Raw genomic sequence first — 55609 nt, forward strand, 5'->3', positions numbered from 1 at the left:
AATCAGCCCTGGCCCGTGCTAAATCGGCAAGAGACCAGGCCAGGATCTCCTACGATATACAAGGAAAGAACCTTAACCAGGCAAAGGATGCAGAGACCATCCTTTCCAAAAGCTATGAAACGGGGACCATCGATTTTCGGGATATCCTCGACCTGCAGGAATTACAGCTAAAGATCCAGTTGGAAAGGATCGAAGCCACCAAAAACTATTACACACAAAGTTCAATCATCAATTATCTAATTCAATAATCATGAAAAAAGCTGGAATCATTTTAAGTATCTTATTGTCTGTGGCCCTCTCCTGTAAAGAAGAGAAAAAAGATGCCGCTCCGGAAATAGGCAGTGGCACGGAACTCCAATCCTCCTCCGGGATGGCGGATGCCTCTTTCTCCTCTGACCGGTTAGACCGTGCATTTGAGGAATACCAGCAATTGAGGGCTGCCCTGGTCGCTTCTGATGGGGAGAGTGCCCAAAAGGCAGCAGCTTTGCTTTCAGAAACCCTGGGGGAGGAAGAGGACGGTCTGACCCCGACCGCGAAGTCCATCGCCTCCACAAAAGAACTGGAAGTTCAGAGGGCCTTATTCTCGGAGCTGACGGCCTCACTGGATCCTCTTTTCAGAGAGGCTTTAAGGGATGGAGAGATCTACCAGCAATATTGTCCCATGGCCTTCGAAGGGAAGGGGGGATACTGGATCTCCGACAAGGAGGAGATCAGAAATCCGTATTACGGGGATAAAATGCTGACCTGCGGCAAGGTGACCGAGGTTATTAAGCGATAAATCATGGAGCACACCTACAACATACACGGAATGACCTGCCAGGGATGCAGGAAGCACGTAGAAGAGCTCCTCTCTGAAGTGGAGGGAGTTTCTACGGTGTCCGTGGATCTCGATAAAAAAGAGGCCAGGATCACCATGTCTTCCCATGTGCCTCTAAACCGGTTTAAGGAGGTCCTGGAAGAAGATGGGGGGAGATACCGCATCCACAAGGAGGGTGAATCCGTGCAAAAGGAAAAGGACAAACCAAAAGCCTCACAGGGGAAAGGATCAGGCACCTTCTATTGCCCTATGCGGTGTGAAGGGGATAAGACATACGATTCTCCCGGGGATTGTCCGGTATGCGGGATGGACCTGGTGGAAGAACAAGGGCTGTCCGGAAATGCCTCAGGGGAGCAGTGGACCTGTCCCATGCATCCGGAAGTGGTAAAGGATGAACCCGGGAGCTGTCCGATCTGTGGAATGGAGCTTGTACCCAAGGAACCCGACCTTACTGCAGAGGAAAAAAGCTATCGAGCCTTGCGGAAAAAACTCTGGTGGGCCGTGGCGTTCACCCTTCCCATCTTCCTGATCGCAATGAGCGAAATGATGGACGAGAATCCTCTCTATGATCTCATGCACCAGAAATACTGGAACTGGGTGCAATTCGCCCTTTCCCTCCCCGTGGTATTTTATGCCACCTGGATGTTCTTTGAAAGGGCCTATCGCAGTGTAAAGACCTGGAATCTCAATATGTTTACCCTCATTGGCATAGGTGCGGGGATCGCATGGATATTCAGTGTATTCGGGATGATCTTCCCGGATTTCTTCCCGGAACAGTTCAAGACCGAATACGGGACTGTGCACGTGTATTTTGAAGCTGCCACCGTTATCCTTACTCTTGTCCTGATGGGGCAGGTACTCGAAGCCCGGGCACATAGCAAGACCAATTCTGCCGTAAAGGAACTCCTGAAGCTCGCCCCTAACAAGGCGGTCAAGATCGTGGACGGGGAAGAGGTGGAGGTCCGCATAGAGGATATTGAGATCGGCGACATCCTCAGGGTAAAACCCGGGGATAAGATCCCTGTCGATGGGACGATCACCAAAGGACAGAGCTCTGTAGATGAATCCATGATTACCGGAGAACCCATTCCGGTGAACAAGGAGGAAGGGGATACCGTAAGCAGCGGTACCATCAACGGGAATCAGTCCTTTCTGATGAAGGCCGAAAAAGTAGGCAGCGATACCCTTCTCTCCCAGATCATCGATATGGTCAATCAGGCGAGCAGGAGTCGGGCTCCCATACAGAAACTGGCCGATACGGTCTCCGCCTATTTTGTCCCCATTGTGGTCCTTGTGGCGGTCATCACCTTTATCATCTGGGCCATATGGGGACCCGATCCGGCTTACGTCTACGCCCTTGTGAATGCCATAGCGGTGCTGATCATTGCCTGCCCCTGTGCCTTGGGACTCGCCACCCCTATGTCCGTTATGGTGGGAGTGGGCAAGGGAGCCCAGAACGGGGTATTGATCCGAAATGCGGAGGCACTTGAAAAAATGAACAGGGTGGACACCCTGATCGTAGACAAGACTGGAACGATCACGGAGGGAAAACCTACTGTGGATACGGTAGGATCCTTTGAGGATACTTTCGGTGAGGCTGAGGTTCTCTCCCTGGTGGTTTCCCTCAACAGGAATAGTGAACACCCCCTGGCCGAGGCCACGGTCAAATACGGGAAGGAAAAGAATGCAGAGTTCAGGGAGGTCGAAAAATTCAATGCGGTCACCGGTAAAGGGGTGGAAGGGGTTATTGACGGCCAGCGACTCGCTCTGGGTAACCACAAGATGATGGAATACGCGAAAACGCCTGTATCTGATGAGATCGAAACCAAAGTCAGGGAATTTCAGGACGCTGGCAAAACGGTCTCCTACCTGTCTGCAGACGGAAAGGTCATCGGGTATGTGGTTCTCGGAGACAAGGTAAAGGCCAGTAGCGCAAAGGCCATAAGGGAATTGAAGGAAAAGGGCATAGAGGTGATTATGCTCACGGGAGACAATCAACGTACGGCTCAGGCGGTGGCAGCTGAACTGGAACTCTCCGATTTCAGGGCCGGCATGCTCCCGGAAGATAAACTCAAGGAAGTGGAACGTTTGCAATCCGAAGGAAGAAAAGTGGCTATGGCTGGGGACGGTATCAACGATGCGCCTGCCCTTGCTAAGAGTGACGTGGGGATTGCCATGGGCACGGGAACGGATGTGGCTATAGAAAGTGCAGCGATTACCCTGGTAAAAGGCGATCTGCAGGGGATCGTCAGGGCCCGGAATCTGAGTCATGCTGTGATGAAGAACATCAGGCAGAATCTGTTCTTCGCCCTTATTTACAATACCCTGGGTGTACCAATCGCGGCAGGGGTGTTGTACCCTTTTCTCGGAGTGCTGCTATCTCCCATGATCGCAGCGGTTGCCATGAGTTTCAGTTCTGTTTCTGTAATTGCTAATGCCCTGCGGTTAAGGGCCAAAAACCTGGATTAACCATGAAGACATCGCGAAAGACCATACGTACATTTAGAAAGGCGCACCGCTATCTGGGGGTGTTCCTGGGTCTGCAGTTCCTGATGTGGACCATTAGCGGGATCTATTTCAGCTGGACAGACATCGATGAGATCCACGGTGACCATTTCAGAATAGGGGATCCGGTTTCAACCTCTTTCGAAAACCTCATTCACCCTCTGTCTGATACTCATCTGGAGGGGATTTCATCCCTGGAGTTAAGAGATATTGGGGGTAAGCCCTATTATTGGATCAACGACAGCTACTTAATGGATGCCCGGAGCGGTTTGAAGAGAACAGGGATCACCGAAGAAGAAGCATTGCAAATTGCGGGTGCAAACATGTCGCCAGAACTGAAAGTAAAGGCCATTGAACGGATCCAAGAAGTGGGTCCTCATGACGAATACCGTGAAAAACCCTTGCCGGCTTATGTGATCTCCTATGATTCTCCCAAGGAGGTAAAGGCCTATATTTCTATTGAAGACGGGGCTTTTCAGACGGTCAGGTACCGCGACTGGCGCTGGTTCGACTTCCTCTGGATGACCCATACGATGGATTATCAGGGCCGGGATGATTTCAATACCATACTCCTCAGGGGGTTTTCCCTCATGGGCCTGATCACCGTCCTGAGCGGTTTTATCCTTTTTTATCTGAGTTCTCCCACTATGGGAAAAATAAGACTTAAAATTTAGTGCGATGAAGAAAACTATAATCTATGCAGGTGTAGCCGTATTGATCGGTTTAGGTGCCGGATATCTGATCTTCGGAGGTCAGACCGGGATGAATACGGATGCGGACCACGTCCATGAAGAAGGCATGCCTACCACAGAGGTGTGGACCTGCTCCATGCATCCGCAGATCAGACAAGCCGAACCCGGTCAATGCCCCATATGCGGGATGGACCTGATCCCGGCCGATACCGAGGGGGCTGATGTGGGCCTGAATGAGGTTAAAATGACGAAAAATGCCATGGCCCTGGCCAATATCCAAACCATGGTAGTCGGCAGTAAGACGGAGGTGGAAGACGGGGTTGTCACCCTCTCCGGAAAGATCAAAATGAACGAAGATGCAACAGCCATTCAGGCGAGTTATTTCGATGGCCGTATTGAAAAGCTCTATGTCGACTTCCCCGGGCAGGTAGTGAGGAAAGGTCAGTTGCTGGCCACGCTCTATGCGCCCGGTCTGATTGCCGCACAGCAGGAACTGATCACGGCCGCCTCCCTAAAAGAGACACAACCCGCACTGTATTCGGCTGTACGCAATAAACTAAAATTGTGGAAACTGACCGAAGAACAGATCAATGCCATTGAGTCTTCAGGCAGTGTACGGGAAAATTTTCCCGTATACGCGACCGTTTCAGGCACTGTTTCCGAAAAACTGGCCGCTGAAGGGGATTACATAAAGCAGGGGCAGCCTATCTTAAAGGTCAGTAACCTAAATACCGTCTGGGCCGATTTTGACGCTTACGAAAGTCAGATTTCCAGGTTTGCCTTGGGGCAGGATATGAAGGTGGCCTCTACTGCCTACCCCAACCGCGAAATCCCTGCGACCATCTCCTTTATCGACCCGGTTCTGGATTCAAAGACCCGGACCGTGACGGTCAGGACCACCTTGAACAATGCGGATGGGTCCCTGAAACCCGGTATGTTCGTGAAAGGAAAGATAAGCGGAAGGATTGCCAGGACGGAAAAGGAGATAATGATACCTGCCACAGCAGTACTCTGGACGGGGGAGAGGTCCCTGGTCTATGTAAAAACAGACCCCTTTGAGCCTGTCTTTGAGATGAGAGAAGTGACCCTGGGCAACCGTAACGGGGATTTCTACGGAGTAGTGTCCGGGATAGGAGAAGGGGATGAGATCGTGGTCAATGGAACCTTCACCATAGATGCTGCAGCCCAATTGCAGGGAAAGAAATCCATGATGAATGACGCGGGTGGGACGACCACGATGGGTCATGATCACGGGGCAATGACCGGAGGATCCGGAAAGGCCCACAGCCTTCTTACGGAAGCTTCGCAGTCGGAAGCAATGACCCTTTTGGAAACTTATATGAAACTAAAGGACGCCCTTGTAAAATCGGATTCGGAAAAGGTCAAGGAATATGCCGGAATGCTCCAAAAAAACCTCTCGGCCCTGATGAAAGTGACCGCTGAAGATGCGAGGTCCTTTATGAAAAAGCTGGAAAACAAACTGGATGCTTTGGCCGGGAGTTCAGACCTGGAAGGCCAGAGAAGGCATTTTGTGATCCTGTCTGAACAAATGATTATGATCGCTATGGAACTCGAGGACAAGGAGCAGCCGGTATACGTGCAATATTGCCCTATGGCCAACCAGGACAAAGGGGCCCAATGGCTAAGCTGGCAACGGGAGATCCGGAATCCGTATTACGGGGATGCCATGCTGACCTGTGGAGAGGTGCGGAGAGAGCTTTAAGGCCCTTGGGGCGTTCAAGGCACAATGAACCCGATTATGCTATTGATGGGTGCAAGTTGAACTAAAATGACAAACAAGTGAGGATCATTACATGGAATGTAAACGGTATCAGGGCCATCGTTAAAAAGGACTTTTTCAGTTCTCTGCAAACGATGAGTGCCGATGTGATCTGCCTGCAGGAGACCAAGGCAACGGGGGAAGAGGTGGAAAAAGCATTGAAGCCCCTGGAGGGTTATGAGATCATTGCCAATGAAGCAGCCCAGAAGGGGTATTCCGGAACGGCCATCCTGTCTAAGGTAAAACACGAGGAACACAGTTTTGATATGGGGGTCCAAGAACACGATCAAGAGGGCAGGATCATTACTTCGGAGTACCCGGCATTTTACCTGATAAATGTATATGTACCCAATTCCGGACAGCAGCTGGACAGGCTGGACTACCGGGAAAAATGGGACGCTGACTTCCTGAGTTTCATCAAGGAGAAGGAAAAGATAAAACCGGTCATCGTGTGCGGCGATTTTAACGTGGCGCACCGACCGATCGACCTGAAGAACGACAAATCCAACTACAACAAGACGGCCGGATACACCCAGGTAGAGATCGATGGCATGGACGCCTTTACAAATGCCGGTTTGGTGGATGTATTTAGGCATTTTCACCCTGATATAGTGGCCTATACCTATTGGAGCTACCGCTTTAAGGCCAGGGAGCGGAATGTGGGCTGGCGTATCGATTATTTCCTGCTCAGTGAAGCCCTGTTGGACAAGGTGAAGAAGGTGGAGATCCTCCCGGAGCATCACGGCTCTGACCATTGCCCTGTTCTGCTTGAGATAGCTATTTAAGCACGCCATTTCTTCCGGGAAAGGAAGCGGTGAATTCTCCGAAATTGACTACTTTATAGGCTAAATTCCTGTAAGTATGAAAAATAGGAGATCCTTCATAAAGGACCTGGGGGTTGCAGCTCTGGCTACTACTTTACCCATTTCACGTCTCGAGGCCAGGGAATCAGCGGCCTCGGATGAAGTTGTACGGGTCGGACTCATAGGCGTACGCGGTATGGGGTGGGCCAATCTTACGTCCTTTCTCAAAAATCCAGGAACTTTTTGTGTTGCCCTCTGCGACATAGATGCAGTCTTGCTGGAACGCAGGGCGGATGAGTTGGAACTCGGCAGCGGAAAGAGGCCCAAGACCTACAAAGACCACAGGGAGCTCTTAAAATTGAAGAACCTGGATGCCGTCATTATCGGGACCCCGGATCATTGGCATTGTATTCAGATGACAGATGCCTGTGCGGCAGGGAAGGATGTGTATGTGGAAAAACCCATCGCCAACAGCATTACGGAGGCAAACCTGATGGTTGAAGCTGCCCGCAAATACAAGAGGGTGGTGCAGGTGGGTCAGTGGCAGCGGAGTGATCCCCACTGGATAGAGGCTCTGGCTTATCTCAAGACAGGGGTGCTGGGACGGGTCAGGCAGGTGAAAGCCTGGGCCAACGTAAATTACGGAAAGGGATTTGAAGTAGTGCCGGACAGCGATCCCCCGGAAGGGGTGGACTACGATCGCTGGTTGGGACCGGCTCCGAGTCGACCTTTTAATCCCAACAGGTTCCACGGTTCCTTCAGGTATTTTTGGGATTACGCAGGCGGACTCATGACGGACTGGGGGGTGCATATGCTGGATATGGTCCTGGCCGGTATGGAGGTCAGCAGTCCAAAATCCGTAATGGCTCTCGGGGGGAAACTCGCCTTCCCCGATAGTGCGGCTGAGACCCCGGATACCCTGACGACCGTGTATGATTACGGCCATTTTACCCTCGTCTGGGAGCAGTTTATCGCCATGGGCACCTCTCCCTATCTGGAAGAGTCTGGAGAGCCCGGGGTGGCATTTATAGGAGAAAACGGAATTTTGGCAGTGAACCGGGCGAGCTGGAAGGTGATCCCTTTCCAGGAAGACGGAAGATATCTTATGGAAGTCCTGCCCCCCAGAAGAAGTCGGATTAACGGCCTGGACCAGCATACTGAGAATTTTTATAAATGCATCCTTAGCCGGAAAGATCCGAATTGTACCATAGAAATGGGCAGGGACGCCGCTCTGGTTGCTCATCTTGGCAATATAGCCCACCGCAGCGGCAAGAAATTGAATTGGGACCCGGCAGAAGGCCGAATTAAGGGTGACCCGGAAAGCAACAAGTATTTGACCCCTTCTTACAGGGCCCCATGGAAACTTTGGAAAGGCTAGGCAAGGACCTCACTCACTGGGCGGAATACAAAATCTGACCTGAATAAATCGCACAGATTTTCCGGGATGGACCCAGTTGCTTAGGTTCTTGAAACTGGGGTAGCAGGGACCATGGCTCCGGATGTAAGCTTTATGATCAGAGCGACGGCGGGACTATTATAATGGCGGTCTTATCCGGGTTATGGTTTGATTCTCCTGGCAAAATGATTTGCATTCTATCCTGTAGCCTCTATTTTGATTTACCTTTTTTGCAGTTCACTGAGATCACCCCAATTTAATCCAAATTCAGACCATTCCTCTCTACTGCCGAATTCGGAAGTATCTCTGACCGACAGAAAGGGGATCTTTATGTGGTAGCCCACATGGTCTACATTTTGTTTGCTGAAGATCTGTTCCAAAAGGTTGTGTTTCTTATTCATCATGGCCAAAAGGTCGAAAGATTCCTTTTCCAGGTACTCGATGACCGCATAGGGCATACGGGTATCCTGCAGCTCAATAAAGGTATGAGCAGTGTTTTCCAGAAGTTTGTCCAAATACGCCTTGTTTGCGAGCTGTTCTTCCGATAATTCAGGGGTTTCCTTAACGTGAAGTACAGTAACCATTGCATCTTCGGAAGTGGCCAGGTTCAGTATGTGCTGAATTTCAAATTTCTTATACCTCGACAGGTAGTTGGTTGGGAAAAGTATCTCCTTAATTGGTGAATATGCGACCTTATCTGGGACTACCAGAACAGGAATCGAAGCTTTTCTAAGAACATATACCGTATTGCTGCCAATAAATACTTCTTTGGCTCCCGTTGCTCCTTTGGTGCCCATGATCACCAGGTCGATCTTTTTGCTTTCCGTCAGTTCGTTTATCTCATGACTTAGGATGTTAAAGGCCGAAACGATCTCAAATCGGTGTTCCGGGTTTTTGGACATTTTTTTCATCTCGGACAGGGTCTTGTCCAGCCCCTCCGCAGATCGGCCGACCTCAGCATCGGGAAGAGCACTGATGGCGGCCCCCCCAAGAAGGTAGTCGACGCGATAGATAGCCGGGGTATAGGTGTGAAGTAGGTAAAAGGTACAGGACTCCTTTTCAAACATGGCCAGAGCGTATTCTATGGCATTCCGGGCGGTAGGGGAAAAATCGGTCGGTAAGAGGATCCGTTTCATCTCAAGAAGGATTTAAAGTGTCTGATAAGACAATAAATATATACCTGGCAAACGGACAATAAAATGATCTTTATCAGGTAGTTAAATTAAATTGAGATAGCCATTGAACTTCTGATTACATGATAAATATCATTTGAAATTTCAGGATTTGTCCGGAACTTCTTTACCAACACAAAATGTACCGCCATGGCACTTGATTTTAACAAATACGCGAAAGAAGGCAATACGTTTATAAAGGCGTACGCCAAAGAAATGAACCTGGGAGATGACACAGAGAAAGCCGGCAGGATTTTTTCCGCCATCATGCATGCCTTGCGTGAGATTATTACCCCTCATGAATCACTCCAGTTAGTGGCTCAAATGCCCATGTTTATGAAAGCAGTCTATGTCAATGGCTGGACTCTTAAGAAAGAGAAACCCAAGGTGAGACGCATGGAAGAGTTCGTAGAACTCGTCCGCGAAAAGGATGGAGTAGCAGCTGTCAATGATTTTGGATACGAAGATGAACTGGCCGAACGGTATATTGACATTACTTTCATCCACCTGAGAAGATATATTTCTTTGGGTGAGATGGAGGATATCCGAGACGGTTTGCCCAAAGAACTCAAGAGTATGATCTATACGAATTTAATGTTCTAGGTTCTGATGCATTGATGTCCTTAGTTCGTTTTATCGTTTACCTCTGACGTTCTTGTTTTTTAGGGAAGATTAAATATGGCAAGCTGATAAATATCATAGGAATTGGCAAAGTTCGGCTGTACCTTCCCGCACGAATATTGAACGGATTGTTTAACCTAAATTTCAGGATCATGTCACTTGTTAGATTTAAAAATCGGACTCGCCCTTTTACCGATCTGATTACCTCCGATTTCTTCGACTTGGAAGATTTCTTCGATAATCGATTTTGGAATAAAGGGTTAGTCAACGAAAATTTCTGGAATGGTCGTAAAGGAGAACCTGCTTTGAACATCAAAGAGGACGACAACCATTTCGAAATTGAACTGGCCGCTCCGGGCTTTAGCAAAAAGGATTTTGAAGTGTCTATCGAAAACGGTTACCTTACCATCAGGGCCGAAAAGAAAGATACCGAAGAAACCAAGGAAGAGAATTATACCAGGAAAGAGTTTTCCTATAATTCCTTCTTGAGAACATTGTTGTTACCAGAAAATGTATTGGAAGATGAAATCAAAGCCAAATACAATGATGGTATCCTGCGCTTCAAACTGATGAAAAAGGAAGAAGCCAAAAGATTAAAACCTAAAATGGTGGAAATTGCATGACACAAACCATCCATTAAAGGCAGCCCTCCTGCAATTGATGATTGCTTCCGTATAAAAAGCCCTGCAGGAGGGCTTTTTGTTTTAAAGGGCTTTTTGGTTGAGATAAGTTATTATTTCTTCGTATTCCTGGGTAATACCTCTTCCGGAAAGGGGAAGAGGATGGTGGAATTCTTCTCAGCAGCGATATTGGACAGAGTCTGGTACAGCCTCAGTTTGATGGCAGAAGGCGACTGATCGATCTTCTTTCCGGCCTTTAGCAGCATGTCTGCGGCCTGTTCCTCGGCCTGCGCCAGAATGATTCGGGCCCGTCGAGAGCGTTCTGCTTCGGCCTGGTTGGCCATCATCCGCCTCATATTCTCTGGAAGCTGGATATCCTTGATCTTCACATCGATGATCTCAATCCCCCAACGTTGGGTCTCACCTTCAACGATGCTCTTGATGTTCTTCCCCATTTCTTCCCGTTTTGACAGGATGGTGTCTAATTCCACCTTTCCGCACACATCCCTGAGGGCAGCCTGGGAAAGCTGGGTAATCGCAAAAGAGAATTCCTCTACTTCCAATACCGCCTTTTCGGGGTTCTTGATCTGGAAAAAGACCACTCCGTCTATGCTGCAGGGTACGTTGTCTTCGGTCATCACTTCCTGGGAGATGATGTTGATGGTGATCACCCGTATGTCAACAACCTGTATGGTCTCCACCAAGGGTATGATCCATCGGAACCCCGGGTTGAGGGTCTCGATGTACTTCCCGAAACGGAATTTGAGGGCGCGTTTGTACTCAAAAATAATGCGGATCCCGGAAAGGAGGAAAAGCGCGATGATCATAAAGAAAATGAGAGCTGGGTTCATGATGGTATCTATTATTGGGTTTCTCCTAAAATGATTTTGTCCCTGAGGGACCGGTCCTGTTCAGACCTCTTTTAAAGATACGAAAAAACGGTCCTTTATCCGGGTTAAGTTTTATGTAATTCTCTGTCATCAAGGGTTTTCTAATTTTCTGATCAGGGCATAATTGAGTCCAGTGAACCAGGTCAGGCAGAGTATAAAGGTCACTTTTTGTATCACGGGCAAGTCAGTGATAGATATACCCGTTTCATAGATAAAATAATTGAGCAAAAAGACAGCAAAACAAGTAATCCCCAGATTTCCCAGCAGTCTGAAGCCATCCCGAAGCAAGGCCATGGAGCACGTGAGGATGGCCGTGACCCCGAATAACCCGGACAACCTCACGATGAGGTCGTGATTGTGGGTCCCCATTAAAAATAAGATCAGCAAGGCCACAATTCCTGTAGACCAGACCAGATAATGCAGCTTACTTCTTTTAACGAACAGAAGAGGCAAATAGAACCAGAGCAGGACCAGTCCGCTGCAAAGGGCAAACAAGGCAGCCCTGGCATGGAATCTGGCCGAATTCAGTTCCCCGTTAACGGCAAATTCATCCAGCAGGTCGCACAGGTAATTACTCCAGAAATCAAACCCAACAAAGGTAGGCTCGGTAGCGGATCCTCCTGGATAGGACAAAGCAGCAAGCACATAGAGGATCAAAAAGCAAATCACCCCAAGAAGAGGTAACCGTAGCACGAAGGGCGGTGGCTTTTTCAGTTCGTATAACCAGCTTTGATCCAATTTAAACGTGTTTTCATTTCTTCCGATTACCCTCCCCCTTTTATAACAAGAATGACCCTGTCAGGTTACGCCCGGATTTCCCCCGTGTGTTTTAAAAGGTCGCTTCAAACACCATTTCAAAGAGCCAAGCCGGTTTTCTCTCTTAGGATCTCCCTCAATTTGGCATTGGTCCTGGAATCGATCAGGTTCATTGCCTGGACCCCGCAAAGATCCCTGACCATCTTGATACCGGCCAGCGTATTGGTTGTAATACCACTCACGATATCCGGGACGACCTTGAAGGCCTTCATAAGACCATATACGGAATAAGGATCGGTGGCGCTGAGTATGGTACATTTGATATTTTCTCCAAGAGCCTCCACAGCCAGATCCCCATTGTAAGGTTCCATAGGGGAGGCTCCAACTTCTACGATGGCTATATCTGCGTATTGGTGGGCCGCCAAACTCAAAAGCCTCTTGATCTTTTCCTGAAACACTTCCCGGGGACAGATGGAGGAGGGCAGACCCACATCCACAAAGTCGAATACCGCATCGGCCCCCACATCCTTTAGCGCGAGAATATCCTTATACCGCCCGGCTCCAGTGAGTTTTACACCTACTACCTTGTAATTTGAAGATTTGAAGATATTGGTGACTATCCTGGCCGAGGTAGTTTTTCCCGCAGACATTGAGGTACCTATGAACAGAACAACCGGGGTTTGGAATTCCTTATAAGCTACTTCCGGAAGGAAGTTGTCCATGGTGATCTTCCGGCCTTTCCGTACGGCGTGCCCGGTATATTTTATCTGCATCATATTGGGCATAAAAGCCGATTTGGAGGTAAGTTTTCCAAAAATGCCCCCTCCGGTGAGGATACTCATTTTACCATCGGTTCCCACCTTTTTCCAGGTACCCGTGGCTTCCAGGGTAGCAAAGCGTTCCCCCAGTGCACCAACCACGTATTCATCACCAATCACCCCACGCATACGTCCGTTTGGAAGTTCGAGTTGCAGGGAGGTTCCCCCTGGATCTGTGATTCGGCACACGACGTAATCTCCAGTGGCCCATTCTGACCTGTCCAGGACCTCAAGCCCAAACTCCTTTTCCTCCATATCCGATATGCGGGTCAGGGAGGTAAATATATAGTATGATGGGTTGTATCTTTCCATCAGTTCTTTATTGTGGGTTCAGCGAGCAGTAAGAGGCTCAGCAAGGCAGTTCTCATTGCGAGCTGGTCTGAATAAATGAACTCGTGCCTGGCATGAGCACCGTCTCCGGGAGTACCCAGCCCATCCAGTGTAGCGGTGTACATACTCGTTGTATTCCCGTCCGAACCGCCGCCTGCAAGCCCTTCAGACAGGTCCATCCCCAGGGCGAGTCCTTTTGCATGGGCCAATTTCCATAGTTCCTGGTTGCGCTCGTTCCGTTCCATGGGAGGCCTTCCGATGCCCCCGTCTATCTCCAGTTGTATATCGGGCACGGAGGGTTTTAACCCCAGTATCTTATTGGTGATCCAATCCCCGTCTTCCATATTCTCAACCCTGACATCTATGACCGCCCTGCTTTCCGGGGCTACAACATTGGCTGAAATCCCTCCTTCTATCATGCCGACATTCACGGTGATCCCCCTTTCAAAATCGTTCATGGCATATAGTTGCTGTACCTGGTGAGACAATTCCACGATGGCATTGACGCCCTTTCCCGGATCGAGTCCGGCATGTGCTGCTACGCCGTGCACAGTGACGGTAAACCTGCCCAGTCCTTTCCGTGCCGTTTTAAGATTCCCATCCGGACCCAGTGGAGGCTCCATGACATAGGCCCTGTTCGCGATCTTTGCCAGTTTCCTGATCGCTGAGGTAGATTCGATACTTCCAATTTCCTCGTCTGAATTGACCAGAACCACCGGGTTCAGGGTCATCTCCAGCTCCATCTCCCGGATCGCTCTGAGGGCAAAGATCATCTGGGTCAGTCCGGCCTTCATATCATAAATACCGGGTCCTTTGATCTTTCCTTCTTTCTCGAGCAGGGGCATTTCCATAAGTGTTTGGGTCTTCCAGACCGTATCGCAGTGTCCCAGCAGCAATTGTACAGGTTTTCCTTTGCCTTTCTCAGTTGGTCGGGCATAGAGATACCCACCTGTCTTCCGACCCGGCATGACAAAAGTCAGGAAATCCAGTTTTTGCAACTCCGATTCGAGGCGGGCAAGGATGTTCTTCTGGGTCCCGGGCTCCCTCGACGGACTCTCCATCCGCACGAGGTCCTTTAGCAGTCCCTGCATTTCTGATTCGTGATCGACCAGATATTTCAATATGTTCCTGGCTGTTTTCACAGGCTATTTTTTAAAATTCTTTGGAAATGGGAAGTTGTAGGTCTCAGAGATCTTCGCAAATCTTCCCTGGGCGATATAGGCCAGGAGAGGGTTCTTCATCAACTGCTCCCGTTCATCCCATTCTGAAACCTTCAGGTAATCTTTGTCTACATAGGCGGCCCTGATCGTGCCTGTGATCAGGCTGTAATCATCAAAACCGTCAATGATCTTGAAAAGGTCGCACTCCAGGTATAAATAAGCTCCTGCAATCACCGGGGCCCTCATCGTCTTAGCCTGCAGAACAGAAAGGGACTGAAGGATATCCTCTGCCTTGTGATAGCAATCCGATCTGGGGGTGGCACTGAGGGAGGTCTGTACGATCTGATCCGGTTTCGGAAAACTGGCCGTGAATTCCCTGGTCTGTTGTATATTCCTGAAGGTGGAATGCCTTGGGGTACATACAAACCCAAAATAATTACCGAATCCCAGTGGGGTGACCATGTGCTTGGGGGCCATGTCATAGGATTCTCCTTCTTCCGTCCCTATGATCACCAAGGGCGCCACCGTGAACACCCGGTCCCAGAGGGTCTCGGAAAGATCGAGGGACTGTATGTGCCGATCGTTAAGCGTGTCCATGAGAAACAGGTTATCATGGAGAATGTATACTTCTTAAATGGAAAATGAAATGATATTAGTCAGGTTATCTCAGATTTCTGTGCTAGTGTACAGGGATTTACACATGTCCCATTGAAAAAAGAAGGATTCCTTCTGTAGACCTTAATCCAGGGGCAGATTCTTTTTGTGGAAGCTCAGGAGGGGCCTCTCCAGCTGCATCTTTACCTTTTTCACGGTATCCACATGCCAGAGACGCTGTATCATATTGGCGCTTTCGCGTTCCAGCATCACGATGAGGTCACCGTTGGTCTCCCTGATATATGCCAGCAGGCTTCCTGTGATATCTTCAGAAAAACGCAAATCGAACTGTATATTCCCATACTCCACCTTGTTACCCAGCATTTCCTTGAACCATTCCATCTGATCCTCCCCGGCATACTCCTTTTTGTTGGTTACATGCACGAGCCTGATCCTGGCCTCGAAAGGTTGCGCAAGGGATACGAGTTTCCTTACAGCGAGAATATCGGCTTCTTCAAATGCGGTCGCGTAGATGATCTCCCTTATGGACCTTACCTTGGCGGTGACGGGTACGGCCATGACCGGGATATAGGAATTGCCGATGAGGGCACTGGCCGTGCTGCCGATAAAGAGGTCCTGGAGGACACTGCTACCCTTGGTACCGATGATGATCAGGTCGGCATTCAACGACTCCACCTTTTCCAAAATACCTGCCGACGGGATACTGTTCTCGTGAACCTGCAGGATCATGTCCTCTTCGATCTCTTTCGTATTCGCGTATTTTTTGCAAAAGGCCCTGAGTTTTTCAGCCTGTTCCTTCAGCATGACTTCCTCCCTTTTGGCGTATGCGAGGCTCACCGTACTGATAAAAGTAGCTTTCATGTCAAAGACATGGAGTACATAGAGTTTGGCCTTGAGTTGTTCCCTCAAAATCAGGGCATACTGAAAGGCAGGAACGGAATTGTCCGAAAAATCAGTGGCGTAAAGGAGGGTTTTCATGGGAGCAGACTTAGAAATCGATATCAAACTAGGCAATAAACAGTTCTCATAAAATGATGATTGTCATATTACCACCGATTATGGAAAAAATATTTGATGAGCGTCTTACGAGTTTTATGAGTCGGAGGTCTGTAACCTAGGTTACGACCCGGGCGCTGGAGCCTGAGTACTTTTGGGGGCATAAAACAGTCACTTTGGAAATCACATCGATTCTCGGTTTTATAGGCGCACTCGTTATTGGTGTTGTCCTGGGCCTGATCGGGGGAGGGGGTTCCATCCTCACCGTCCCCATCCTGGTATACCTCCTGGGTATCAACCCTGTTCTGGCAACGGCTTATTCCCTTTTTGTGGTGGGGGTCTCTTCCCTCACCGGGGCATTACAGAATATCAAGAAGAAACTCGTCGATTTCAGGACGGCCATCGTCTTTGCCATACCTGCCTTCATAGCGGTCTACCTCACCAGGCGATTTCTGGTTCCATCCATTCCTGAGGAACTGTTTTATGTGGGCGACTTTCTGGTTACACGTGATATAGGCATCATGGTATTCTTTGCCCTTATCATGCTGCTCGCCTCCTATTCCATGATCAGGGGCAAATGTGTTAATTGTGACGACGATGAGGCCGAAATACATTACAACTACCCCATGATCATCCTTGAAGGCTTGATCGTGGGTGTTATAACAGGTATTGTGGGTGCCGGAGGAGGTTTCCTGATCATCCCCGCCCTGGTAATGCTGGCCAAACTCCCTATGAAAAAAGCCGTGGCTACCTCCCTGCTCATCATTGCGATCAAATCCCTGATCGGTTTTCTTGGGGATGTGGAGACCATGGAAATAGACTGGACATTTCTGCTCAGTTTCACGGCCTTTTCCCTCATAGGTATCGTGCTGGGTGTATGGCTCAACAAATTCATAGAGGGCAGCAAACTCAAAAGATCCTTTGGCTGGTTTACTTTGGTGATGGGTATCTATATCATCCTCAAGGAGATCTGGCTGTAATTCGTGTACGACCTGACAAATGTCATTGCACAGAAGCTGCGGGAGAGGGACTTTTGTAACTTAAGTCACGATGAAGTCGAGCTGAACGTGCTAATTTTAAAGGAGTTAATGAACAAATAACTTTTAAAATAGAAAAACAACATGAAGATAGAACAAATCTATACCGGATGTCTGGCCCATGCAGCCTATTATCTGGAAAGTGCGGGTGAGGCAGCCATTTTTGATCCCCTGAGGGAGGTTGGGCCTTATATAGAAAGGGCTAAAAAGGACAAGGCCCAAATAAAATACGTTTTTGAGACGCATTTTCATGCCGACTTTGTCAGTGGCCATCTCGACCTCAAGAAAAAGACAGGGGCACAGATCGTCTTTGGACCTACTGCAAAGCCCGGATATGAGGCCATTGTGGCGGAAGACGGACAGGTCTTTAAAGTGGGCGATTACCAGGTGAAGGTGATACATACCCCCGGGCATACCATGGAAAGTACGACCTACCTGCTGATAGACGAAAAAGGAAAAAAACACGGGATCATAACAGGAGACACCCTGTTCATAGGGGATGTGGGACGACCTGATCTAGCACAGCACGTGATCTCCGAACTTACGGAAGAGAAGCTCGCCGGGTATTTGTTCGATTCCCTGAGGAATAAGATCATGACCCTGCCCGACGATCTGATCGTCTATCCCAACCACGGCGCCGGATCTGCCTGCGGCAAAATGATGAGCAAGGAGACCACAGATACCCTGGGCCATCAGAAAAAGGTGAATTACGCCCTCAGGGCTGATATGACCAAGGAAGAATTCAAGGAAGCATTGCTCACCGGACTCACCACCCCACCGGGTTATTTCCCCCAAAACGTACTGATGAACATCAAAGGGTATGAAAGCCTGGATACCGTGATGGAGAGGGGAGAGAACCCCATGTCTCCGGAAGCCTTTGAAGCAGCGGCCAACGAGACCGATGCCTTGATGCTCGATACCCGTAATGCGGCTGATTTTGCCAAAGGGCATGTGCCTAACAGCATCAATATCGGACTCGAAGGGAATTTTGCCCAATGGGTAGGAGAGATGATCCCCGATGTAAAACAATCCATCCTGTTGATCACCTATCCCGATAAGGAAGAAGAGGCTATAACCAGGCTCTCCAGGGTAGGGTATGACCACACTATAGGGTTTCTCAAAGGGGGATTTGAACAATGGAAAAAGAGCGGAAAGGAATATGAGACCCAGGGCCGGTTGACGGCAGCAGAGCTCGAAAAGGAATACAGGAACTCAGAACCCTTGTTGTTCGATATCAGAAAGAAGAGTGAATACGACTCCGAACACGTGATAGGGGCGATCAATGTTCCCCTGAACGAGATCAACAGCCATTTGGCGCAGTTCCCGAAGGACAAACCCTTTATCCTCCATTGCGGCAGCGGATACCGCAGCATGGTTGCGGCTTCCATTCTCCAGCAAAGGGGCTGGAGCAACTTCCGGGATGTTTCAGACGGTTTTGACGGAATCAAGGAAACAGGTATCGAGAGATCGGAATATATCTGTCCAACAACCTTATTGTAGAATTAGTTTTTTTGGTTGGATTGTTGAGGGGGGCGGTTCTCGGTTAGAGGCTGCCCCCCGTTATCCACGGATGTTAAATACAATGTGATGTCAATTCTTAACAAATTACTTGGGCCAAAGTCGGATTTGTCCGAGAAGATAGAGATCCTCAGCGTCGAGGAATACAAAAAGGCCGTGAATAACAACGACGTGCAACTGGTAGACGTGAGAACCCCACGGGAGTTCAGGGGAGGTCATATTGCAAGGGCTATCAATATCGATTATTTCCAGGGAACAGCCTTCGAAGAAGCTTTTGAAAAATTGGATAAGGGAAAACCGGTCTATCTTTATTGCCGATCCGGGAACAGGAGCCTGAAAGCGGCCCGTAAACTGGTGTCCATGGGGTTTGAGAAGGTCTATGACCTTCAGGGTGGCATCCTGAAATGGAAGTAAATACGGCCCTGCCTCTGCAGGTATAATGCAGGGTTCAGGATAATAAAAGATGATTCCTATGCGGACAATGATCATACTCCTAGTACCCTTTATTTTTCTCTCCTGCCGGGAGGGAAAGAAGAACGACCCCACGCCGGAACCCCTTTCGGATCCTATTGTGATGGACCAATCCCTTGAACATGGGAAAAAGCTGGTGGAAAGCGAGTGTTATGTCTGCCACAATCCCAAGGCGGAAGAGGCCGACATGATCGCTCCGCCCATGGTGGCCGTCAGGTCGCATTACACGGATAAGAAGACCACCCGAGAGGAATTCTCAAGGTCCCTGACCGATTGGCTCAACGATCCCCGGCCGGAAAAGGTGAAGATGCGGGGAGCATACAGGCGGTTCGGCATTATGCCTTATCAGCCCTATTCTGAAGAGGATCTGAGGGATATTTCTGCCTATCTGTACGACTCGGAACTCCCACAGCCTCAATGGTATGAAGACCACAGGCGCCAGGGCCAAGGTAAGGGGACGGGCAAAGGGATGATGGAAGAGATGGAAGAGATGGAAGATATGGAAGATGAGGACAGCCCGTATTTTCCCAGGGCCACTTTTTACCGTAATAGAGGCAGTGAGATCGCTGCCAAGGCCCAGGGTGTACTGGGAAAGAACCTGGTAAGGGCGATACAGGAAAAGGGCACCTCGGGGGCAATTTCCTTCTGCAAGGTGCAGGCAATGAGTCTGACGGACAGTGTCGGTATCATGAACAACGCCATCGTCAAACGGGTTTCAGATAAACCCAGGAATCTTCAAAACCGCGCCACGGCCGAGGAAACCGGATATATCATCGCCTTCAGAAGACAACTGGAAAACCAGGCCAAAAACCAGGGTGAGATCCGACCCATCCTAAAAGAAATGGGCGGGGAAGAAGTATATTACTATTCCCCTATCGTTACGAATGCCATGTGCCTTCAGTGCCACGGTAAAAGCGGGAGTGAGATACAGGAACCGGTGCTGAACACGCTCAGAGCTCTGTATCCTGCGGATGAAGCAAGAGGCTACGAAACCGGACAGGTGAGGGGGATGTGGAAGATCCAGTTTGTCAAAGAATCCCAATAAACAGCAAAAACAACTATGAGAACCATTGGCCTGATCGGAGGCACTTCCTGGCATTCTACCATTGAGTATTACAAGTTGATCAACCAAATGGTAGGTGAGACCATAGGGTCACAGGGTAACCCGGAATTACTGATCTACAGCATCAACATTGAGATCATGAGGGAACAGGACCCGGACAGGATCAATACCAAATACCTGGAAGTATCCGGGATCTTACAGGAAGCCGGGGCCGAAGCCCTGGTTATCTGTGCCAATACACCCCATATGGCCTGCGATTACGTGCAACCAAGGATAGGCATCCCCATCCTGCATATCGCAGAAGCTACGGGCAGAAAAGCCGTTGAATTGGGAGCCCGCAAGGTAGGATTGCTGGGCAACAGGCCCACTATGACCAGGGGGTTCATCCCCGAATACCTAAAACGGGAGTTCGGCATAGAAACGATGATCCCTCAAGGCGAAGCCGTGGACAGATCGCATTACTTTGTCTCCAGGGAACTTACCCAGGGTCATTTTACCGGGGAGGCCAGGAAATTTTATCTCGGGCAGATATCGGAACTCACAGCTCGCGGGGCAGAGGCCATTGTCCTGGGGTGCACGGAACTCCCCCTGCTTCTCAGTCAGGACGAAACAGATGTTCCTTTGCTGCCCACGACGGAACTCCACGCGCGCATGGCCTCAGATTTTATCCTCGGCCACCACTGAATCAATTTCTCTTCCCTTACTTTTTGACCTTACCAAAACCATAGGCATTCTGGTGCAGGAAATCCTTGGGAAAATCCTTGTCACCGGGAAAACCCAGTTGGATGGTACCGCTGTCTTCGGGAATGTAGTTGGTCTTGAAAATATAGTCCCAAAGGCTCAGACTGATCCCGAAATTGACCCCGTAAGAACCTTTGGGCAAGGTATAAGCGTGGTGATAGAGGTGCATCACGGGATTATTGAAGACATACTTAAGGGGCCCCCAGGTGATCTTGATATTGGAATGGTTGAAATGGCCAATGGCAATCGCTGCGAAATGAACGATATAGGCCTGGGAAGGTTCAAATCCGCCAAGGATCATCACCCCGAACACTTTCAGGGGTTTGTAGAGAATGTTCTCCATCCAGTGGTAGCGGAGATGTGCCGCAAAGCCCATTTCCTTTACGGAGTGGTGGACCTTGTGGAAATTCCAGAGGAAGGAGTATTTGTGAAGCAGGATGTGGGTAAACCATTGGACAAAATCGAGCACCACAAAAAAGATGAGCAATTGCAACCACATGGGAAAGGCGGAGATATCGATGATGGATAGGCTTTTGGCCGTGATCCCCACATCCTTGAAAAAGACCTCGAGCATTTTATAGAAACCACTGATCGCAATGGAGAACATGAAGAAGTTGAAGAACATGTAGAAGGCATCAAGCCAGAAGTCCTTGCGGAAGATCGACTGGTCTTTCCGCCAGGGAAAGAGGATCTCCAGTACCCACACAAAAAGGGAAATGGCTATCAGGCCCCAGAAATAATTCGTATACCAGGGAACCTCAAATAAGATGGACTTCCACGTCCACTGTACACTGCCGTTAAAGGCACTTACGAAAGCATTCCAATAATTTTCCATAGTCTTTTTTTTAATTAGCCATCGAATCTGTTTCAATCGGGAGGCTGTCGTCATAGCTCCATTCTATCCAGGACCCGTCGTAATTCAAAACGTGCTTGTAATTGAGCAACTCGGTGAGTACAAAGGTAGTGTGGGATGAGCGAACTCCGCTATGACAATACACCACAATCGTATCTTCCCGGTCGGCTCCCAGTTTGGCGTAGATCCTATCAAGTTCCTCCCTTGGTTTAAAGGTATGAGACCCATCGTAGTCAATGGCTTCTGCCCAGTCTATATGGATACTCCCCGGGATCCTCCCCGCCTTTTTGGCTCCCGTTTTCAGTACATTTCCGCTGAATTCATCTGCACTCCTTGCATCCAGTAATACGATATTGGAAAATTCTGAGGTGAGGAGCTTTAGCAAGCCTTCTTTTTCAATAACCATGGGTCGGTCCGGAAGATCAGGAAATCTGAAATCGGTTATTTCGGCCATCGGAACTACCCGGCTGGTCTCCTTCCCCATCTTTTCCCACTGGCGCATACCCCCGTCCAGCAGGTATACCCTGTCAAAGTTGTAAAGGTTTAATAGCCACCAGAGACGGGAGGCATCCGGCGAACCCTTATCGTCATAGACCACAAGCGTGTGCCTGTCGGATATTCCGGCCCTTCCGAGGCGATCAGCGGTCAGTTCCCTGTTCAGGCGAATGCCGGCGTAGGGCAAGGTAGGATCCTGGAAATCATTTCTGTAGAGGTGTATGGCTCCCGGGATATGCGATTTATTATATTCTTCAGCCTGTCTGAAATCCACGATGACGATCCCGGGGTCCCCGGAGTTGAGCATGGGACTGTCACAGGAGATCAGGTGTTTTTCTGCCAGGACGGTCTCATTTAGCTGAGGGTCCGGTCTTTCCTTACATGACAGGAAAACGGCTAGCGTTAAAAAAGCAATATGACTAATCTTCCAGTTCATACCATTGAATATCGGTCAGGATCTCACGTCTCCCTTTGTTTTTTGGGGGATAATTAGTGACCAGGTACTTAACGATGATCTCTTCATTCTTTCCCAGGTCCCAGAGGTTCTGCGTTTCCTGCATCCACCGGATGGTAGCGATCCAACGTTCCTCATTCATCCTGTTTTGCATCACCAAAAGGGCCGAATGGCAATTTGTACAATTGTTCACAACCGCCATCAGACCTTCCCCTTCTTTGAGTCCGGTTCTCAGATGGATCCCGTTCTCTATTTTATCAAAATCGTCCTCCGCAGTTACCTCCACGTATTCCGAAGGGGCCTGCTTTCCTTTAAAGAGGGAAAGGGTGGGATCGGAAAGCAGGTAGATCACCCCGAAGGCAGTGATCACAAAGAGCACCATCAGGGTGGTCAGCAACCTGTAAATGCTTCGTACCTGTGCTTTGAATTTTTCCTTCCCTTCCATATCTAGGTGACCTTGATAGCAATTCTGTGGCAGGCGTTGTTCAGGTACCCCTTGGGGTTCCATCCGGGCAGGAGCATGGGCTGACTCTTCCCATTGGAATCTGTAGCACGGCCCCAGACCTCGTAGTAGCCTTTTTTCGGAAAGGAGATATCGGCACTGAAATGTTGCCAGGCCAATCGGTTTACCGGCTTTTGCAGGCTGCAGTTCTGCCATGTGGAGCCAAAATCAATGGAGTATTCCATTTTGGATACCTCCAGTTCCCCTGCCCAGGCATGCCCCCTGATATTCAATTTTCTGCCCTCTTTGATCATGGCACCCGATTGTGGGTAAGTGATCAGGGATTTTACGGGCATGGATTCTATGATACACATATCCTCATCCTTCACTTTTTCGCCCGGGGCCACCGGATTGCAAGGCATGCGGTAAGAATCTCCCGTCATCTTTGAACCGTCGTGGACGCGATCCCGGATGCTGATCCTCTGTATCCATTTACCCGAGACCGAGGCAGGCCAGCCGCCCGCGACCAGCCTCAGGGGGTAGCCATGGGCCAGGGGGATGTCCTCCCCGTTCATCTTAAAGGCCAGAAGGGTTTCATCCTGCAGTGCTTTCGCCATGGGAGCCCCTCTGGAAATGGTTTCTTTCTTGGGATCCCGACTGAGGTGAACATCGGCCGCGTGATACCCTATGTAGACCGCCTTTTCGGTAAACCCGGCATCTTCCAGGACATCTCTTAATCTTACACCCGTCCATTCTGCACAGGAAACGGCACCCACCGTCCACTGGTTTCCCTTTGCGGGAGGATCGAATTCACTCCTGCCGTTACCCCCACATTCGAGGGTAAGCTGGTAAGTGTAGGTTTTGAATTTCGACTTTAGTTCGGACAACGTATAAATTTTGGGTTTCCTGACGGCTTCCCCGTCTATGGTCAGTGTCCATGAGGCGACATCTACCTCCTCCGGGATCAATCCGTTATTGCGTATGAACATGAATTTATTCGGCGTGATCTTATCGTCCAGTAAATGGGCCTTGGCCTCTATATTCCAGGGCTTGTCATTGAGGATCACCATTTCCCTGTCCTTCCTGAATAATGTGAATGGATCCGGATCCTGCAAGGCCAGAAGGGAATACCCATTTGGTATCATCTTCCCGAAAACGATTTCCGTTCCCACTGCCGCTGTGAGCGTTCCAAGGGCTGTATTCTTTATAAAATGTCTTCTATTCATAGGAGCGTATGCGATTTCAACCAGAGCCTTAAAGTTAGAAATATTCCCTTTCCCTGTTTCTTTTCCATTAGACATTTGCCCGTAAGTTGGCAGTTTCCTTGCCCGGAACCGGGCAGGGTCCCCCAGGGAAATGTCTTCCGACAGTGAAAAAGTACTCAAGTTCTCAAAGTTTTATTGTCACTTAGGTTACACTGTATCTTTAAAGATTGAGGTACCTTGTATACGATTTAAGAACAACAATCGATACCATGAAAAAACATTATCGGATACTCGTCATCGGTGGGGGTACAGGCGGTATCATGACCGCTGCCCAGCTCAAGAAAAAAGACAAAAACCTGGAGATTGGCCTGATCGAACCGGCAGACACCCATTATTATCAACCCGCCTGGACCCTGGTAGGTGCAGGCACCTATGATTACAAGAAAACAGCCAGACCTATGGCTTCGTTGATTCCGGCTGGAGTCGACTGGGTTAAGGACTACGCTGTCTCACTCAAGCCGGAGAAGAACGTAGTCTCTACCAAAAAATCGGGCGATATATCCTACGATTACCTCGTACTCTCCCCGGGGCTCGTCAATGATACATCACTGATAGAAGGGCTTACCGAAGCTATTGACAAAGGGGTGGTCTGTAGTAATTACACAGATCCGGAACACACCTGGAAGGTCCTGCAGGGTTTCAAGGGGGGCAATGCGGTATTTACCCAGCCTACCACGCCTATTAAATGCGGAGGTGCGCCACAAAAGATCGCCTACCTCGCAGCCGATTACTTCAGAAAGAAAGGGATCCTGAAAAACAGCAATGTGATCTTTGCCACTCCGGGAACTGTGATCTTTGGGGTTCAGAAGGTCAAAGAGACCCTGTTGAAGGTGATCGACCGTTACGGGATGCATTTCAGGCCTTATTACGCTCCATTTAAGATAGATGCGGAGAAAAAGATCATTTACTTCAAATACACCGCACCTGAGGATAAAAGGGTTGCGATCAAGGAAGGCAATAAGATAGGGGAGACCATAAACGAGAAGGATGTCATCAGCATGCCCTTCGACATGCTCCACCTCGCCCCACCCGAAACGGCCCCGAAATTTGTCAAGGATTCCTCTCTGGTAAATGATGCAGGCTGGGTTGAGGTGGATCACCACTCCCTTCAACACGTCAAATTCGCCAATGTATTTGCCATGGGGGATGTGGCCGCCCTGCCAACGGCTAAAACGGGAGCGGCCATTCGGAAACAGGTCCCTGTGGTTGTGGACAACCTTTTGGGTCTCATGAAAAAGGAAGGCATAAAGAACCACTCCTACAACGGGTATTCTTCTTGTCCGCTGGTCACCGGATACGGTAAAATGGTACTGGCCGAGTTCGACTACCAGAACAACTTTACCCCGGATCCGAAACTCAAACAGATGCTCATCTTCGACAGTTCCAAGGAACACTGGCGTCTGTGGATGCTGAAAAAATACATGTTGCCCTATCTCTACTGGAATAAAATGATGAAGGGCAAGAAGGTCTAGTTTTCAGTATGTACATACTATGTGTGAAGGATAGCAGGTGATCTTTGGTCACCTGCTTTCTGTCTGGAGTTTTATTTGGACAGTTTACTTACCTTAGTCGTAAACCGGATATCCGTATGATCCTTCATCACCTGGAAGAAAAAGATTCATTGCTTAACCGCTTTATCGCTGAGATCAGAGATAAACGGGTACAGGGAGACCCCATGAGGTTTCGAAGGAATATTGAGCGCATAGGGGAGGTCCTTGCCTATGAACTCAGTAAGACCCTTGAATATTCGGGAAAGGAAGTAGAGACACCATTTGGTTCGAAACGTATAAAGGTCCCTGAGGATCAACTGGTCTTGTGTTCTGTACTGAGGGCAGGGTTACCCCTGCATCAGGGACTACTCAATTATTTCGACCGGGCTGAGAATGCCTTTATCTCCGCCTACAGGCATCACCCTGGTGGAGGGGATTCTTTTGAGGTGGTCGTCAAGTATTTTGCGGCCCCAGACCTCCATGGGAAGACCCTGATACTTACCGATCCCATGCTGGCCACGGGAAAGACTCTTGAGAATGTCTATACGGCCCTTCTGGGGCACGGAAATCCGAAAAAGATCCACATTGTATCGGTCATAGGTTCGGTCCCGGGAATTTCCCATGTAAAGGACATCTTTCCTGAGAACACCCATTTGTGGATCGCGGCCATTGACGAGGAGTTGACGAGTAAGGGGTACATCATACCTGGCTTGGGGGATGCCGGAGATCTTGCGTTCGGCACAAAACTATAGGCATTTACCACGGGTTTAAGGGATGTCGGGGGTCATCCGATGCTATGAGACTATAATAACTTTTGATAACTTTGTATATCCCTTTTTAGGGGAATGGGGTAATTTTACCTGTTTAAATTTAAATGAAAATGGCAGAATCAACAGAACGAATAAAAACCCTCATTTTGGGTTCAGGGCCTGCCGGTTATACGGCCGCGATCTATGCGGCCCGGGCCGATCTCAAACCGGTGATCTACACCGGCATGGAGCCGGGGGGACAACTTACCACCACCACGGAGGTCGATAATTTTCCCGGGTACCCTGAAGGCATAGACGGCCCAACCATGATGGTGCAACTACAGCAGCAGGCAGAACGCTTTGGGACGGAAGTCAGGATCGGGATGGCCACCGCAGTGGAACTCAGCGACCAGGTCGGAGGAATTCACAAGGTTACCATTGATGATTCCAAGGTAGTGGAAGCAGAGACCCTGATCATATCCACAGGGGCTTCGGCAAAATATTTGAATATCCCCAGTGAACAGCGCCTTCGGGGTGGAGGGGTATCGGCCTGCGCGGTATGCGACGGATTCTTCTATAAAGGACAGGAAGTAGCCATCGTTGGAGGTGGAGACACGGCCGCTGAGGAAGCCTCTTACCTGGCGAACATCTGCAAAAAAGTAACCATGTTGGTGCGAAAGGGTGAAATGCGTGCCTCGAAAGCCATGCAGCACCGTGTGAACAGCCTTCCTAACATCGATATCCGGTATTTTACCGAGGTCGATGAGATCCTGGGAGATCAGGTGGTAGAAGGCCTGAGGATGGTCAATAACCAGACCGGAGAGAAGGAGGAGATACCGATCACCGGCTTTTTTGTGGCCATCGGGCATAAGCCCAATACGGACATTTTCAAGGGACAATTGGAAATGGACAGCACCGGGTACCTTATCACTAAAGGCAAATCCACCAAGACCTCGAAACCCGGGGTATTCGCCAGTGGTGATGTTCAGGATAAGGAATACAGGCAGGCGGTGACTGCGGCCGGGACCGGCTGTATGGCAGCCCTCGATGCAGAGAGGTATCTGGCCAGTGTTGAAACCCCCGCGGAGATCAATTCATAAAGCACAATATTCATAACAGAAAACCCCGGTATTCCGGGGTTTTTTATTTTCTATATGACGGGATGAGTACCTAGTCTATTCGGATATAGTTCTCTGAAAACGTAGGATTTCCATCCAGGTCAAGAGATATCTGGCTGTACGTATCGTCCTTCAGGTCCAGTTGAAAATTGAAGACCCTCATGGTATCCAGGGCTTGCATCATTTCATAATCCCCATACTCAATGGTCTCTATCAGTTCATCTTCTGTGATGGTGAAGGAACCGTATCCAAAGCGACCCTGTTTGTCTCCCGGTACCCAGCGAGACCACATGATCTTTCCGTTGTAATACATCTTTACCTGGCGGTACCCCTCGTCCTTGGCAACAGTATCAACCTTATCACCATCCCAGTATGAAAAACTCTGGAGCTCCCATACTCCCTGCATGGAATGCATGGGATTGGGTTTAGAGGAGAGGATGGTTGCCGCTATGACAAAAATAAAGACGAGGCCAGCGATCTTAATGGTTTTCTTCATAGGTGAGTGATTTAGTACTTCCAAAAGTTCAATTAAGATACAATTTTTTTAATAAAAATTTAACGCATCCCGAATATTTTGACTTTAATCTGCAGCTCCAGACACTTACTCTTTTCCCACAAAGGAATTAAGGGCATTCGACAGTGTGGTAAGGTCCTTACTCTTGTGAGCAGACGTCAGGACGATCCTGTGAGTGGCATAGGTGTCCTCGGTCGGATATCTGAAATCGGTTACCAGGATGTTCTGCTTTATCAGATGGTCTGTAAGATTTGGGTCTGAATATCCAAACACTGGGTAATTTGGCATAGAATTCAGGAGATTTTCGATTTTCATGGCATCCATGAAGAAGTTGATATTCTGTACAAGGTCCTTTCTTTTCCGTTGATAAATAGGGATTGCCTTTAGAAATTGAGACAGGTAAAAAGGGGCTGCCGGACTGGCTCCTCCGAAAAAGTCGGAAGCCTTCATCTTTGCTATCCTGGCAGTATTTCCCGCGACCAGGCCTGCCTGTACCGCCAGGGCCTTACCCAGGGATGCACAAAGTACCAACTCTTTGCAGGTGAGGGACTTCAGGGTTCTGTAAACACCCCCTCCATCCTGTCCGATCACGCCAATACCGTGTGAATCATCTACCACCAGGATACACGATTCGAGAGGCAGGGTTTTAAGGATCTCAAAATTTGGGTAGTTGCAACCTGAAAAGTCGATGGAATCGATAAAAACAACGGGGGTTTGAGCGTTTTTCTGGTCGAGGTGCTCCCTGAGGGCTATACCCAGGGTGGTATAGGTGGTGTAGGGCTTGGCACCACTGGTATAGAGGGCAGAGTGCGTATTGGGGGCGTAGAACAGGGAATGGTCTTTGTTCTTAAAATGATTGGCCAGCATTTGCCCTGCGAGGTATCCGGAAGACAAAGTAAGGGCAGCCTCGCTTCCCACCCATCCCGCGATATACGCTTCGGCTTCTTCGTAAATGGTAAATTGGATATTGGCGCGGCGGGAAGAGCCGTAATTCGACCCGTATTGCTCTATGGCCTCGTGGGCCAACGCTCTGAATTCTGCATCCTGCTGCATGCCCAGATAGGAAGTACCTCCAAAATAGAGATAATCCCTGCCCCCGTATTCAAGGGTTCTTCCCGGATACGATGAAACCAGCACCTTCATAGCAACAGTTGAATTCCACTCCCCCCGATTTTCGGAAAGGTGATACGGGCATCGTCGTGGATCTTTATCCCGCTTGCAATATCATTGGAAATCAGCAGGGGGCCGTCCATATCTACGTAATCCAATTGAGGCAGGAGCTGGCCAATGGCCGATATCCCTACGGTGGATTCCGTCATGCACCCCACCATGATCTTCAGCCCCAGTTCCCTGCCTTGTTTGATCATTCGCAGGGCAGGAGTCAGGCCACCACATTTGGTCAGTTTGATGTTGATCCCGTTGAAGTGGAGCGCACACCGAGCCACATCCGACTCCACAAGGCAACTTTCATCGGCGATCACGGGAAGGACCGAGTGGTGTGCCACCCTTTCCATCCCTTCCCAGTCGTCTGCCTTCAGAGGCTGTTCGATGAACTCCACCCCGAGCTCCTTCAGGGATGGGGCAATGGCAATGGTCTGGGAGGCTGTCCAGGCGCCATTGGCATCGATTCTGAACACGGAAGTACTGTGCTTACGCAATTCCCTGACAATCTCCAGATCTTCTTTGGTACCCAGTTTGATCTTGTAGATAGGCCAGGGCTTTTCCTTCATTTTGGAGACCATTCGTTCGATCGTATCAATCCCGATCGTGTAATTCGTAATCGGATATTTAGCGGTGGAGGTGCCCCACAATTCGTAAAGGGGTTTCTTCTGCAGCTTTCCATAAAGGTCATGGGCTGCGAGGTCCAGGGCACAGAGGGCGAATGAGGAGAGGTTCTTCTCCCTTAGCCATCGGTGGAAGTCTTCAGGTTTATTAAAGGGATAGCTCTCGATCTCATCCCGGATCCCCCGTATCTCAGATAAAAGGCTCTGAAGGGTATGGCCGTAATAGGGGTTAGAGGTAGCCTCTCCGTAACCGGTTTCTCCTGCCATACTCAGGTGTACGATGAGGGTGTCCTGGGTGCTGTGTGATTCCCTGGAGATGGTGAACGGGTGTTTCAGGGTTAAGGTATGTGTGCTGAGGTCGAGTACCATATCAAATTTCTAACTAAGATACATAAAGCCCGGAAAGAGAAATAAAAAACCCCGGATGAAAATCCAGGGTCTTTCACCTTCTATGGAAAAGGCTCAGTCCTTGTGGACGCTGCCCGAATAAGATTTGTTTTTCTCCACGGTGGGATCTCCGGTATAGGAGATGTCTGCCCCGCTACTGACGTCGGCGATAAGGGATTCGGAGACATTCACATCAATGTCTGCGCCGCTGCTGGCATCGGCATAGCAGACCCTTACGGCAAAATCCCTGGCCCTGATACCGGCGCCGCTGCTCGCATCAGCTCTCAGGAGTTGGGCCTCACCCTCCAGGCGAATATCCGCCCCACTGCTGGCGTCGGCCTCTACTTCATCCGCAACCACAGAAGCCTTGATATCGGCTCCGCTGCTGGCATCCAGTGCGATCCTGTTCCCCCTGATGACATTCCTGGTCTCCAGATCCGACCCACTGGAGGCATAAAGCCCGGTTACCTCGGGCATGGTCACATGGATCCTTTTGGTGGCCCTGCCGATGTTCTCATAGGTATGGATCTTGAGTTTACCGTTTTTGATATCTGTTCCGATGAGGTCTGCGATGTTCTCGTCGGCTTCCACTTCGATGGAATAGGCATCGCCCTGGGTAACAAAGACATCCAGACCTTCTGAGGCCGAGACCTCAGTAAATTCTTCGGAAACGGTACGAGTTTCCTTGGCTACGACTCCATTCCCCATTTTACCCTGGCCGAAATTCATATTGAAAGCACAGGAGGAGAAGAAAAGGGCCATTAAGATGGCAATTGCAATTCTGGCTAGTGTTGTCATGATGTTGTTTTTGTTCCGGAAATGAGTCCGGGGTGGTTATTGTTAAATGTCAGTTCAAATGTATCTTTCACTTGCTATTATTACCATTCGGTTTGACTCAGTTGTCGATAAAGCAGGATGAAATGCAGTTATCCATTGTCGTCATCTGCTTTGATCTCAACGCCGTTCTGATCGATCTTTAATTTAAAGGACTCCCGACCATCCTTTACATTGATGTCGATCCCGTCCTCATCGATAATGATGCGGCCTTCTTCGTCATCCCAGCGTAAGGTGGAGTTTATCTCTTCAGGGCAGTTCAGGCATTGGAGTTCACCATTGCTACCCATTACCCAGAAATAATCTACCAGGTCGCCCCTGTATATGTCCCTGTCATAGCGTGTGAGCCTGCCTATATACCTGCGCATCCCGGGTTCAAAACCGATCAGAGTCCCTGCAGGTATGGCAAGGGTCACGCGTACTTCCTGGTCCCTTACCTTGTTATCGATAGCCGTGGTCAGGAAGTTGTCAAGCGACAGGGTTCTGCCTTCCAGGGCATATGAATACCGGATATTGGAGGCTCGTTCCCTGGCATCGGCCATGGAATACCCGTCGGCATGCCGGCGTATCTTCAGCTGGACCAGGGAATCCGGGGACTTGGTGATGTCGAAACGGAAGTCGTCCGAAAAAAGGAGTTTTTCCCCATTCTCATCATAAGTCAGCGTCATATGGTTAAAGCCTATGTTCTCCTGGTTGTCAAAAAGCTCACTGCTCCTGGGCCGGATCATAAGCGTGTCAGGTTCCGCCGGCAAATACAGGACCTCACTTTCCGTCGTGCTTCCTGAATAGGCGTGGGCAGACGCCTCCTGAATACCCAGCACCACCAGTCCGATGATGGAGATCAGCCACAGTCCAAGGAGGGAGAATTTAACGATATTCCCAATAGACTTCAGGTTGTTGATCAGGATCTTGAGTCCCAGGTAAAGCAGGAAAAAGAAGGGGATACCCACCGCCAGGAAGGTGAGGAGGGATATCACCCAGACCGGGGTTTCCGTGGCCCCGAATATACTGTACAGGTCCATGCCCGGGATGTGAATGATGTCGAGGGTCCCCACGGTAAACAGGCCTACGAACAGCCCGATAAGGGTAGCAGCCCCAATGATGATCAGCAGGACACCGATAAATTTCCCGATGACCTTGAAAAAGAACATGATCAGGTTTCCGAGGGCGTCAAAAAAGGTACGTCCACTGCTCTTGACCTGGTTGCCGACCTTTTCGTAATCCACGCCTTTTACGCGTTCTGCAACTCCCTCGTATCCCTCTTTAATTTTTTTTTCGATGTTGCTGATGTTCACCGGCTCCCCTCTCATATCGAGTTTTTGAGAGGTGGTGACCGCCTCAGGGACCAGGATCCAAAGCAGGATGTAGGCGATAAAACCGAATCCGGTAGCCAGGGCAAAGAAGATAAAGATCAACCGGATCCACAGGCTGTCGATTCCGAGGTAATGCTCCAATCCGGCGCAAACCCCTCCTATGTATTTATTGTCCACATCCCTGTAGAGTTTTTTAGGGCGGGAAGTCTGTCGGGGCTCTGATCTGGGCGTATCCTCAAAGATATCCTCATCTACCCTGTAGTCTTCGGGCTGACCCATGACCTGTATCACGGCATCCACTTCCTTCATGGTGATCACCTGTCTTTCACTTTCCATCCTTTCCTGAAAAAGTTCTGCGATTCGCGCCTCTATATCTGCAATGATCTCATCGCTACCCGCTGTACCCGAAAAGGAACGCTTAATGGCCTCCAGGTAGCGCTTCAGCTTGTTAAAAGCCTCCTCATCTATGTGGAAAAGGACGTTGGCGAGGTTTATATTAACTGTCTTGTTCATTTTTTTACTTTTTTAGCGTTGGTTACCAAATTCACGGCGTTTCTGAGTTCATCCCAGGTAGAATCGAGTTCTTTGAGGAACATCTTACCGGTCTCTGTGAGTCCGTAGTACTTTCGGGGTGGCCCGGAAGTGGATTCCTCCCACCGGTAATTCAGTAGCCCTGCATTCTTAAGTCTGGTGAGCAGGGGATAAATGGTCCCTTCTACCACCAGCATTTTTGCGTCTTTCAGAGTGTCGAGGATCTCAGAGGTATACTTGTCCTCTTCCTGTAGAATAGAGAGGATGCAGTATTCCAGGACTCCCTTCCGCATTTGCGCTTTTGTGTTTTCTATGTTCATAATCTGTTTCTTCAGTTTGTGCGTACCGGTGATGAGTCGGTCTTTGAATTCAGCACGGGGTTAACGGTTCGTTTTTTTTGGATTCATGGGATGTTGATTGATGAATAAACTCGGGATTAAAATTTTAATAGGTTATTAATTCAGTGTATAGCTCTCAGCCGGTAAATGGTCATAACTCAGTTCTCTCCTGATCTTCCACTGCCCGTCTTCCAATACCCAAAGGTGTATGAACCTCGCGATGTCCCCTTTCTGGTACTGCTTGTTATTGTTGAGGAATTCAAACCGGTGCCTGCCTTCCTGTATCGCTCCGTAGAGTTTTCCGTCCCTGAAAAGCGGAAAGACTTTCAGGGAATCTTCCAGAAGGATCCTTTTGGAGGGCTGCACCCATGACTCTCCTTTATCGGCGCATTGTTCGTACATGGGTCTCAGGAAGGTCTCCCTTCCTTCGGTCAAACCAACTCTGTCATGGTAAAATTCAAAGTCTTTTGAGAAAAGGCTGGCCATGGTCTCAGGATCACAGGTGTCAAAAGCCGCGCGGAAAAGCACGCTGTCCTTTTGCCTGAGGATGTCGAACAGGTCAGTATTATTCGCTACCTGACCTCTGGTGGCAACCAGGTTCCCACCAGCCAGTACTATCAGAAATATGTATTTGAGAAATTTCATTATTTGATAAAGTTGATAGTGATGGGGTATTTAAATACCTGCCCCTCATGGGTCCTGAGGGTGGCCAGAATAGTATAGACCACGTTGAGCACGAAAAGCGCTACTGGGACCAGGCCGGCAAGCCCTAAGGGCCATAGTCTGTGGAAGGGAAAATCGTCCCAGTCCATAAAGAAGTTCACGCCCTCAAAAGGTTCGCGATAACCCCATTCGAAGATTCCATGGTGAAAGAGATCGGGGATCAGCCCAAAGAAAAAAGGAATGGACACCACACCAAAGATCGCCGCATACAGGAAGAGGCTGATCTGGAAATTCAGGGCCTGTTTCCCATTGTAATCGACAAAGGCATACTCCTTCCGGTTAGCCAGCCAGAGCACCAGGGGCAGGAGAATATTTCCTAAGGGGATAAAAAACCTGCTGAAGGTGGAGGCATGGATGACCGCGGACAAGGTTCTCTCGTGTTTGGTCAATGATTCTGTCATGGCATATTAGTTTCTAATGCAAATATATATCTTAAAAAAGGTATTATGCAAAACATAGTACTAAAAATTAACATAATATTAACAAAACTAAATTCAAGTAAATTGGGTATTTTTAGGCTCCAAAGTCTAAAGTTTATGGCGAGTCCCCGGAAATTCAACACCTTTCTTTTTTTTAAACTGCCATCGGCCTGGTGGGCAGGGGTGCGACTGCGTGAGATCGGTAACGAAAAAGCCGTTGTGACGGTTACTCACAGGTGGATCAACCAGAATCCCTTCAAATCCATGTTCTGGGCCGTACAGGGAATGGCCGCGGAACTCAGCACGGGTGCCCTGGTCATGGACAAGATCCGAAAGAGCGGAAAAAGAGTCTCCATGCTCGTGGCCAACAACAAGGCCACCTTCACCAAAAAAGCGACCGGAAAGATCACCTTTACCTGCAATGACGGGCTCCGAATTGCTCAGGCCCTGGAAAAAGCCATCGAAACCGGGGAAGGTCAGACCTGCTGGATGACTGCCTTCGGGGTCAATGAGGATGGAGTGGTGGTCTCCGTCTTCGACTTTGAATGGACGCTGAAAGTCAAATCTTAAAGAATATATGCTCAAGATGAAAAATGGAAATACAGACAAGGGAGACGCACTCTACAGGGAGGAGCAGCGCTTTACCCAGTGGTTTGTCTGGGCCCTACTTTTGGGTGTCCTTGCGATACCCACTTACGGAGTCTACAGGCAAATAATCCAGGAAAGACCCTTCGGGAGCAATCCCATGCCGGACACCGGGTTGTTGATTTTCTTTTTAATTACCGTAGGTGTTTGTGTCTTCTTCTGGTGGATCCGTTTAAGAACCAGCATTTCTAACGAGTATATACATATTCATTATGCCCCCCTGGTCAACAAAAAGATCTTTTGGAGGGATGTTACTCAGGCAGAGATCGTCACCTACAGCCCCTTGATCGGTTACGGCTTGAGGATCTGGACCCCTTACGGAACAGTGTATAACGTAAAAGGGAGAAAAGGACTTTTCATGATTCTCAAGAATGGTAAAAAGGTGATGATCGGCACCCAAAGACCTCGTGAAATAGAGGAAGTAGTCAGGAAAGTGATGAAGTCGGTGTAACACAGAAAGACAAATGCGCACTAACAATTAGAAATAAAATTGAAAATATCATGAACGCACACGAAATAGACTACCATATCTATGGTGAAGAAATGCAATACGTGGAGATCGAACTCGATCCCCAGGAGGCAGTCGTGGCCGAAGCCGGAAGCTTTATGATGATGGATACCGACCTGCAGATGGATACCATCTTCGGTGACGGGTCTAATCAGAATAAAGGAGTACTGGGCAGCCTGCTTTCGGCAGGGAAAAGGATCCTTACCGGGGAAGGCCTGTTTATGACCTCCTTCCTCAATGTCTCCCACGGCAAGCGCAGACTTAGTTTCGCCTCCCCTTATCCCGGAAAGATCGTCCCTATTGACCTTTCAGAGAAACAAGGAAAGTTCATCTGCCAGAAAGATGCCTTCCTCTGTGCGGCCAAAGGAGTCTCGGTAGGGATCGAATTCTCGAAAAGGCTTGGAAGAGGCCTTTTTGGTGGAGAAGGTTTTATCATGCAGAAGCTGGAAGGGGATGGGATGGCCTTTGTGCATGCCGGGGGTACCCTGGCTAAAAAGGTGCTGGCTCCCGGGGAGATCATCAAGGTCGATACGGGTTGTATCGTAGGCTTCAGCAAGGACGTGGATTACGATGTGGAATTTGTTGGTGGAATAAAGAACACCCTCTTCGGGGGCGAAGGCCTCTTTTTCGCTACCCTGAAAGGTCCCGGTACGGTCTATATTCAATCCCTGCCCTTCAGTCGGCTTGCCAAGCGAGTCTGGGCTGCGGCTCCCAAAGGAGGTGGAAAGGATAAGGGAGAGGGCAGTATCCTTGGCGGACTCGGAGATATCCTGGATGGGGACAACCGGTTTTGATCCCCAATCTTTCGCCTTAAATCCTTCGGATCTCTATGGACTTTAAAGGACTTCTCGACTTCCTCACCGAGCTGGATAAAAATAATTCCAAGGAGTGGATGGACAGGAACAGAAAAACCTACCACCACCTCCGTGATGCGTTTATCCAATGGCTGGACAGGCTCGATATAAGGCTGGCCCGACTGGATCCCGAGTACTATCCGACCCCGGGAAGGAGCGGGATCAACAGGATCAACAATAATCTGCTTTTTCATCCGGACAGGCCGGTATACAAGGATCACTTCGGGGCCGGACTCGACAAGGCGCCCGATACAGGGGATTTTTATATACAGATCGGGATCAGGGAGTCCCTGTTGGCCGGAGGCCTCTGGCGCCCGGGACCCAAAAAGCTAAAAAGTGTCCGTGAAGCCATCGACTACGATGGGGAGTCGCTTATGGCCATTTTAGGTAAACCTTCTTTCAAAAAAACCTTTGGAGATCTGTATGAGGACGAGAAGTTACAGACGACCCCGAAAGGATATTCCAGGGACCATCCCTATATTGAGCTCCTGAGGCACAAGACCTTTGCCGTTGTCCATGACCTGCCCCGGGAAGTCATCCTGTCTCCCGACTTCGAGGACTACATCGCGGAAGTCTATCTCGAAATGCTCCCCTTCAGGCGGTTTTTAAACAAAGCGATCTCGGTGTAGTAAGGAAAAAAACACGGGTAAACAGGCCGGCGAACAGATTTAGATATATGAAGAAAGGATCCATACGAAACATTAAAAAAGAGGTTTTGTCAGACCAATGGTATACGCTGAACAAGTATACCTATGAATATCAGAAAGAGGATGGCAGCTGGGAAACACAACGTCGCGAAGCCTATGATCGCGGTAACGGGGCGGCCATTCTGCTCTACGAACCCGAAAGAAAAACGGTGATACTAACCAGGCAGTTCCGCATGCCCACCTACGTCAACCAGAATACGGACGGCATGATGATAGAGGTATGTGCAGGATTGTTGGATGATCAGGACCCGGAAGGTTGCATCATCAAAGAGGTGGAGGAAGAGACCGGGTTTAAGATCGATAAGGTGCAAAAGGTGTTCGAGGCCTATATGTCTCCCGGGTCAGTGACCGAGATCCTCCATTTCTTTGTAGCTCCTTACCACCAAAGCATGAAAATACATGAAGGGGGCGGAGCGGAAGATGAAACCGAAAATATCGAGGTATTGGAAATCCCCTTTGAAGAGGCCATGGCAATGATTCGCTCGGGTGAGATACGGGATGCCAAAACCATCATGCTGCTGCAGTATGCCAGGCTGAACGGATTGCTCTGAGTCGTCTTCAGTACGAATCCCTGATCTCTTCCAGGATGTCCTGCATGCGGGTCTTGATCCTGGAAGTAGGTTCCAGGTAATGGTTGTTCATAAAACTGAAGATGAGCAGCCTGCCCGAGGCACAGATCAGGTATCCGCTCAGGCAGTACGTATTTCCAAGTGTTCCGCTTTTGGCATAGATATAGGATTCAGGGTCGCCGGGGAACCACTCCTGGAGGGTCCCGTTCCGTCCGCCGGAAGGAAAGATCCCGAAAACCCACTCTTTCCCTTTTTCCTCCAGCAGTTTTTCAAGGACATAGACCGTGGAAGAGGGGGTGAACAGATTGTAGCGAGACAATCCCGAGCCGTCTACCCACCTGGGTTTATACCGTATACCAGACAGGTAGGTCTCGAGCACAAAATCGCGAGAAAGGCTAGGGGAGAGCGAATCTGAAAGGGCGGAAGCAGAGACCATCAACAGCTGTTCGGCTATGAAATTGTCACTTTCCTGCATCAAACGCCTGTATAAACTATCGGCAGGGGTAGCCCCCATAAAGACTTTCTTTTCACCGGCAGGAAAGGAATCCCCCAGGTGAATTTCCTTTTCCAAAGCCCTTCCCAGCAGCCGGAGGGAAAGCCGATCAGAAGTGATAAACGGGACCTCCAGAGTATCCCGCCTGTCTGGATCGAAGTAAAAGTAATTTCGACCCTCGTCCCTGTTGCGGTCATGTTTAGAAACTAGAATGCTGTCCCTGAAAAGGAAAGGTTCGGAGATCAGACCTCCCTCAATCGATATGCGTACCACGTTCCCGTACAGGGGGAAGGAAGAGCGTTCAGGTGAAAAGGAAGAATCGAAGTCTTCCCACGCCCAGCCCGGCCCAAACCGGCCTTCCGCGAAATACGCCGGAACGTAGACCAGATGCTCAAATCCTTTCAGGAGGTGCACAACACTGCTGTCCCTGAAATAAGGGTGAAAGGGAGAAGGGTTACCCGTACCACTGAAGAACAAAGTATCTCCCGAAGAAATGTATTTCAGGGCGGGAACAGAATCCCCCAGGATCTTCAGGGATGTGAAAAGGGTAAAGATTTTGGTATTGCTGGCCGGGGTGAAATACTTGTCCCCGTTTACCATCAGCAGGGTATCTGCCTTTGCAGGGTCATAAACCATGAGTCCGGTAAAATGTTCCCCGAACCTGTTCATTTCCAGGACACGGGTCACCTTTTTCTCGAATCCCCGCTTTTTAAGGGAAGAACACCCGGTTGTAATGATTGCTGTCAGCAGGATCAGAAGGATCCTGCTGCAATGCCTAAATCCATTCATTGAACGGTATTATATGTAGTTCGTCGATTATTTAGTGAAATTATCCATAATATGAACAGCCCCATGCAATATCGCCTGCCATTTTTTGTTAATTTCGATAATACAATCTAACTATAAATACGCAACATATGGCTAGAACTATGTTGGAGTATTACAAGATGGTGCTCCAAAAAGTGAGTTTCGACGCGGTATTATTCAGCAAGGAACTCAAAAAAGCAATTTCGAAGCTATTGCCTTATGAAATTGAAGACCTTAGACACTGGTTGCTGAATTTTGTCACTGACAAGCCAGAGCTTCAGGAAAGTTTAATTTATATAAAAGCATAAACAAGCTGCCTTCGGGCAGCTTTTTTTTTAATCCCTTTAAGTTCCATTTTTTGAAACGGGACTGATGATCTTGACATCCTGGAACCTGATGGCACCTCGTACTACCGATGCGATCACTTCCCTGAGGGCGTTGGTGATATGCAATTTGAGTTCCTTTTTGTGATAGATCAGGCTGATCTCCCTTGCCGGCGGGGGTTCCTCGAAGTATTTGAGATTTGATTTTTTTCGTTCATCCAGGTCCACCGCGTTCAAATAGGGCAGCAGCGTCATGCCGAGACCTTCATTGGCCAGGTTGACCAGGGTCTCAAAGCTACCGCTTTGCAGATGGAAATGATCTTCAAAGTTCTGGGAGGCCTTACACAGGTTCACCACCCCTTCCCGAAAACAATGCCCGTCTTCCAAAAGGAGTATGTCGTGTATGTCAAGGTCTTCCGGACTCAGTTTCTCTTCCTTCCTCAGCCTGTGGCTGGGGGGCACATAGCCAACAAAAGGCTCGTAATACAAAGGTCTTTCCGTAATGAATTCGATATCCAGAGGAGTGGCTGCGATCCCGGCATCCAGATGTCCGTCCTGCAGGTTCCTGATCAGGCTGTCCGTATTTTGTTCCCGTATCACCAGGTTTACCTTGGGGTACTTGTTGATAAAGGTTTTCAAAAACATGGGCAGGAGTGTGGGCATGACCGTGGGAATGATCCCAAGGGTGAATTCTCCCCCTATAAACCCCTTCTCCTGGTCTACAATGTCCTTGATCCGCTTGGCCTCATTGACGATGTTCTTGGCCTGGGCAACGATCTTTTTCCCGGCATCGGTGATGGAGATAGGCTTCTTGCTCCGGTCGAAGATCCTTACATCGAGTTCATCCTCCAGCTTCTGTACCTGCATGCTGAGGGTGGGCTGGGTGACAAAACTTTTCTCAGCAGCTACCGTGAAATTCTGGTACTCGGCAACTGCCAGCACATACTGTAATTGAGTGATCGTCATCTGATACTATTAGGTAATAAATTTATAAAAACTATCGATAAAACTTATATCAAAAAGGGATCATAATTTAATAATTTTATAGAAAATTAGAGAACGATGAGAGTAAACAGCATTGGCCTGGACGCCGGGCAATCGAAGCAATTAGGGGAGCAATTGAATATTTTGCTCGCAAATTTTCAGGTGTACTACATGAACCTCCGTGGAATCCACTGGAATATAAAGGGGAAAAGGTTCTTCGACCTGCATGCGAAGTTCGAGGAATTGTATGACGATGCCAATCTGAAGGTAGATATGGTGGCCGAGCGCGTACTTACCCTGGGCGAGGTACCTCTGCACACCTTTGAAGACTACATAAAGGTTTCCAAGGTGCCCCAGGGAAAGAATATTTCTCAGGATGAAAAAGCCATCCGCCTTATTGTCGATTCCCTGAAGGAACTGCTCAGGATCGAAAGGGAGATCCTGCACGCTTCGGATGAGGCGAAGGACGAAGGGACCAACTCCATGATGAGTGATTTTATCACCCAGCAGGAAAAGACCGTTTGGATGATGAAAGCCTGGTTGGCGGAAGAGATATAAATAAAGCCCTCAGCGGAGGGCTTTATTAACGTCAGATTTTAAAGCTTGATGGTCATTTCCAAGTGTTCTTCTCCTACCTCAAATTTAGCCTGATAGAAACTGGGAGGCCCCATGGGCAACCCTTTTCCTGACATGCCGTATTTTTCTACAGGCATGCCCTGTTGGTCAAAGTCCATTTGGTAGTTCCCGTTCAGGTCGTGCATGACCAGGAGGGCATAAGTTCCGGGTTCCACGCCCTGGAAGTCGAGGGTGAGGCTGCCCTTCTTTCCTTCCACAGAGACAGACCCAACACCATCTCCCTGCATGAAGGTCTCGGCAGTGTGCAGTACAGCGAGGATCTGCCCCCCGTCGGTTTCTATATTCTCTACGGTGACTGCGATATCATAGCCGGTTGATTCCTGAGACCGGACAAAGGTTACAAAAAGAAAAAGGACGAATACTAATAGAATACTTTTCATTGCTACTGGTTTTGAAGTTAGATTACGTCAAAGGTGAGCAATGACCGCGTTGGGATTAAAAAATAAGGACCGACTTGTCAGATATCCCTTCTGAATTGTCCTAAGGCGTGTCCTTTTGAGCAAAGCTAACGGCCACATCCCGATCTTCTACGATGAGGCACAGCAGTCCGGCGATGATCAAACTGACACCTCCGATGATGAGTGCATAAATGGAGACGTTACCGAAAAAGGTTTTAAGCATAAAACCCAGAATCCCCGCTGCAACGATCTGGGGAATGACGATAAAGAAATTGAACACCCCCATATAATACCCCATTTTGTTAGCAGGTAAAATGCTGGAGAGCATGGCATAGGGCATGGAGAGGATGCTGGCCCAGGCGATGCCCACCCCGACCATGGAGACCAGCAGGAGGTTTGGGTCTGAGATAAAATAAATCGAAAGCAGACCCACACCCCCGCATACCAGGGCCAGGAGGTGCGTCACTCGCCTGCTGAGTCTTTTCGCGACCACGGGCAGCAGAAAGGCTACCAGGGCCGCAATCCCATTGTAGATCGCAAAACAGATCCCAACCCAGTCGGCCCCCTCATTGTACAGGGCTGAGGTCGTATCCGACGTATCGTAAATATGACTGGTCACGGCTGAAGTGGTATAGATCCACATAGCGAAAAGGGCGAACCAGGAAAAGAACTGCACAAAGGCAAGTTGCACCATGGTTTTAGGCATCTTGAAGATACCGAGAAAGGATTCGGCCAGGCCTCCAAAGATCCCTTTGCTTGCATTTTCGGCCTTGAGTGCTTCCAGGTCGTCCGGAGGGTATTCCTCTGTTTTGAACACGGTCCACATCACCGCAGAGAAATAGGCAATTCCTCCCAGATAAAAGGACCATTTCACGGAATCGGGGATACCGCCGTCCGGGGCGATATTACTGATCCCAAACCAGTTCGTGAAGACCCAGGGCAGGGCGGAAGCGATGATGGCTCCTACACCTATAAAAAAGCTCTGCATCGCAAAGCCGCTCGTCCGTTGTTCGTCTGGAAGCATATCCCCGACAAACGCCCGAAAGGGTTCCATACTGATATTGATGGAGGCGTCCATCAGCCAGAGCATGATCACTGCCATCCACAGGGCGGTGGAATTAGGCATCAAAAAGAGAGCAATCGTGGCCAGGATCGCGCCAATAGCGAAAAAAGGCCTTCTCCGGCCCCACTTCCTGTGCCAGGTCCGGTCACTGTAATAACCGATGATCGGTTGTACGAGCAGGCCGGTAACCGGGGCTGCCAGCCACAGAATAGGCAATTCGTCCTTGGATGCGCCAAGGGTTTCGAAGATTCGGCTCACATTGGCATTCTGAAGAGCGAAGCCAAATTGTATGCCCAGGAAGCCGAAACTCATGTTCCAGATCTGCCAGAATGAGAGACGGGGTTTTACCGAGCTGATAGAGATTTTTTCCACGATGATGTAAAGTGCGTTTTGATGTCCTCGATAAATGTAGTCTTTTTATGCAAACTAATAATACACTACAGAACTGATTGTTAATCAAGCACCTATGAAAAATTCACAGGGGTAAAAGAAGAATCGATGTGGGCAAAACCTCGATAAATAACCTCTTTCTTTAACATTTGACCTCCGTTCGTCGAAAACTAAGGACAGGTATTGCATTTTGCCGAAAAAAATTGGCGGATAATCGAGGTTTGTTCAACTTAGGATCACCAAATCTTGCGAAAACAATAACCTATGTACTAAAAAATACTCCTTCTTAATTTTAGTTTTTATTCTTGGCTAAAGGTGTCCCCACCTTGTAAAAGGAGCTTTGGTTTAGTGCAGATAATACTTGTGCCATGTTCTGCAATATTCTATCTATTTTCAAGGATTCTGTTCGAGTTGTCCATTTTAGGTTTTGGGCATTGATTATGTTGAGTCTTTCATTTTCGGGACACCTTTTTAGCCAGGAAGAATCCCCTTACGTATCCTATAACGTACCCTTTCAAAATTTGCTGAAATTCAATCGATTCCTCATCAACCCCACCTTTTCTACGGTAAGGGAGGACAAATCGTATATCAACTTCTTCCACCGCAGCCAATCGGCCTACTTCCAGGACAATTACCAGAATTACTTCCTGAGTTACAGCGGTCGGATCAATGACCGAACCGGACTCGGGATCAGTGTCTACAATCAGCAGGAAGGCCTGGTATCCAATATTGGCTTGCTAACCAATTACGCCTATGGGGTACGCCTCGCACCCAAAAGTGTGCTCACCTTCGGGTTTAATATCCCGTATTACCGCAGCAGTTTTGATCAGAACAGGGCGGTCACCAATGAGGCAGACCCCACACTGGCGGCCCTCAGTGAAAATTCGATTGTCGCATTTCAACCCGGGATCAATGTGTCTTTCGGGAGTTTTGACGTTGGGGTCTTCGCAGAGGACCTTTTCGATTTTAATCTGAAGACGGGGGAACCCCTTACCCAGTTTGCAGAGAAATCCTTTTCCGGTCACATTCAATATACCCGCAATTTTGAATATGCATACGGGATCTTCGAGAAAGGCAGGCTCATGCCCATTGCGAGGGTACGGAAGATCGGCGATGAGGATCTGGTCTTCGGAGGGGGCATCATTCTCGATCTGCCTCGTCTCGGATGGCTTCAGGCCGGATATGACAGTTATTATGGCGGATCTGCAGGTGCTGGTTTTAATGTCAGCAAAAGACTTTCCCTGGGTTATAACTTTGAAAAGGGATTTTCCCAGGATATCCAGAATTTTGGAGTAACACACGAGATATCCGTGGCTTATAATTTTATACCTAATCTCACAGAGGATATGGTACAGCAGGATACGCAAGAGATCCAGGATTCGGATTACCTCGATGTAAAACGAAGGATCAAGAAAAATAAGAATCCTCTCTATCTGGAGATCGATAAACTGCGGAAACTCAACAGGGCTAACTATGCCGTGATCAATGAGCTGATCTACAAGGTAGATTCCCTCGAGAACCATATCAATTCGGAGATGGAACGCAGGTTCGAACTGGCAGTTCGCAACACAAGGCGGGAACTGGAGGAGATGAAAAATGCGATGGGGTATGAAAAACCGGCCATGCTCGCTTCAACAGACCAAAAAGCGCCCGTCAGGCTGAATGAGGAGATCAAGATGCAGATGGAAAAGAATATAGATTCATTGAGGAGACTTAGCCAGATGTCCCTGGCCCCTGAGCGGGAAGCACGAGAAACCATTATCTTAGGGGATCTCATAGGCATACCTGAGGGTCACTATGTCATTGCTAATGTCTTTGAGACCAGGGAATATCTGGAGAAGTTCCTCGCCGAACTCAAAAGCAAGGGTATCAAAGCAGGATACTTTAAAAATCCTTTGAACGGACTGAACTATGTATACCTTGCCCGATATGAAAATGATGAAGCGGATCTGGAAGCTGTGAAATCTGATTTCAGGGCCAAGTACGGCAACGAGCTTTGGATCATGAGTGTACAGAAAGCTTCGAACTCGAGAATGGCCACCCTCAATTTTGATGACTAACCACCTCGGGATGGGTAGACTAGATCAAGTAGATCTTAACCGGACTAAAAGGGATCAGCTTTCCTGCTGATCCCTTTTTCCTACCACCTCTATGATCCAGTAGATGAGTTGGCCCAGGCCATTTGCAAAGATGAACAGCAGGATCCATACCAGGAGAAGGTTGTTTTGTTTCAGGTTGGGATTATAGGCCGCATGAACGATGTAATAGATCAGGCTTCCAAAGGAGATCAAGACGGCGATCAGTACAAAGAACACTATGATTCCAAGATTCCCCAGGATCCAGTTTTCCGGAAAGTTTCCAGGTCCGTGTTCCAGATGGTTTATCCTGCTGATCAGCATAAAGAGAAAGACAAAGTATCCGATAAGGCCCAGAACGAGCATTGCTATGGGGCCAATGGCAAAAAAAGCCTGCCAGAATTTGTTGCGTAACATGGGTCAGGAATTAGAGGTTATCCTTAAAATTACTTCTTTTTAAGGAGTTGAACAAAGGAGAAAGACCCGGATCATTCCGGGCCTTTCTTTGAGATTGGTCAGCCAGTGAATTGGATAAGCGCTGCTTCCTTCTAATTGGAAGGCGTATAAGCCATATCGGGCCTCATCATTCCGGAATACTCTTCGTATCTCAGTAGATTGTTGAAGAGATCCCACATGACCTTTCCGCCATCTTCCCCGAATAATTCCTGATTCGCCTTGGACATTTGAGCGTGATCCACGGCATCCTTGGCCGCTACGGCCACCATCAGGAATTCTCCCCTGGTACCGAAACCGCTGCGATATACCCTGTAATATACTTTAGAGCCTTTGCTCGAGAACAGGTCTTTTACGGCTTTCATCTTTTCCCGGACCATGGCACGGTTACCAGGCGTTACGAAGAGGTAATGGAACATCCTGTAATCCTGTCCTTCCGGGGTCTGGTTAATGCCACTGGGCTGGTAAGACAGGTCAGTATCCAGATTGATGATGTAGTCGTGTTCCACATCATAGCATTTGTCCATTCTCGCGAAGAGGGCTGTCATGGCCTCTTGTCCCATTTTTTCGGCCAGGGCCGCAAACACGGGTTTGTCCAGGTCCGCCATATTGGCGATAGGACTCACGTAGAGGTAACGGTTGTCTGAAGTGTTAGTGGTGATCCATTGGGCATCCTTGATGTTGTGGGTTTTCATATGGCCGATCAGTTCTTTGCACACGGCTTCGTATTCCGCCACCATCGCTGGTTTTACTACATCCTCATGTACCCAGAAGGACTGGTTGCCTGAAGCCTGAGCCAGGAGTGAACAGGGCAGGAGGGCGAGCAGGGCAATTGCTAATAAAGTGCTGAGTTTTGTTTTCATGTTTGTCTGAATTAAAGGTTATCGATTGGTTTAAATGCATTGCTATTCCAGTTTTGGGGGTATCAGGCTGAATCCCAGTTGCTGTAGCAGATAGAGTTCATTGTAATAGGTGTCTTCACGGTCTATTTTGTTATCGCCATTCAGAAGAAAAATCGAAACCCCGCTTACCCTGGCCTTCTTTCCCGTGGGAACGTATTCACCGAATTCCCCTGCATTGGTGCCTTCAAAGGTCCACTCGGCAACTACCTTATCACCCGACTCCATCCACCGGTCTACGGTCACTGTGAGATCCGGGAAGGCCCTTCGATAATTCTGGATATAGGCTTCGAGTTCCACAGATCCCTTTACGACCTGTATCCCATTGAGATTTCTTACGTATTCATCCGAAAGAAGTTCCCTGAGTACGGGTATATCGCTGGAATTCCAGCCCGAATCCACATACTTCAGCACCAGCTCCTGTCCTGGAGACCGTCCCGAAAAAGAGCTCTTTTTGGGCGACTCGCAGGCAAGTTGCAAAGTCAGGATCAACATCAGCTGAAGGGTAACACGTTTCATAAGTCTGGTATTTCCGATTCATCCCCCGCTACGGTTACAGTATTTAAATAAAAGCTATCATATTGACAAAGTGCTGAATTTCAGGACGAACACGTTAAAAAAGTGTCCGAAGCCACCTCTTTATTTATCCCACAGGGCCGAAGCATATTTTTTGTACCTTAGGGAGCCTCATTTCCCTAACGGCGAGTTATGAATTGAAATGAGAACAAGACCTTTCTCCCTGTTGATTTGCTGCCTCCTCCTTGGGAGTGCCCACAGGCTCATGTCCCAGATTATCGACTTTGGCGAAGAAAATTCTTACAAACAGGTCTTTAAGCAAACAGATAATTTCGGCCCTTCCTACCTCGACACCCTGGAAGTTGCCTATGCTAAAGCTCCTTCGGATTCCCTCAGACTGACTATCCTGAATGACCTCTCCTATTACTGGCATACGAGGGATCTTATAAAGGCGTACCAATTCACTCAAATAGGTCTAGGGGAGGCCCGGGCCCTGGATCTTCCCCAATGGGAAGGGCGGTTTCAAATTACACAGGGGGCCATCTTGCTCAGGGATGAAAAGCTAGATAGCGCCAGGATTGTTCTCGGGTTAGCCATGAAGCGGGTCCGTAAGGAAGAACTACCTATGCTTTATGCCCAGCTGGGCTACGTCGCGGAACGCGAAGGCGATCTTGCCAGAGCGGCAGAATATGCCATGAGGTCTCTGAAACTTGGGAGGCAACTCAGGGACGTCCACGCCCAGGCCCTTGCATATAGCGATCTGAGCAACCTGTTCTGGAAACAGAAAAAATACGACAAGGGTCTTGAACAGGGCCTTCTGGCCCTGAACTTATTTGAAAGTAGAGGCCTGAACGACCTGGATTATGATTTTACACTCTACGTAGTCGGCAACAATTACCTGGCCCTTGGAGAGACCTCCCAGGCATTGAAGTATTACAGCCACGCCATTGCCATTGGGGAACGATACGGATTTTATAACAACCTGAGCGATATCTATATTTCCATGGCCGATCTCTACGCACAGACCAACCAGCTTGCTCAGGGGGAAGCGGCCGCCCTGCATGCGATCGAATACAGCGAGCTCCTCCACAACAATTTCATGCTCATGCGCTCCTGGCTCTCCCTGGGAAAATTACAGAGGCTACAGGGCAAGTATCAATCGGCCATCTCCAGTCTGCAGAAGAGCATTGAAATTGCCACTGCCGATTTCGGGGATGCTTTCTTTTTAAGCGATGCCTATCAGAACCTGGGGAAGGCCTACGCAGGCAACCACAATTATCGGGATGCGTATGGAGCCTTTGAAAAATACGACGAACTCCAGAAAGAAGTTTTTACTACCGAGGCGGCAGAGCGCATGTCCCTGATCGAGACCGAATTTGAAGTTGCAGATAAAGAAAATACGATTCAACTTCAGGGAATTCAGATCAGGAAGCAGCGCATAGTTCAGACCCTTGGGATCGTTGTGATCATTTTGTTGTTCCTTTACCTCATCCTGATCTTTAAATCGGCGAGAAACAACCGCCGTAATAATGAAAGATTGAGAATACAGAACGAGGAAAAGGAATTTCTCCTCAAGGAGATCCACCACAGGGTAAAGAACAATCTGGAGATCGTTTCCAGCCTCCTCGCCCTCCAATCCGAACAGATCCTCGATCCCAAGCTAAGGAGTGCCATGGTCAAAAGTCAGCAACGCGTCCACAGCATGAGTATGATCCATCAGAGGCTGTACCAGGGGAAAAGCCTTTCCCACATAGAAATGAAGGACTATTTCCAGAACCTGGGAAACCACGTGATACATTCGTATGGCCTGGAGGAGCGTGTGAAGCTGGAATGCAGGATGGATCCTGTAAGGGTAGACATCGATCACGCTATCCCTATTGGGCTTATCGTCAATGAATTGCTGTCTAACGCCCTTAAATACGCCTTCCCCGGGGAGCGCAAAGGTCGTATTCAGGTAGCCCTCACACAAAAAGGAGGGGTACTCCATCTGGAGGTCTCAGACGATGGGGTGGGTAAAGTCATTTCCGATGATGCCCTGGGTACGGGATTCGGCACCCAACTGATCGCTCTGCTAACCGCTCAACTAGACGGGGAAATGCAATTAGTGGTAGACAAGGGAACCTCCGTTTCCTTTGAATTTCAACTTTCAAAAGCGGCCTGACATGGAACAAAAGACAAGAGTGCTCATCGTGGAGGACGACATGATCATTGCCTCCAACATCTCCCTCCAGCTTACCAAGATCGGGTACGAGGTGACCGGGATCGAAACCAGGGGAGAGGAAGCGGTCATACATTCCCGCCTTAACAAGCCCGATGTTATCCTCATGGACATCAACCTGAAAGGTCGACTGGACGGGATAGAAACCGTTAGAAAGATCAAGGCAGTATCAGAAATCCCCGTTATCTATATTACTGCCAATAACGATGAAGCCACTTTTGAAGAGGCCAAGAAGACCCAGCCCTTTGCCTTTGTCGACAAACCGATAACCATGCGCGAACTCACCAGGTCTCTGGCCCTCGCTGCTGAACAATTAAAAAAACGGGAAGACACTGAAGAGGATGAGGAAGAATATGTGGCACTGCTCAACGACCGGATTTTTATCCGGCATCAGGGCCAAATGGTGAAATTGATGCTGAAAGATATCCTGTACGTCGAGGCAGATCGGAACTACTGTAACCTGATCACCGAAAAAAAGAACTACGTCTTGGCAACCACCCTGAAGGATATGCAATTAAAACTCCCCGATACCTTGTTCGTTCGGGTGCATCGCTCTTTTGTGGTCAATATCTCTAAGCTCGATGTGCTGGGAGAAGGCCATGTGGAGATCAAAAGGAAGGTGATCCCCCTGAGCAGGTCTTACCGGGATGAGCTTCTCAAACACTTGCAGACCATATGATTTTGGGATAAGAAACGAAGAAAGTCCTTGTCAGTCTTTGTTTCCGGAAGCCCTTTTTTTCATCATCCCGGAAATTTCCCTGCTGCCGTGGTCCTCTTTGGAAGACAGTTCGGAAATGATCCTGGGGTGGTCTGCCTCCCGGCCCTGAGAGAGCTTGTAGGCCGCCTGAATCTCCTCGATGTATATTCTAAAGCCAACGACCCCTCTCACCTGCCGAAGCGTGGCTTCAGACATCCGGTCCAGGGAGACGGGATTCTCTTCCGATTCCTCAAAGTGATCTACCAGACCGCCGAGCCAGGCCAGGACCTCCGCTTCCCCCATGATCTTCAGGGTGCCGTATACGTGTACTGCAATGTAATTCCAGGTAGGCACCTCCTCCTCCCTGTACCAGGATGAAGATACATAAGTGTGGGGACCTTGGAAGATGCAGAGTACGCGGGGGTTCTTTTCAAAGGCATGCCATTGTGGGTTCGCCCTGGCGATATGTCCGATCAGTACGTCCCTGCCCTCACTGTCTGTGGTCAGCTCTAGCGGTGTATGCGTGGCCCACGGATTGCCGTCCAGGTGGTTTACCAGGATGGCAAAGGGGTGGGAGGTAATGAATGCTCTTACCTCGGATAGGTTTTCGTTCTTGTAGTGGGAAGGGATATACATGGGCCTTTTTTTGACGATAGCCCCGCAAAATACATCAAATTTGCCATAGGTGTTCCTGCGACTGGGTCGGGAAATCTTACAATTCGGTCGCAAACTTTTCGATCAGAACCCACTTAAGGCCATTTTTGCCTGAAAGAAACAGAGACTGATATCCGGAACGCTGCAAGCCTGATGACAGAACATCGATATGGTTTTGCTACCTTTATTCTAGGTTCCGGCAGTTGAACAAAAACAAGGCATGAAAGAATTTAGTATAGTGATGAAGGTTTCCCTCCTGCTCACGGTGGTGATCGTCCTTCTCAACCTGATCGTCAATTTCGGGGAACCCGTTCTTTTTATGGAAGTCCTTGAAAAGACGGGGATATCATTCATTTATTGCTTTGTCCTGACCTGGGTGGGTTCCTCTTTTCACAATTATGCCAGCCGTATATACAGTTGGGAGGCACAACCGGTAAAAAGACTCTGGTTCGGGGCCATAGGTTCTGTCATCCTGACGGTACTGGCCTTTGGTCTGGTTCGCTGGTTCGTGGAAGTGATCATATACGGGGCCGACTTCAATACCTTTCTCAAAAATGAGAGGATCGTGAATTACATCATCGCCCTGGTGATCACTTTGGTCGTTTCCCTCTTTATCCATGCATTTTATTTCTGGAAAGCGCTGCAGGACAGCAAGATCAAGGAGCAGAAGATCATTGCCGGGACGGCCTCGGCCAAGTTCGATGCCCTTAAAAACCAACTCGACCCCCATTTCCTCTTCAACAGCCTGAATGTACTGACAAGCCTGATCGAGGAGGACCCGGACCAGGCCCAGCGATTCACCACGGCCCTGTCCAAGGTATACCGATATGTGCTGGAACAAAAGAACAAGGACCTGGTTCCCGTGGATGAGGAACTCGATTTTGCCCGGACCTATATTAAACTCCTGACCATGAGGTTTGAGGACGGGATCCAATTTGAGATCCCGGAGAACGTGTCGAATCCCGAGGCCAGGATCGTCCCCCTATCCCTCCAGCTCTTACTCGAGAATGCAGTAAAACACAATGTGGTCACTTCGGGCAAACCTCTGGTGATCCGTGTATACGAGAAGGACGGGAATTTGGTGGTACAAAACAACCTGCAGGAAAAACCCGTGATCAAACGCAGCAGCGGGGTGGGATTACTCAACATACAGCAGCGGTACTCCATTTTATCGAACCGAAAAGTCCGCATTCACAAAACGGCATCAGAGTTCAGCGTAGAGCTGCCGATGCTTACCAAACAAATAGGCAGTATGGAATCACAAAGGGCCATTATTGAGGACAAACGTTACAAAAAGGCCAAGGAACAGGTAGAGGCCATCAAGGGATTTTACGGCAATTTATTTGCGTATTGTTTAGTGATCCCGTTTCTGGCGTGGCTGAATTATCGCTCCACCGATTTCCCCTGGGTATTATTCCCGGCTTTGGGTTGGGGACTGGGGGTGATCACCCACGGACTGGAAGCCTTTGGGTACAACCCCCTGTGGGGTAAGCGATGGGAAGAGCGGAAGATCCGTGAATTCATGGAACAAGATGATCTTTAGATCCCCGTGAAGGAGTTGCGGCAGACTTCTTCTGGGGTATGATCGACGATTCATCAGCGGAAACAGGCAATTGGGTAAACTATTCTTTTAAAAAGAATTTGAAAAAAGGAATTTTGAAGTACTGATAATCACAAAACACTGATCATGGAAGACTATAACAAAGAAAGCAAGTATTTAAGGGCCAAGGAGCGGGTAGACCGGCTCAAGAAGTTTTACACCAACCTCGCCTCCTATATCGTGGTGATCTCGGTCCTGGCACTGATCAACTACCTCACCAATGGATGGAGGTATATGTGGTTCCTCTGGGCGGCCTTTGGCTGGGGGATAGGAATCCTTTTCCACGCCATCGGGACCTTTGATCTCAACCCCTTCTTTGGCCGGTCCTGGGAAGAGAGGAAGATCAAGGAGTTTATGCGTGAGGACGATGAGATCAAACGCTGGGAATAGAAATTGAATGATAGACCATGGAATACAAGGGAACAGAAAACGAAAAATACGAAAGAGCTAAAAAAAGGGTAGAAGAGCTCAAGGGATTCTATATCCATTTAACTGTGTATGTGGTAATAAATTCCTTTATTCTCCTGAACATGCTCGTCAGGTCGTGGAACGGCACAGAGCCCTTCTGGCAGTTCAGCACTTTTTTTACTCCATTTTTCTGGGGGATCGGCCTGGCGTTCCACGCCTTCAAGGCATTTGATTACAACCCTGTCTTGGGCAAGAAATGGGAAGAAAGACAGATCAGGAAGTTGATCGAAAAAGACAAGAGAGACGCGTCAAAATACAAATAGTCATGGAAAATACGGGACTTACCGCCTATAAAAAGGCGCAGGAAAGGGTCAGGAGGATAAAGGGATTCTACAAACACCTCACCGCCTACCTGATCGTGAATACCATCATAGTGATCGAGGGATTAAGGGGTATCGGAATCCTTGAAATGAAGATGAATGATTTGGATCCTGCCTTTTTGGAATGGTTGTTCTGGAATGTGCTGGCGGTACCTGTACTGTGGGGAATAGGATTATTATTCCACGGTCTGAGGGTATTTGGCCCCCAGATGAAATTCGTAAAAGAATGGGAGGAAAACCAGATCCGCAGATGGATGGAGAAGGAGGAAGGGCCCCGATGGCAATAGACGAACACGAACAGCATAACACAGAGAAATGGAAGTGATCATCATTGAGGACGAAAAACCCGCTGCCAGAAGGCTGGAAAGAATGCTGGAAAAACTCGGGATCCAATCGGGGCAAACCCTGCATTCCGTAGAGGAATCCCTGAAATGGTTCCAGCAAAATCCCCATCCCGACCTCATTTTTCTGGATATACAGCTTTCGGACGGTCTGTCCTTCGAGATCTTTGATCTCCTGGAGATCCGCAGTTCCATCATTTTCACGACCGCCTTCGACGAATATGCCCTTCAGGCCTTCAAACTGAACAGCATCGATTACCTGCTCAAACCCATTGATGAGGATGAACTGAAAAAAGCAGTCGATAAATTCAGGTCCCGGACCTCAGGCCTCGCCCCGAAAATGGCCATTGATTTTGAGGACATCAAAAAGATGCTGATCAATCCGATCGAGAGGGAATACAAAATGCGATTTACGGTAAGGGTAGGGCAGCACCTCAAGATCATCCATGCAGATGATGTGGAATGTTTCTACAGCGAGAACAAGGGTACCTATGCCGCGATCACGGAAGGCAGGTCTTACCTTCTGGATACCACCCTGGAGCAGCTCGAAACCGAAATCCCACCAAAGCTGTTTTTTCGGGTTAGCAGGAAATATATCGTAAACGTCAACCACATAAAAGATATCATTTCCTATACCAATTCGAGGCTTCAGATCAAGCTGAAAAAGAATGGGACAGAGGAGATCATCGTGAGCAGAGAGCGCGTAAGGGATTTTAAGTTATGGTTGGAATGAAGATATTCAATTATCTGAAAAACAACTGAGTAATACTATCTATAGATTTTTCTTATAGTCCTTTTTTTGCCCGTTTTCCACCTTTTTTATGACCCGGTTCTCATCGAAGGAGGAGGGCAGTAAGGTAGGGATCAGTTTGATAAAGATGGGCAGGAGTACGGCTCCACCGGGCAGCATGAAGATGGCCAGGGAAGGGATACTTTTAAAGATATCCATCAGCTGTTCCTGTACTTTTTTCTTTTCCGAGACACTCAATTCCTTTACGGTCCCTTTCGAGATGAGGTAGACCAGTTCTTTGCTTTCAGACAGTTCCTTCTGCAAGCGCTTGCTGTTTCTGAGGATGAGTTTATTCACCACCCGGGACATGCTGTCGTAGAACTGAACCGCGATGTTGGTGTCCTTTAGGAAGGAGATCTTTTTGATGTTCTTCTTGAAGAATGCAGCGATCTCCTCGAGGGAGGCTGCGATCTGTTTGTCATTGAACCCCATGTCCTTTCCTATCCCATAGATATACTGGGATTCTTTATAATCCACGGAATAATCTTCCCATACCGTAAGGCTGGCCACATCGAGAAAGTACTGATTCTCCCAAGGAGAGCAGTTATGGATCAACATCTCTCTGTAGGTGCCGTCGAACTTTTGGTCCTCGGCATTGATAAAGGTCAGGGAAGAAGCAAACAACTGGGAGAGTTTTTCATCTGCCCTGTTCTTTTCCTTGGCATTGAGGGCGTGGTAGGTGATATTGATGGTCAGGTATTCCAGTTTCTGAGCCTGTTTCACCACTTCTTTCTCTCCCCTGAGGAAAAATCGGAAGGTGAGTACATCGATAAAGAGAAGGGAATTGGTGATAATGCTATTAAAGGTCCTGGTGACCACATTGTCGTCCAAAAATACCCTGGAATCGATCAGGGCTTCCAGTTGATCGGAGGTCTTTTTCCCGGTTAGGATCTTGTTGAGGAAGGAACTCCGACCTATGTTGAGTTCCTTGTAAAAGGTGAAAATGGTCTCCAGAAACTTCTCAAAATCGCCTTTCTGCCTTTCTATGGTAAATGTGAAATACAGGGCCGTAAGCAGGTTGATCTTCCCGCGTTCATCTTCCGATGGTTCATGCTCTATGGTAATAAAGGGAGGTACCCCCACGTTGATCCCATAGACGAACCCGTATTCTTTGAGACTGGCGTACAGAGTAGCGAAGTCTGAGTACACGCCCGACTTGTTTTGAACGACTTCACCAAATTTGTTGATCCAACCAGGTCCCGAGGGATTCATGATATGCGATTTAAGCCCAAAGTACATTAAAAAATGGCTTATCTGAAACTCGGGATGCCTGTTTCCGTACAATTACCATACAGCAGGCCTATCCCAAATGAGTTAAAAGGCAGGTTTACCCTTGCATTTCATCGAAAAGCGCTTCTCCTTTGTTCGATTTTCCTCAGGAATATTAGGATATTCTAGACGAAATGTATAGTTTTATCGTTAAAGTTCATGACTAGTGTCCCAAATATTATTCTTGAGCGATTTAGTTAACAGATAAGTAACCGACCCAAATCACCTACGTTATGGAATATTTCCTCTTCATTAGCTGGTCCATCGCTATGTTAATTGTCTTCATTAAAATTTGGATGGCCAACCGCTCCTTGCAAAATTTATTGAGAAAGTAATTCCAGCTATAGAACACGTTTTTACTCCAGAAAGGTCTTTATTAAAACGGAAATGGCGTTACCAGGGCCTGTGAGGTTCTTTACCGC

Annotated in this window: 60 protein-coding genes (1 of these 60 only partly in view); 32 read left to right on the forward strand and 28 right to left on the reverse strand. The window is 48.7% G+C overall.

All coding sequences use genetic code 11. The features are described 5' to 3' along the window. The 7 genes from GWK09_RS10110 to GWK09_RS10140 form a co-directional block, all read left to right on the forward strand. Nucleotides 1-248, forward strand: partial view of a TolC family protein gene (locus GWK09_RS10110; protein WP_163693272.1) — the 3' portion only. 976 nt of this gene lie to the left of the window's left edge; only the last 248 of its 1224 coding nucleotides appear in the window; the start codon falls outside the window, past its left edge; it ends in the stop codon at nt 246-248. A gap of 2 nt (nt 249-250) precedes the next feature. Then, the gene (locus tag GWK09_RS10115) at nt 251-778 is read left to right on the forward strand and encodes a DUF3347 domain-containing protein (protein WP_163693273.1); all 528 of its coding nucleotides are present in this window, start codon (nt 251-253) and stop codon (nt 776-778) included. 3 nt (nt 779-781) lie between these two features. Beyond that, nucleotides 782-3286 (forward strand): heavy metal translocating P-type ATPase, encoded by a 2505-nt coding sequence (locus GWK09_RS10120; RefSeq protein WP_163693274.1) that lies wholly within the window; start codon nt 782-784, stop codon nt 3284-3286. A gap of 2 nt (nt 3287-3288) precedes the next feature. Beyond that, the gene (locus GWK09_RS10125; RefSeq protein ID WP_163693275.1) at nt 3289-3996 is read left to right on the forward strand and encodes a PepSY domain-containing protein; all 708 of its coding nucleotides are present in this window, start codon (nt 3289-3291) and stop codon (nt 3994-3996) included. Between the two features lie 4 nt (nt 3997-4000). After that, on the forward strand, nt 4001-5737 hold the full coding sequence (locus GWK09_RS10130) for an efflux RND transporter periplasmic adaptor subunit (RefSeq protein ID WP_163693276.1): 1737 nt from the start codon (nt 4001-4003) through the stop codon (nt 5735-5737). Nucleotides 5738-5814: 77 nt separating this feature from the next. Then, nucleotides 5815-6579: an exodeoxyribonuclease III gene (locus GWK09_RS10135; RefSeq protein WP_163693277.1), complete on the forward strand. Its 765-nt coding sequence runs from the start codon at nt 5815-5817 to the stop codon at nt 6577-6579. 76 nt (nt 6580-6655) lie between these two features. Beyond that, entirely contained in the window at nt 6656-7975 is a 1320-nt protein-coding gene (locus tag GWK09_RS10140) for a Gfo/Idh/MocA family protein (RefSeq protein WP_163693278.1), read from the forward strand. A gap of 239 nt (nt 7976-8214) precedes the next feature. On the opposite strand, the gene GWK09_RS10145 is transcribed toward GWK09_RS10140, so the two are convergent. Further along, nucleotides 8215-9129, reverse strand: coding sequence for a universal stress protein (locus GWK09_RS10145; protein ID WP_163693279.1), 915 nt, complete (start codon nt 9127-9129; stop codon nt 8215-8217). Between the two features lie 186 nt (nt 9130-9315). On the opposite strand from GWK09_RS10145, the gene GWK09_RS10150 reads away from it, so the two are divergent. Together GWK09_RS10150 and GWK09_RS10155 are read left to right on the forward strand one after the other, a co-directional pair. Next, nucleotides 9316-9768 (forward strand): DUF2267 domain-containing protein, encoded by a 453-nt coding sequence (locus GWK09_RS10150; RefSeq protein WP_163693280.1) that lies wholly within the window; start codon nt 9316-9318, stop codon nt 9766-9768. Nucleotides 9769-9938: 170 nt separating this feature from the next. After that, nucleotides 9939-10409 carry an Hsp20/alpha crystallin family protein gene (locus tag GWK09_RS10155; protein WP_163693281.1) on the forward strand — a complete coding sequence of 157 codons (471 nt, stop codon included), beginning with the start codon at nt 9939-9941 and terminating at the stop codon, nt 10407-10409. A gap of 110 nt (nt 10410-10519) precedes the next feature. Here the strand turns inward: GWK09_RS10155 and GWK09_RS10160 are convergent, their stop codons facing one another. The 6 genes from GWK09_RS10160 to GWK09_RS10185 form a co-directional block, all read right to left on the reverse strand. Beyond that, entirely contained in the window at nt 10520-11257 is a 738-nt protein-coding gene (locus tag GWK09_RS10160; protein ID WP_163693282.1) for a slipin family protein, read from the reverse strand. 129 nt (nt 11258-11386) lie between these two features. Next, nucleotides 11387-11989, reverse strand: a complete 603-nt coding sequence (locus GWK09_RS10165) for a hypothetical protein (protein ID WP_283401237.1) — start codon at nt 11987-11989, stop codon at nt 11387-11389. 161 nt (nt 11990-12150) lie between these two features. Then, the gene (locus GWK09_RS10170; RefSeq protein WP_163693283.1) at nt 12151-13182 is read right to left on the reverse strand and encodes a hypothetical protein; all 1032 of its coding nucleotides are present in this window, start codon (nt 13180-13182) and stop codon (nt 12151-12153) included. Further along, the gene (locus tag GWK09_RS10175) at nt 13182-14342 is read right to left on the reverse strand and encodes a M20 family metallopeptidase (protein WP_283401236.1); all 1161 of its coding nucleotides are present in this window, start codon (nt 14340-14342) and stop codon (nt 13182-13184) included. Before GWK09_RS10175 ends, GWK09_RS10170 begins: the two co-directional genes overlap by 1 nt. Before the next feature lie 3 nt (nt 14343-14345). After that, nucleotides 14346-14957, reverse strand: coding sequence for a flavin reductase (locus tag GWK09_RS10180; RefSeq protein WP_163693284.1), 612 nt, complete (start codon nt 14955-14957; stop codon nt 14346-14348). Between the two features lie 141 nt (nt 14958-15098). Beyond that, nucleotides 15099-15953: a universal stress protein gene (locus tag GWK09_RS10185; protein ID WP_163693285.1), complete on the reverse strand. Its 855-nt coding sequence runs from the start codon at nt 15951-15953 to the stop codon at nt 15099-15101. Between the two features lie 194 nt (nt 15954-16147). On the opposite strand from GWK09_RS10185, the gene GWK09_RS10190 reads away from it, so the two are divergent. The 5 genes from GWK09_RS10190 to GWK09_RS10210 all read left to right on the forward strand — a co-directional run bounded on the left by GWK09_RS10190 (nt 16148) and on the right by GWK09_RS10210 (nt 20744). After that, nucleotides 16148-16951 (forward strand): sulfite exporter TauE/SafE family protein, encoded by an 804-nt coding sequence (locus tag GWK09_RS10190; protein WP_163693286.1) that lies wholly within the window; start codon nt 16148-16150, stop codon nt 16949-16951. Nucleotides 16952-17092: 141 nt separating this feature from the next. Further along, nucleotides 17093-18508: an MBL fold metallo-hydrolase gene (locus GWK09_RS10195; protein ID WP_163693287.1), complete on the forward strand. Its 1416-nt coding sequence runs from the start codon at nt 17093-17095 to the stop codon at nt 18506-18508. Between the two features lie 87 nt (nt 18509-18595). Beyond that, the gene (locus GWK09_RS10200) at nt 18596-18940 is read left to right on the forward strand and encodes a rhodanese-like domain-containing protein (protein ID WP_163693288.1); all 345 of its coding nucleotides are present in this window, start codon (nt 18596-18598) and stop codon (nt 18938-18940) included. Between the two features lie 58 nt (nt 18941-18998). Continuing rightward, complete coding sequence (locus GWK09_RS10205; protein WP_163693289.1) at nt 18999-20042, forward strand: c-type heme family protein; 1044 nt, start codon at nt 18999-19001, stop codon at nt 20040-20042. Between the two features lie 15 nt (nt 20043-20057). Beyond that, entirely contained in the window at nt 20058-20744 is a 687-nt protein-coding gene (locus tag GWK09_RS10210; RefSeq protein ID WP_163693290.1) for an aspartate/glutamate racemase family protein, read from the forward strand. A 16-nt stretch (nt 20745-20760) separates the two neighbouring features. Here the strand turns inward: GWK09_RS10210 and GWK09_RS10215 are convergent, their stop codons facing one another. From GWK09_RS10215 to GWK09_RS10230, 4 genes are read right to left on the reverse strand one after another with little or no spacing between them, the layout of a single operon-like run. Then, nucleotides 20761-21636 (reverse strand): sterol desaturase family protein, encoded by an 876-nt coding sequence (locus GWK09_RS10215; RefSeq protein WP_163693291.1) that lies wholly within the window; start codon nt 21634-21636, stop codon nt 20761-20763. A gap of 10 nt (nt 21637-21646) precedes the next feature. Beyond that, on the reverse strand, nt 21647-22585 hold the full coding sequence (locus tag GWK09_RS10220) for a sulfurtransferase (RefSeq protein ID WP_163693292.1): 939 nt from the start codon (nt 22583-22585) through the stop codon (nt 21647-21649). Next, nucleotides 22569-23048: a monoheme cytochrome C gene (locus GWK09_RS10225; RefSeq protein WP_163693293.1), complete on the reverse strand. Its 480-nt coding sequence runs from the start codon at nt 23046-23048 to the stop codon at nt 22569-22571. The genes GWK09_RS10220 and GWK09_RS10225 overlap by 17 nt, the downstream gene beginning before the upstream one ends. 2 nt (nt 23049-23050) lie before the next feature. Further along, nucleotides 23051-24271, reverse strand: coding sequence for a sulfite oxidase (locus tag GWK09_RS10230; RefSeq protein WP_163693445.1), 1221 nt, complete (start codon nt 24269-24271; stop codon nt 23051-23053). 248 nt (nt 24272-24519) lie between these two features. Here GWK09_RS10230 and GWK09_RS10235 point away from each other — a divergent pair, with 248 nt between their 5' ends. From GWK09_RS10235 to trxB, 3 genes are all read left to right on the forward strand, one after another. Further along, nucleotides 24520-25782: an NAD(P)/FAD-dependent oxidoreductase gene (locus tag GWK09_RS10235; protein ID WP_163693294.1), complete on the forward strand. Its 1263-nt coding sequence runs from the start codon at nt 24520-24522 to the stop codon at nt 25780-25782. Nucleotides 25783-25898: 116 nt separating this feature from the next. Continuing rightward, nucleotides 25899-26552, forward strand: a complete 654-nt coding sequence (gene upp / locus GWK09_RS10240; protein WP_163693295.1) for a uracil phosphoribosyltransferase — start codon at nt 25899-25901, stop codon at nt 26550-26552. Nucleotides 26553-26680: 128 nt separating this feature from the next. Further along, complete coding sequence (trxB, locus tag GWK09_RS10245; protein WP_163693296.1) at nt 26681-27649, forward strand: thioredoxin-disulfide reductase; 969 nt, start codon at nt 26681-26683, stop codon at nt 27647-27649. A gap of 70 nt (nt 27650-27719) precedes the next feature. Here trxB and GWK09_RS10250 read toward each other — a convergent pair whose 3' ends face one another. From GWK09_RS10250 to GWK09_RS10285, 8 genes are all read right to left on the reverse strand, one after another. Further along, the gene (locus GWK09_RS10250; RefSeq protein ID WP_163693297.1) at nt 27720-28163 is read right to left on the reverse strand and encodes a hypothetical protein; all 444 of its coding nucleotides are present in this window, start codon (nt 28161-28163) and stop codon (nt 27720-27722) included. Nucleotides 28164-28268: 105 nt separating this feature from the next. Further along, nucleotides 28269-29324: an aminotransferase class I/II-fold pyridoxal phosphate-dependent enzyme gene (locus GWK09_RS10255; protein ID WP_163693298.1), complete on the reverse strand. Its 1056-nt coding sequence runs from the start codon at nt 29322-29324 to the stop codon at nt 28269-28271. Further along, nucleotides 29321-30334: a dipeptide epimerase gene (locus GWK09_RS10260; RefSeq protein ID WP_163693299.1), complete on the reverse strand. Its 1014-nt coding sequence runs from the start codon at nt 30332-30334 to the stop codon at nt 29321-29323. The genes GWK09_RS10255 and GWK09_RS10260 overlap by 4 nt, the downstream gene beginning before the upstream one ends. A gap of 93 nt (nt 30335-30427) precedes the next feature. Further along, nucleotides 30428-31150, reverse strand: a complete 723-nt coding sequence (locus GWK09_RS10265; protein WP_163693300.1) for a head GIN domain-containing protein — start codon at nt 31148-31150, stop codon at nt 30428-30430. Between the two features lie 128 nt (nt 31151-31278). After that, the gene (locus tag GWK09_RS10270) at nt 31279-33012 is read right to left on the reverse strand and encodes a PspC domain-containing protein (RefSeq protein ID WP_163693301.1); all 1734 of its coding nucleotides are present in this window, start codon (nt 33010-33012) and stop codon (nt 31279-31281) included. After that, a complete protein-coding gene (locus GWK09_RS10275) occupies nt 33009-33350 on the reverse strand; it encodes a PadR family transcriptional regulator (RefSeq protein ID WP_163693302.1) in 342 nt (113 codons plus the stop codon). The genes GWK09_RS10270 and GWK09_RS10275 overlap by 4 nt, the downstream gene beginning before the upstream one ends. A gap of 135 nt (nt 33351-33485) precedes the next feature. Next, nucleotides 33486-34013: a nuclear transport factor 2 family protein gene (locus GWK09_RS10280; RefSeq protein WP_163693303.1), complete on the reverse strand. Its 528-nt coding sequence runs from the start codon at nt 34011-34013 to the stop codon at nt 33486-33488. Then, nucleotides 34013-34492, reverse strand: coding sequence for a DUF4870 domain-containing protein (locus GWK09_RS10285; RefSeq protein ID WP_163693304.1), 480 nt, complete (start codon nt 34490-34492; stop codon nt 34013-34015). The genes GWK09_RS10280 and GWK09_RS10285 overlap by 1 nt, the downstream gene beginning before the upstream one ends. A gap of 135 nt (nt 34493-34627) precedes the next feature. Here GWK09_RS10285 and GWK09_RS10290 point away from each other — a divergent pair, with 135 nt between their 5' ends. From GWK09_RS10290 to nudK, 5 genes are read left to right on the forward strand one after another with little or no spacing between them, the layout of a single operon-like run. Beyond that, on the forward strand, nt 34628-35080 hold the full coding sequence (locus GWK09_RS10290) for a DUF4442 domain-containing protein (protein ID WP_163693305.1): 453 nt from the start codon (nt 34628-34630) through the stop codon (nt 35078-35080). Between the two features lie 7 nt (nt 35081-35087). Further along, nucleotides 35088-35606: a hypothetical protein gene (locus GWK09_RS10295; protein WP_163693306.1), complete on the forward strand. Its 519-nt coding sequence runs from the start codon at nt 35088-35090 to the stop codon at nt 35604-35606. 50 nt (nt 35607-35656) lie between these two features. Beyond that, complete coding sequence (locus GWK09_RS10300; RefSeq protein WP_163693307.1) at nt 35657-36457, forward strand: TIGR00266 family protein; 801 nt, start codon at nt 35657-35659, stop codon at nt 36455-36457. Nucleotides 36458-36492: 35 nt separating this feature from the next. After that, nucleotides 36493-37146: a DUF2461 domain-containing protein gene (locus GWK09_RS10305; RefSeq protein WP_163693308.1), complete on the forward strand. Its 654-nt coding sequence runs from the start codon at nt 36493-36495 to the stop codon at nt 37144-37146. A gap of 47 nt (nt 37147-37193) precedes the next feature. Further along, a complete protein-coding gene (gene nudK, locus GWK09_RS10310) occupies nt 37194-37775 on the forward strand; it encodes a GDP-mannose pyrophosphatase NudK (RefSeq protein WP_163693309.1) in 582 nt (193 codons plus the stop codon). Nucleotides 37776-37782: 7 nt separating this feature from the next. On the opposite strand, the gene GWK09_RS10315 is transcribed toward nudK, so the two are convergent. Then, entirely contained in the window at nt 37783-39075 is a 1293-nt protein-coding gene (locus GWK09_RS10315; protein ID WP_163693310.1) for a D-alanyl-D-alanine carboxypeptidase, read from the reverse strand. Between the two features lie 128 nt (nt 39076-39203). Between GWK09_RS10315 and GWK09_RS10320 the strand changes: the two genes are divergently transcribed. Then, complete coding sequence (locus tag GWK09_RS10320; protein ID WP_163693311.1) at nt 39204-39401, forward strand: hypothetical protein; 198 nt, start codon at nt 39204-39206, stop codon at nt 39399-39401. A 36-nt stretch (nt 39402-39437) separates the two neighbouring features. Here GWK09_RS10320 and GWK09_RS10325 read toward each other — a convergent pair whose 3' ends face one another. Continuing rightward, nucleotides 39438-40382: a LysR substrate-binding domain-containing protein gene (locus GWK09_RS10325; protein WP_163693312.1), complete on the reverse strand. Its 945-nt coding sequence runs from the start codon at nt 40380-40382 to the stop codon at nt 39438-39440. Nucleotides 40383-40478: 96 nt separating this feature from the next. Between GWK09_RS10325 and GWK09_RS10330 the strand changes: the two genes are divergently transcribed. Next, nucleotides 40479-40958, forward strand: coding sequence for a Dps family protein (locus tag GWK09_RS10330; RefSeq protein ID WP_163693313.1), 480 nt, complete (start codon nt 40479-40481; stop codon nt 40956-40958). A gap of 38 nt (nt 40959-40996) precedes the next feature. Here GWK09_RS10330 and GWK09_RS10335 read toward each other — a convergent pair whose 3' ends face one another. Further along, a complete protein-coding gene (locus GWK09_RS10335; RefSeq protein ID WP_163693314.1) occupies nt 40997-41416 on the reverse strand; it encodes a DUF2141 domain-containing protein in 420 nt (139 codons plus the stop codon). A 100-nt stretch (nt 41417-41516) separates the two neighbouring features. Beyond that, nucleotides 41517-42809, reverse strand: coding sequence for an MFS transporter (locus tag GWK09_RS10340; RefSeq protein ID WP_163693446.1), 1293 nt, complete (start codon nt 42807-42809; stop codon nt 41517-41519). Nucleotides 42810-43255: 446 nt separating this feature from the next. Between GWK09_RS10340 and GWK09_RS10345 the strand changes: the two genes are divergently transcribed. After that, a complete protein-coding gene (locus tag GWK09_RS10345) occupies nt 43256-44947 on the forward strand; it encodes a PorP/SprF family type IX secretion system membrane protein (protein WP_262886025.1) in 1692 nt (563 codons plus the stop codon). A 54-nt stretch (nt 44948-45001) separates the two neighbouring features. Here the strand turns inward: GWK09_RS10345 and GWK09_RS10350 are convergent, their stop codons facing one another. The 3 genes from GWK09_RS10350 to GWK09_RS10360 all read right to left on the reverse strand — a co-directional run bounded on the left by GWK09_RS10350 (nt 45002) and on the right by GWK09_RS10360 (nt 46833). Beyond that, complete coding sequence (locus GWK09_RS10350; protein ID WP_163693316.1) at nt 45002-45379, reverse strand: hypothetical protein; 378 nt, start codon at nt 45377-45379, stop codon at nt 45002-45004. Between the two features lie 131 nt (nt 45380-45510). Then, nucleotides 45511-46278 carry a type 2 periplasmic-binding domain-containing protein gene (locus GWK09_RS10355; RefSeq protein WP_163693317.1) on the reverse strand — a complete coding sequence of 256 codons (768 nt, stop codon included), beginning with the start codon at nt 46276-46278 and terminating at the stop codon, nt 45511-45513. Nucleotides 46279-46320: 42 nt separating this feature from the next. Then, the gene (locus GWK09_RS10360; RefSeq protein ID WP_163693318.1) at nt 46321-46833 is read right to left on the reverse strand and encodes an ester cyclase; all 513 of its coding nucleotides are present in this window, start codon (nt 46831-46833) and stop codon (nt 46321-46323) included. A 199-nt stretch (nt 46834-47032) separates the two neighbouring features. Between GWK09_RS10360 and GWK09_RS10365 the strand changes: the two genes are divergently transcribed. Together GWK09_RS10365 and GWK09_RS10370 are read left to right on the forward strand one after the other, a co-directional pair. Next, nucleotides 47033-48991 carry a sensor histidine kinase gene (locus GWK09_RS10365; protein ID WP_163693319.1) on the forward strand — a complete coding sequence of 653 codons (1959 nt, stop codon included), beginning with the start codon at nt 47033-47035 and terminating at the stop codon, nt 48989-48991. 1 nt (nt 48992) lies between these two features. Then, nucleotides 48993-49727: a LytR/AlgR family response regulator transcription factor gene (locus GWK09_RS10370; RefSeq protein WP_163693320.1), complete on the forward strand. Its 735-nt coding sequence runs from the start codon at nt 48993-48995 to the stop codon at nt 49725-49727. A gap of 30 nt (nt 49728-49757) precedes the next feature. On the opposite strand, the gene GWK09_RS10375 is transcribed toward GWK09_RS10370, so the two are convergent. After that, complete coding sequence (locus GWK09_RS10375) at nt 49758-50381, reverse strand: FMN-binding negative transcriptional regulator (protein ID WP_163693321.1); 624 nt, start codon at nt 50379-50381, stop codon at nt 49758-49760. 238 nt (nt 50382-50619) lie between these two features. Here GWK09_RS10375 and GWK09_RS10380 point away from each other — a divergent pair, with 238 nt between their 5' ends. The 5 genes from GWK09_RS10380 to GWK09_RS10400 all read left to right on the forward strand — a co-directional run bounded on the left by GWK09_RS10380 (nt 50620) and on the right by GWK09_RS10400 (nt 53861). Beyond that, entirely contained in the window at nt 50620-51942 is a 1323-nt protein-coding gene (locus tag GWK09_RS10380; RefSeq protein ID WP_163693322.1) for a 2TM domain-containing protein, read from the forward strand. A gap of 144 nt (nt 51943-52086) precedes the next feature. Further along, nucleotides 52087-52389, forward strand: coding sequence for a 2TM domain-containing protein (locus GWK09_RS10385; protein ID WP_163693323.1), 303 nt, complete (start codon nt 52087-52089; stop codon nt 52387-52389). 17 nt (nt 52390-52406) lie between these two features. Beyond that, complete coding sequence (locus tag GWK09_RS10390; protein WP_163693324.1) at nt 52407-52730, forward strand: 2TM domain-containing protein; 324 nt, start codon at nt 52407-52409, stop codon at nt 52728-52730. Nucleotides 52731-52732: 2 nt separating this feature from the next. Then, nucleotides 52733-53074, forward strand: coding sequence for a 2TM domain-containing protein (locus GWK09_RS10395; RefSeq protein ID WP_163693325.1), 342 nt, complete (start codon nt 52733-52735; stop codon nt 53072-53074). A 28-nt stretch (nt 53075-53102) separates the two neighbouring features. Further along, complete coding sequence (locus GWK09_RS10400; protein ID WP_163693326.1) at nt 53103-53861, forward strand: LytR/AlgR family response regulator transcription factor; 759 nt, start codon at nt 53103-53105, stop codon at nt 53859-53861. Nucleotides 53862-53900: 39 nt separating this feature from the next. Here GWK09_RS10400 and GWK09_RS10405 read toward each other — a convergent pair whose 3' ends face one another. Then, nucleotides 53901-55130, reverse strand: coding sequence for an LETM1-related biofilm-associated protein (locus tag GWK09_RS10405; protein WP_163693327.1), 1230 nt, complete (start codon nt 55128-55130; stop codon nt 53901-53903). Nucleotides 55131-55609: the final 479 nt, after the last annotated feature.

This window comes from Muriicola jejuensis (assembly GCF_010671595.1).
Classification (GTDB): domain Bacteria; phylum Bacteroidota; class Bacteroidia; order Flavobacteriales; family Flavobacteriaceae; genus Muriicola; species Muriicola jejuensis.

What these genes read in the sequence shown, in the direction of transcription:
- GWK09_RS10215 (WP_163693291.1), bottom strand. Translation starts at nt 21,636, where the DNA reads ATGGAAAATTATTGGAATGCTTTCGTAAGTGCCTTTAACGGCAGTGTA.
- GWK09_RS10145 (WP_163693279.1), bottom strand. Translation starts at nt 9,129, where the DNA reads ATGAAACGGATCCTCTTACCGACCGATTTTTCCCCTACCGCCCGGAAT.
- GWK09_RS10325 (WP_163693312.1), bottom strand. Translation starts at nt 40,382, where the DNA reads ATGACGATCACTCAATTACAGTATGTGCTGGCAGTTGCCGAGTACCAG.
- GWK09_RS10285 (WP_163693304.1), bottom strand. Translation starts at nt 34,492, where the DNA reads ATGACAGAATCATTGACCAAACACGAGAGAACCTTGTCCGCGGTCATC.
- GWK09_RS10280 (WP_163693303.1), bottom strand. Translation starts at nt 34,013, where the DNA reads ATGAAATTTCTCAAATACATATTTCTGATAGTACTGGCTGGTGGGAAC.
- GWK09_RS10230 (WP_163693445.1), bottom strand. Translation starts at nt 24,271, where the DNA reads ATGAATAGAAGACATTTTATAAAGAATACAGCCCTTGGAACGCTCACA.
- GWK09_RS10200 (WP_163693288.1), top strand. Translation starts at nt 18,596, where the DNA reads ATGTCAATTCTTAACAAATTACTTGGGCCAAAGTCGGATTTGTCCGAG.
- GWK09_RS10365 (WP_163693319.1), top strand. Translation starts at nt 47,033, where the DNA reads ATGAGAACAAGACCTTTCTCCCTGTTGATTTGCTGCCTCCTCCTTGGG.
- GWK09_RS10140 (WP_163693278.1), top strand. Translation starts at nt 6,656, where the DNA reads ATGAAAAATAGGAGATCCTTCATAAAGGACCTGGGGGTTGCAGCTCTG.
- GWK09_RS10330 (WP_163693313.1), top strand. Translation starts at nt 40,479, where the DNA reads ATGAGAGTAAACAGCATTGGCCTGGACGCCGGGCAATCGAAGCAATTA.
- GWK09_RS10345 (WP_262886025.1), top strand. Translation starts at nt 43,256, where the DNA reads ATGTTCTGCAATATTCTATCTATTTTCAAGGATTCTGTTCGAGTTGTC.
- GWK09_RS10315 (WP_163693310.1), bottom strand. Translation starts at nt 39,075, where the DNA reads ATGAATGGATTTAGGCATTGCAGCAGGATCCTTCTGATCCTGCTGACA.
- GWK09_RS10120 (WP_163693274.1), top strand. Translation starts at nt 782, where the DNA reads ATGGAGCACACCTACAACATACACGGAATGACCTGCCAGGGATGCAGG.
- GWK09_RS10170 (WP_163693283.1), bottom strand. Translation starts at nt 13,182, where the DNA reads ATGGAAAGATACAACCCATCATACTATATATTTACCTCCCTGACCCGC.
- GWK09_RS10195 (WP_163693287.1), top strand. Translation starts at nt 17,093, where the DNA reads ATGAAGATAGAACAAATCTATACCGGATGTCTGGCCCATGCAGCCTAT.
- GWK09_RS10335 (WP_163693314.1), bottom strand. Translation starts at nt 41,416, where the DNA reads ATGAAAAGTATTCTATTAGTATTCGTCCTTTTTCTTTTTGTAACCTTT.
- GWK09_RS10355 (WP_163693317.1), bottom strand. Translation starts at nt 46,278, where the DNA reads ATGAAAACAAAACTCAGCACTTTATTAGCAATTGCCCTGCTCGCCCTC.
- GWK09_RS10265 (WP_163693300.1), bottom strand. Translation starts at nt 31,150, where the DNA reads ATGACAACACTAGCCAGAATTGCAATTGCCATCTTAATGGCCCTTTTC.
- GWK09_RS10320 (WP_163693311.1), top strand. Translation starts at nt 39,204, where the DNA reads ATGGCTAGAACTATGTTGGAGTATTACAAGATGGTGCTCCAAAAAGTG.
- GWK09_RS10375 (WP_163693321.1), bottom strand. Translation starts at nt 50,381, where the DNA reads ATGTATATCCCTTCCCACTACAAGAACGAAAACCTATCCGAGGTAAGA.
- GWK09_RS10380 (WP_163693322.1), top strand. Translation starts at nt 50,620, where the DNA reads ATGAAAGAATTTAGTATAGTGATGAAGGTTTCCCTCCTGCTCACGGTG.
- GWK09_RS10220 (WP_163693292.1), bottom strand. Translation starts at nt 22,585, where the DNA reads ATGAACTGGAAGATTAGTCATATTGCTTTTTTAACGCTAGCCGTTTTC.
- GWK09_RS10205 (WP_163693289.1), top strand. Translation starts at nt 18,999, where the DNA reads ATGCGGACAATGATCATACTCCTAGTACCCTTTATTTTTCTCTCCTGC.
- GWK09_RS10115 (WP_163693273.1), top strand. Translation starts at nt 251, where the DNA reads ATGAAAAAAGCTGGAATCATTTTAAGTATCTTATTGTCTGTGGCCCTC.
- GWK09_RS10295 (WP_163693306.1), top strand. Translation starts at nt 35,088, where the DNA reads ATGCTCAAGATGAAAAATGGAAATACAGACAAGGGAGACGCACTCTAC.
- GWK09_RS10180 (WP_163693284.1), bottom strand. Translation starts at nt 14,957, where the DNA reads ATGGACACGCTTAACGATCGGCACATACAGTCCCTCGATCTTTCCGAG.
- GWK09_RS10235 (WP_163693294.1), top strand. Translation starts at nt 24,520, where the DNA reads ATGAAAAAACATTATCGGATACTCGTCATCGGTGGGGGTACAGGCGGT.
- GWK09_RS10210 (WP_163693290.1), top strand. Translation starts at nt 20,058, where the DNA reads ATGAGAACCATTGGCCTGATCGGAGGCACTTCCTGGCATTCTACCATT.
- upp (WP_163693295.1), top strand. Translation starts at nt 25,899, where the DNA reads ATGATCCTTCATCACCTGGAAGAAAAAGATTCATTGCTTAACCGCTTT.
- GWK09_RS10305 (WP_163693308.1), top strand. Translation starts at nt 36,493, where the DNA reads ATGGACTTTAAAGGACTTCTCGACTTCCTCACCGAGCTGGATAAAAAT.
- GWK09_RS10405 (WP_163693327.1), bottom strand. Translation starts at nt 55,130, where the DNA reads ATGAATCCCTCGGGACCTGGTTGGATCAACAAATTTGGTGAAGTCGTT.
- GWK09_RS10385 (WP_163693323.1), top strand. Translation starts at nt 52,087, where the DNA reads ATGGAAGACTATAACAAAGAAAGCAAGTATTTAAGGGCCAAGGAGCGG.
- GWK09_RS10125 (WP_163693275.1), top strand. Translation starts at nt 3,289, where the DNA reads ATGAAGACATCGCGAAAGACCATACGTACATTTAGAAAGGCGCACCGC.
- GWK09_RS10290 (WP_163693305.1), top strand. Translation starts at nt 34,628, where the DNA reads ATGGCGAGTCCCCGGAAATTCAACACCTTTCTTTTTTTTAAACTGCCA.
- GWK09_RS10390 (WP_163693324.1), top strand. Translation starts at nt 52,407, where the DNA reads ATGGAATACAAGGGAACAGAAAACGAAAAATACGAAAGAGCTAAAAAA.
- nudK (WP_163693309.1), top strand. Translation starts at nt 37,194, where the DNA reads ATGAAGAAAGGATCCATACGAAACATTAAAAAAGAGGTTTTGTCAGAC.
- GWK09_RS10395 (WP_163693325.1), top strand. Translation starts at nt 52,733, where the DNA reads ATGGAAAATACGGGACTTACCGCCTATAAAAAGGCGCAGGAAAGGGTC.
- GWK09_RS10255 (WP_163693298.1), bottom strand. Translation starts at nt 29,324, where the DNA reads ATGAAGGTGCTGGTTTCATCGTATCCGGGAAGAACCCTTGAATACGGG.
- GWK09_RS10260 (WP_163693299.1), bottom strand. Translation starts at nt 30,334, where the DNA reads ATGGTACTCGACCTCAGCACACATACCTTAACCCTGAAACACCCGTTC.
- GWK09_RS10130 (WP_163693276.1), top strand. Translation starts at nt 4,001, where the DNA reads ATGAAGAAAACTATAATCTATGCAGGTGTAGCCGTATTGATCGGTTTA.
- GWK09_RS10150 (WP_163693280.1), top strand. Translation starts at nt 9,316, where the DNA reads ATGGCACTTGATTTTAACAAATACGCGAAAGAAGGCAATACGTTTATA.
- GWK09_RS10340 (WP_163693446.1), bottom strand. Translation starts at nt 42,809, where the DNA reads ATGAGTTTCGGCTTCCTGGGCATACAATTTGGCTTCGCTCTTCAGAAT.
- GWK09_RS10360 (WP_163693318.1), bottom strand. Translation starts at nt 46,833, where the DNA reads ATGAAACGTGTTACCCTTCAGCTGATGTTGATCCTGACTTTGCAACTT.
- GWK09_RS10225 (WP_163693293.1), bottom strand. Translation starts at nt 23,048, where the DNA reads ATGGAAGGGAAGGAAAAATTCAAAGCACAGGTACGAAGCATTTACAGG.
- GWK09_RS10250 (WP_163693297.1), bottom strand. Translation starts at nt 28,163, where the DNA reads ATGAAGAAAACCATTAAGATCGCTGGCCTCGTCTTTATTTTTGTCATA.
- GWK09_RS10185 (WP_163693285.1), bottom strand. Translation starts at nt 15,953, where the DNA reads ATGAAAACCCTCCTTTACGCCACTGATTTTTCGGACAATTCCGTTCCT.
- GWK09_RS10160 (WP_163693282.1), bottom strand. Translation starts at nt 11,257, where the DNA reads ATGAACCCAGCTCTCATTTTCTTTATGATCATCGCGCTTTTCCTCCTT.
- GWK09_RS10400 (WP_163693326.1), top strand. Translation starts at nt 53,103, where the DNA reads ATGGAAGTGATCATCATTGAGGACGAAAAACCCGCTGCCAGAAGGCTG.
- trxB (WP_163693296.1), top strand. Translation starts at nt 26,681, where the DNA reads ATGGCAGAATCAACAGAACGAATAAAAACCCTCATTTTGGGTTCAGGG.
- GWK09_RS10300 (WP_163693307.1), top strand. Translation starts at nt 35,657, where the DNA reads ATGAACGCACACGAAATAGACTACCATATCTATGGTGAAGAAATGCAA.
- GWK09_RS10350 (WP_163693316.1), bottom strand. Translation starts at nt 45,379, where the DNA reads ATGTTACGCAACAAATTCTGGCAGGCTTTTTTTGCCATTGGCCCCATA.
- GWK09_RS10155 (WP_163693281.1), top strand. Translation starts at nt 9,939, where the DNA reads ATGTCACTTGTTAGATTTAAAAATCGGACTCGCCCTTTTACCGATCTG.
- GWK09_RS10275 (WP_163693302.1), bottom strand. Translation starts at nt 33,350, where the DNA reads ATGAACATAGAAAACACAAAAGCGCAAATGCGGAAGGGAGTCCTGGAA.
- GWK09_RS10270 (WP_163693301.1), bottom strand. Translation starts at nt 33,012, where the DNA reads ATGAACAAGACAGTTAATATAAACCTCGCCAACGTCCTTTTCCACATA.
- GWK09_RS10370 (WP_163693320.1), top strand. Translation starts at nt 48,993, where the DNA reads ATGGAACAAAAGACAAGAGTGCTCATCGTGGAGGACGACATGATCATT.